Source organism: Leisingera sp. UBA4491 (genome assembly GCF_002388965.1).
GTDB classification, from domain to species: Bacteria; Pseudomonadota; Alphaproteobacteria; order Rhodobacterales; family Rhodobacteraceae; genus Leisingera; species Leisingera aquaemixtae.
The window spans coordinates 182,328-237,455 of record NZ_DGNN01000013.1 but is presented as its reverse complement, the minus strand read 5'-3'; the positions used below and the strand labels follow the sequence as shown (position 1 = coordinate 237,455).

Below are 55,128 nucleotides of genomic sequence, written 5' to 3'. Positions count from 1 at the left end.
AGAAGGATGGTGCCAAGCGCGGCCGCAAGACCCCAGTTCAGCGACTGCGAGATGTGGAAGGCGATCCGGTTGGAGATGAAGACGCCCTTGGTGCCGCCCACCAGTTCCGGTGTGATGTAGTAGCCGATGGCCAGGATGAAGACGAGGATCGACCCCGCGCCGATACCCGGCACCGACTGCGGGAAATAGACCCGCCAGAAGGCCGTCCAGTTGGTTGCGCCCAGCGATTTTGCCGCCCGCAGGTAAGTGGGGTTGATGGTCTGCATCACCGAATACATCGGCAGGATCATGAACGGCAGCAGGATGTGGGTCATCGCCACGATGGTGCCGAACTGGTTGTTGATCATCACCAGCCGGTCGCTGTCGCTGACCAGGCCCAGCCAGACCAGCGTGTCGTTGATCACGCCCTGCTGCTGCAGCATCACTTTCCACGCCGAGGTCCGAACCAGAAGCGAGGTCCAGAACGGCAGCAGCACCAGGATCATCAGCATATTTGCGGTGCGCGACGGCAGGTTCGCGAGGATCCAGGCGACCGGGTAGCCCAGCACGATGCAGCTGCAGGTAATCGCCAGCGACATGATCAGCGTGCGCAGGAACAGGGTGCCGTAGATACGCTCGTCCTCGGGCCGCAGCTCCGGCCCGTCCGGGCTTTTCTGCAGGTCGGCGGCGTTCAGGAAGTAGCCGTTGGTGTATTTGCCGGCATAGGTCTTGAGCGTGCGCCAGACCTCAGGATCAGCCCAGTCCTTGTCCATCTTGATGAAGGCGTCGCGGGCGGACTCGGTTTCCATCTGGCCCGCTTCGATCAGGGCCGCGGCGTCCTGCAGCAGGCGCTGCGCATCACCGCTGAAGGCCTGCGCCGCCTGAGGATTGGCCGCCAGGTCGGAATGGAGTGCCATATAGACAGGTGCCCAGGGTTCTTCCTCGGCCGGGCTGTCGTTATCCTCTTCCTGGATGGTGCGCGCAAAATTCAGGTAGGCGCCGCTGGCCTTCGGCAGTGCGTCGCGGGCCGTCTCAGACAATTGGAAGGGCGGTTCATCCCCGGCGTCCGCACGGCTGGCCAGCCACTCCGGGTCGGCAAAGACCGACATGAAGGTCTGCGGCTCTTCCCACGCGGGATCAAGCGCCGCGAATTGTTTCAAATAACCCTCGCCCACTTCATCGACGCGGCGGCCCGCCTTGCGGAACAGCGAAGAAATGCCCGGCGTTTCATAGTTCAGCCGGGTGCCGACGCGGGTGTGCTGTTTGCGCTCGGCGGCCACGACGAGGTCGTAGGCCAGTGCCTCATAAACCGCGTCGGGGGGCGCTTCGCCGCTGTCGGCGTCCCAGTCCTGCACCGCCACCACGGTCTGCGGAAGGGTGTCCTGCACGATGCGGTTCTCAACCGAGCGGAACAGCATGTCCGCAATCGGGAGAATGAAGGTCAGCAGGACAAAGAGCAGAAGCGGCGCAATCAGCATCAGCGCGCGGATCTTCTGCATCCGGAGGGCCCGGGCGAGGCTGCGCTTCAGCGGCCTGCCGTCGGCGGCCAGCACCGGACCGGATTGGGTGATGTCACTCATGGGGTTCCCCGTCGGGTCTTTTATTTTGTGGGGCGGGGGCCTGCGCATGGCGGCCCCCGCCGGGCCTCTCATCAGGAGGTCAGATTACTTGGCCAGCCACGCCTGGAACTTGGCGTCCAGATCATCGCGGTTGTCGGCCCACCATTCGTAGTCATAGGTGTGGACGTTGCCCGCGTTTGCCGGATCGGTCGGCATGTGCGGCGCCATCTCGATGCCCAGTTCGGCATGCTTGCCGACCAGCGGTGCCGAGGAGGCACGGGCCGGGCCGTAGGAGATGTAAGCAGCTTGGTCAGCCAGACGCTGGGTGTCGGTGGCGAACTTCAGGAAGTCCATCACACGCGCCTTGCGGTCTGCAGGCAGGCCTGCCGGGATCACCCAGCCATCAAGGTCAAAGGACTGCATGTCCCAAAGCATGCCGATCGGCTGGTTCTGCTCAGCGATCGCCGAGAACAGTCGGCCGTTGAAGGTCGAGCCCATCACCACTTCGCCATCGGCCAGCAGCTGCGGGGTTTCGGCGCCCGCGGTCCACCAGACCACCTGGTCCTTGATGGTGTCGAGCTTGGCCAGCGCCTGGTCGACACCTTCGTCGGTGCCCAGCACGTCGTAGATTTCATCTTTGGCGACGCCGTCGCAGTACAGCGCCCACTCCATGTTGTCGATCGGGCGCTTCTGCAGCGAGCGCTTGCCCGGATACTTTTCGGTGTCGAAAATCGCGCAGACCGAATCCGGCTGGTCGATCAGGTCGGTGCGGTAGCCGAAGGTGGTCGAATAGACGATCTGCGGCACGAAGCAGTCGCTGACAATCAGGTCGCCGAAATCTTCGGACGCCGGGGTGCCGTCGGGTGCAGCAGCCAGAACTTCGTCATGGTCGATTTCTTCCGCCAGGCCTTCGTCGCACAGGCGCATGGAGTCGGAGGCCACGGCATCCACCAGGTCCCAGGTCACATTGCCGGCTTCGTTCATGGCGCGGATCTTGGCCACGGCTTCAGCCGAGCTTTCATCCCAGATGATTTTCACGTCGGGGTTCTGCGCCAGGTAAGGCTCGACATAGGCCTTATGCTGGCTGGCCTGGTAGGCACCGCCCCAGGACACCAAAGTCAGCTCATTGGCCATTTCTTCGGCAAAAGCCGAAGGGGCGCAAAGGGCGGTGGTCACCGCCAGTGCAGACAGTTTGCTGAGTTTCATAGAGAGTCTCTCCTTGTTGAATTTCACAGATGTGAAGCCCCCGGTCGTTCTTCTGCCGGGGGTTCGGCGCGCGCGGATCAGGCGTCCAGCGCGCGGCAGTCTTCCGGCAGCCAGCCGATTTCGATCTGCTGACCGGGCTGCAGCCGGGCCTGGTCCGGGGCGTTCCGGGTCTTGATGATGAATTCATCATTGCCGGCCACCCGCAGACGGGTGCGGAAGATGTCGCCCATGTAAATGAACTCCAGCACTTCCGCCTTTAGCGTGTGGACGCCTGCCTGCAGGCGGTCCTTGTTGTATTCCACCCGTTCCGGACGGATCGAGACGCGGGTGCGCTCGCCCGGCTGGGACACGTTGACCGGCTTGCAGTCGATCAGCTCGCCATCGTCCAGCTGAACCAGTGCAATCCCGTTCTTGATTTCCTTGACGGTGCCTTCCAGCGTGTTGTTTTCGCCGATGAACTGAGCCACGAAACTGTTTTCCGGGCTTTCATACAGCTGGTCCGGCGGCGCGATCTGCTGGATGCGGCCGTCGTCAAACACCGCAACGCGGTCCGACATGGTCAGCGCTTCGGTCTGGTCGTGGGTCACATAGACCACGGTGATGCCGAGGCGATGCGCCAGATGGGTGATCTCGAACTGCATCTTCTCGCGCAGCTGCTTGTCGAGCGCGCCCAGCGGCTCATCCATCAGCACCAGTTCCGGTTCGAACACCAGCGCCCGCGCCAGCGCGATCCGCTGCTGCTGGCCGCCGGACAGCTGGGCCGGGCGGCGGCCGCCAAAGGCCCCCATTTCCACCATGTCCAGCGCCCGCTTCACTTTTTCTTCACGCTCGGACTTGCCCATGTTGCGGACTTCGAGCGGGAAGGACAGGTTTTCCGCAATCGTCATATGCGGGAACAGGGCGTAGTTCTGGAACACCATGCCGATGCCGCGCTTGTGCGGCGGGATGTTGTTGATCGAGGTCCCGTCCAGGCGGATGTCGCCATGCGTCGCGGTCTCAAACCCTGCCAGCATCATCAGGCAAGTGGTTTTCCCGGACCCGGACGGGCCAAGCATTGTCAGAAATTCGCCCTTGGGCATGGTGAGGTTGAGATCTTTGACAACGAGATTTTCGCCATCGTAGCTCTTTTGGACACGTTCGAATTCAACGAACGCATCAACGTTTGACGCATCAGCCAAAGCAGGCTCCCCGTAGTTTTGTCATCCGGCAGATTTTCTCTGCGCTTGTTCGAAGTTAATCACACCAAAGCTACCAAGCGCTAGGTATGAAAAAAATATTCTTTCAATCGCTGGAGTACGAAATTCATACTTCGGCCTCCTGCCCCAGGAAAAAGAATACCCTTACGGAAGCCTAGTCCCGTTGCGCAAGGATCAACCGGACATTTTGCGACGCACCCCGGACATTTTGCGCCGCCCAATGGAATTCAGCAGCCCGAAAACGACGCTTTCAGCCCCGTCACCGAAGAAAAGGCCCGGCAGACAGGCTGCCGGGCCGCAATGAGTCGCAAGCTGGACCGGCGCGGCTGCGGCGCCGGAGAGGAGAATCAGGCGCTGTGCATCAGGTCCTGCGCCTTCAGCTCGGCATAACATTCATCCAGCGATTTGGTGGCGCGCTCGATCAGCACGTCGATCTGCTCCGGGGTGATCACCAGCGGCGGCGAGATGATCATCCGGTCGCCGACATGTCGCATCACCAGGTTGTTGGCAAAGCAGCGCTCGCGGCAGATGTAGCCGACGGTGCCAGCCTCAGAGGCAAAGGCGGCGCGGGCCTCCTTGTCGGGGGTCAGGGCGATGGAGCCCATCATGCCGGCGATCTTGGCCTCGCCAACCAGCGGGTGATCGGTCAGCGCCTCCCATTTCCGCTTCAGATACGGCGCTGCCACGTCGCGCACATGGCCGAGGATGTTTTCCTCCTCCAGGATGCGCAGGTTTTCCAGCGCCACGGCCGCCGCCACAGGATGACCGGAGTAGGTGTAGCCGTGATTGAACTCGTCGCTCGCGATCACGGAGGCAACCTCATCGCTGACAATCGAGCCGCCGATCGGCGCATAGCCGGAGCTGAGGCCCTTGGCGACGGTCATAATGTCGGGGCGGATGTTCAGGGTCTGGCTGCCGAACCAGTTGCCGGTGCGCCCGAAGCCGCAGATCACCTCATCCGCGATCAGCAGGATTTCGTATTTGTCGCAGATGCGCTGGATTTCCGGCCAGTAGCTGTCCGGCGGCACGATGACACCGCCGGCACCCTGCACCGGCTCGGCGATAAAGGCGGCGACGCGGTCTTCACCCAGCTCCAGAATCGCCTCTTCCAGCTCGCGGGCGCGCTGCAGGCCGAATTCCTCCGGCGGCATGTCCCCGCCCTCGGCCCACCAGTTCGGCTGGTTGATGTGGTGAATATCCGGGATCGGCATCCCGCCCTGCGCGTGCATACCGCTCATCCCGCCCAAGGAGCCGCTGCCGACGGAGGAACCGTGATAGGCATTCTTGCGGCTGATGATCACGGACTTAGACGGCTTGCCCTTCAGCGCCCAGTAATGACGCACCATGCGGATGTTGGTGTCGTTCGCCTCAGAGCCTGAGCCGGCAAAGAACACATTGTTCAAGTCACCCGGCGCCAGTTCAGCGATTTTTGCAGCCAGCGCGATGGCAGGCACGTGGGTGGTCTGGAAGAACGTGTTGTAATAGGGCAGCTCGCGCATCTGGCGGGCCGCGACCTCCGCCAGCTCCTCACGGCCATAGCCGATGTTGACGCACCACAGGCCTGCCATCGCATCAAGGATCTGGTGGCCCTCGCTGTCGGTCAGATGCACGCCGTCAGCCCGGGTGATGATGCGCGCGCCCTTCTGCGACAGCTCGCCGTTGGCGGTGAACGGGTGCATGTGATGGGCCGCGTCCAGCGCCTGCAACTCGGAAGTCGGCATGTGGTTGGTGATCACGGTCATGGGACTCGCTCCTGAGAAAAACTGATTGGCCCCAGAATATGATCAAATTCTCGGGTGTCAATCGAATCAGTTCGCGCCCTGCAGCCCCTGAACAACCTGATCCATGCCCTGGCAGACGTCCCTCTCCATCGCCAGTGCGGCCATCTCCGGGTCCTTACGCCGCAGTGCGTCAAGAATGTCCTTGTGCCGGTCCGGAAAGCTCTGGGTGCCGAGCCGCCCGCTGACCACCCGCAAAGAGGGGCCGAACCGCAGCCATAAGCGGTCTGCAATATCACTGAGGATGGGGGCATTCGCATGCGAATAGAGCGCCGTGTGGAAGCTGTAATTCTGAACCAGGTATCCCGCCACATCACCAGTTGCGATGGCTTTGTCCAAGGCATTGTCGATGGCCGCCAGCTCCTCGATAACCGCTGCGCCGATATGCGGGGTCGCCCGGCGCGCTAGCTCGCACTCAATTGTTTTTCTAGCAAAAATAAGCTCCTCAAGATCATCCGGTCCAAGCAGGGGAACCGACACCCGGCGGTTGCCCTGGAACATCAGCGCCCCGTCCGAGATCAGCCGCCGGATCGCCTCGCGGACCGGTGTCATGCCGGCCTCCAGCGTCTCCACCAGGCCCTGGATGGTCACCGCCTGCCCGGGCACCAGCTCGCCGAACAGAATCTGCGCCCTGAGCTTTTGATAAACGATCTCATGCGCGGGCAGTTTTGCTGGGCTGTCCTGTGCCGCAACGGCTGGTGAAGTCGTCTCTGTCACCGGTGGTTTCCCTCCTGAATTTTGGCCAGCTTGCACCATCCCGAGGCAAGTGAAAACATAAAGAGTATTGCCCAACGCGGCAAAACTTGATCAAATCCATTTACAGCCGGACTGCGAAACCGGCACGCACAGGGAGAAATTCATGACACTGAAAACGATGACCATGACCGCCGTCGTTGCCCTCGGCACGGCTGCTGCGGCCGCGGCGGAAGAGGTTCGCGTCTACAATTGGTCCGACTACATTGATGAAAGCCTGCTGGAAAAGTTCGAAGCCGAAACCGGCATCGACCTGATCTATGACGTCTTCGACAGCAACGAGGTACTTGAGACCAAAATGCTGGCGGGCGGCTCTGGCTATGACGTGGTGGTGCCGACCGGGTCCTTCCTGGCGCGCCAGATTCAGGCCGGCGCCTTCCAGAAGCTGGACATGTCCAAGCTGCCGAACAAGGAAAACATGTGGGACGCGATCGAGGAGCGCACCTCGCGCTATGATCCCGGCAACGAGTTTTCGATCAACTACATGTGGGGCACCACGGGCATCGGCGTGAATACCGCCAAGGTCAAGGAAGTGCTGGGAGAGGACGCACCGGTCGACTCGCTGGAGCTGGTGTTCAACCCGGAATACATGGAAAAGCTGGCCAGCTGCGGCGTGCATTTCCTGGATGCGCCGGACGAGATGATTCCGGCGGCCCTGAAGTATATCGGCGAAGACCCCAACAGCATGGATGCCGATGTTGTGGAAAAGGCCGAACCGGTTCTGATGGCCGTGCGCCCCTATGTCACCAAATTCCACAGCTCCGAATACATCAACGCCCTGGCCAATGGCGATATCTGCGTGGCCTTCGGCTGGTCCGGCGACATCCTGCAGGCGCGCGACCGCGCGGACGAAGCGGATAACGGCGTCGAGATCGCATTCAACGCGCCCAAGGAAGGCGCGCTGATGTGGTTCGACCAGATGGCGATCCCGGTCGATGCCCCGAACCCCGATGGTGCCCACAAGTTCCTGAACTTCATCATGGACGCAGAGAATATGGCGACGGCGTCCAACTACGTCTATTACGCCAATGGCAACAAGGCGTCCCAGGAACTCCTGGAAGAGGATGTGATCGGCGATCCCGCGATCTACCCCAACGAAGAAACCGTCAAGAACCTGTACATCAAGGAAGGCTACCCGCCGAAAGTACAGCGCAAGGCCACCCGCATGTGGACCAAGATCAAATCCGGCACCTGATCAGCCGCACATGACCCGCGGGGCGCATTCACCGCCCCGCACCCCCTCACGCGCCTGGCAGTGCCTCGCGCGGCCAACCAATACATCCGCGCGACACTTCGCAGAAGAGGCCCGGCTTGACTGCTTCCGTATTCGAACCTTGGAACGATCCTGAGGCTAAGCCCTTGATCCACTTCCAGAACGTCACCAAGCGCTTTGGTGAATTCACTGCCATCGACAATCTGACCATCGGCATCTACGAGCGGGAATTCTACGCGCTGCTGGGGCCATCGGGCTGCGGCAAGACCACGCTGATGCGGATGCTCGCCGGGTTCGAAACCCCGACTGAGGGCAAGATTTTCCTGGCCGGGCAAGACATTGCCCCGGTGCCGCCCAACAAGCGCGCCGTGAACATGATGTTCCAGTCCTACGCACTGTTCCCGCATCTGTCGATCTGGGAGAATATCGCCTTCGGGCTCAAGCGCGAGGGCATGCCCAAGCATGACATCAACGACCGGGTCGAAGAGATGCTGCGGCTGACCCGGCTGGAGAAGTTCGCCCGGCGCAAACCGCACCAGATCTCCGGCGGCCAGCGGCAGCGGGTGGCGCTGGCGCGGTCGCTGGCGAAGGCGCCGAAGCTGCTGCTGCTGGACGAACCGCTGGGCGCGCTCGACAAGAAGCTGCGCCAGGATACCCAGTTCGAGCTGATGGATATCCAGGAGAAGACCGGAACCACCTTCGTGATCGTGACCCACGATCAGGAAGAAGCGATGACGGTCGCCTCCCGCGTCGCGGTGATGGATCACGGAAAGATCGTTCAGGTGGCAACACCGGACCGGATCTATGAAACGCCGAACTCAGTCTATGTCGCTGATTTCATTGGAGATGTGAACCTGATCGAAGGCACCGTCAGACCCAATGGCGGCGGCAGTTATGCAATGTCCTGGCGCGAAGGCCAGCCGCCGCTGAACGTGCAGTCGGGCAACGAATTCTCTGACGGTCAGAAAGCCCATCTGGCGATCCGCCCGGAAAAGGTCTCCATCAATGCCGAAAAACCGGCGGCAGCGGACAACGCCGTGCAGGGCCGCATTCTCGACATCGCCTATCTCGGCAACATCTCCACCTATCATGTTGAGCTGCCGACCGGCGCGGTGATCAAGGCGCAAACCGCCAACACCCGCCGCATCGCCCGCCGCGACTTTACCTGGGAAGACTCTGTCTGGCTGTCCTGGACAGCCACGGCAGGCGTTCTGCTGGCAGAATGATGCGCCGCTTTGTCCTGATCGCCATCCCCTATGCCTGGCTTCTGGCGCTGTTCCTGGTGCCCTTTGCCATCGTCCTGAAAATCTCGCTGTCGGATTACGCGGTCTCAATCCCACCGTACGTTCCGCAATTCGACTGGGCTGAGGGTATCTCAGCCTTTCTGGCGGAGCTGGATTTTGAAAACTTCATCTGGCTGACCGAGGATGATCTTTACTGGAAGGCTTATCTCAGCTCCTTGCAGATCGCGGCCGTCTCCACGTTTCTGACTCTTCTGGCAGGCTACCCGATTGCCTATGGCATGGCGCGGGCGCCAGAGGAATGGCGGCCGACGCTGATGATGCTGGTGATCCTGCCGTTCTGGACCTCCTTCCTGATCCGCGTTTATGCGTGGATGGGGATCCTGTCGAACGAAGGTTTCCTGAACCAGTTCCTGATGTGGCTGGGGGTGATTTCGGAACCGCTGACCATCCTCAACACCAATTCCGCGGTCTATATCGGCGTCATCTATACCTACCTGCCGTTCATGATCCTGCCGGTCTATTCAGCGCTGGAGCGGCTGGACGGCTCGCTGATCGAAGCGGCAGAAGACCTGGGCTGCTCGCGCCTGACCGCATTTTGGCTGGTGACCATCCCGCTGTCGAAGAACGGCATTATTGCCGGCAGTTTCCTGGTTTTCATCCCTGTCCTGGGTGAGTTCGTGATCCCGTCGCTGCTGGGCGGTTCCGACACGCTGATGATCGGCAAGGTGCTGTGGGAGGAGTTCTTCTCCAACCGCGACTGGCCGGTGGCATCCGCCGTGGCGGTGGTTTTGCTGCTGCTGCTCATCATCCCGATCGTGCTGTTCCAGCGCAACCAGCAGAAACAGCAGGAGGCCGAGCAATGAACCGTATGACCTGGTTTAACGCCGTATCGCTGACCCTCGGATTTGCCTTCCTGTACATCCCGATGGTGATCCTGGTGATCTTCAGCTTCAACGAAAGCAAACTGGTCACCGTTTGGGCAGGTTTCTCAACTAAATGGTACGGGGAGCTGCTTCAGAACGACGCCTTCCTGAACGCCGCTTGGGTGACACTGAAAGTTGCCGTGTTCTCCTCCACCATGGCCACCGTGCTGGGCACGATCGCGGCCTATGTTCTGGTGCGCGGCGGGCGGTTCATGGGGCGGACGCTGTTTTCAGGCATGATCTATGCGCCGCTGGTGATGCCTGAGGTTATTACCGGCCTGTCGCTGCTGCTGCTGTTCATCGGCATCGGCCTGGATCGCGGGGTATTAACCATCGTACTGGCGCACACCACGTTTTCCATGTGCTATGTCTCGGTGGTGGTGTCCTCCCGCCTGGTGAGCTTCGACCGCTCGCTGGAGGAAGCGGCGCTGGATCTGGGCTGCTCCCCGGCGGAGGCCTTCCGCCTGGTGACCCTGCCGATCATTGCGCCTGCGGTGATTTCGGGGTGGCTTTTGGCCTTCACCCTGTCGCTGGATGATCTGGTGATCGCCTCGTTCACCTCCGGTCCCTCGGCCACCACCCTGCCGATCAAGATCTTCTCCGCCGTGCGCCTGGGCGTCAGCCCCGAGATCAACGCGCTGTCGACCATCATGATCAGCATCGTCACCGTGGGCGTCATCACCGCCTCGCTGGTGACCAAACACCAGGTGGCCCGCCAGAAACGGGAGGAACAGGCTGCGGTGCGCGCCTGATGCGCCGGATCTTTTCCGACTACGCCTATGGTCCCGGCCCGCGCAGCAACTGCTGGTGGGACGAGACCATCGCGGCGCCGGACTGGCCGGTGCTGCAGGGTGAAGCATCCGCCGAAGTGGCGATCATCGGCGGCGGCTTTACCGGTGTGTCAGCCGCGTTGCATCTGGCCGAAAGCGGGGTGTCCGTTGCGGTGCTGGAGGCCGAAACCCCGGGCTGGGGCGCCTCTGGCCGCAACGGCGGGTTTTGTTGCCTTGGCGGGTCGAAACTCTCCGGCCCGGCAATGCGCCGCATGTTTGGAAAACCGGCGGCAGAGTCTTATGAGGCAGGCGAAGAAGCCGCAGTGCATCTCGTGCGGGATCTGCTGCAGACCCACGGTATCGAGGCAGACACGCACTCGGACGGGGAAACCCAGCTGGCGCACAATGAAAAGGCCGCGCGCCGCCTGCGCGCGCAAGCCGAAGCCATGCGCGCCGCAGGAGAGGAACCTGATTTTCTAACCCGCAGTCAGCTGGCGCAGAACGGTCTGAACGGCTCCTTCCATGCGGCGCTGACTACGCCGGTTGGCTTTGCCCTGAACCCGCGCAAATACCTGTTCGGCCTGGCTAGCGCCGCACAGAATGCCGGGGCTAGCCTGTACCAGCACAGCGCTGCCCGGTCGGTGCGGCAGGACCGCGGCGGATACAGATTAGAGACTAAACAGGGTGTTTTGCGGGCCGCCAAGGTCATCATCGCCACCAATGGCTATTCCTCGGAAGATTTGCCCGGCTGGCTGGCCGGACGCTACATGCCTGCGCAGTCCACCGTCATGGTGACCCGTCCGCTGACGGAGGCCGAGCTGCAGGCGCAGGGCTGGCGTTCGCATCAGATGGCCTATGACACCCGCAACCTGCTGCATTATTTCCGGCTGATGCCGGGCAAACGCTTCTTGTTTGGAATGCGTGGCGGGCTGCTGGCCTCGCCGCGGGCTGAGACCGCAATCCGGCACAAGCTGCGGCAGGATTTCGAGGCGATGTTCCCGGCGTGGCATACTGTGGAAACCACCCATTGCTGGTCTGGCATGGTCTGCCTGTCCCGGAATCTGGTCCCCTTCGTGGGCGCGGTTTCAGAGATGCCGGGCATCTATGCCGGTCTCTGCTACCACGGTAACGGCGTCGCCATGGGCAGCTATGCCGGGCGGCTGCTGAGCGATCTTGTTCAGGATCGAACGCCTGATTTGCCCTACTCTCCCGTGATGCAAAACATGCCGCGCTTTCCCTTTGGCCGCGCCCGCCGGATCCTGATGCCGCCCGCCTATGCGCTGCTAGGCCTGATGGACTGAAGCGCCGCGCGCTCCAGCTCAAACGCCTGCCGGTCCTTGGCGCTGCCGCGCTCCGCCCGCCACAGGCAATAGGCCGCCATACGCCAGTGAAACCAGGGCTTGAGTGCCAGCACCCGGCCGGCAATCCGCGGGTCGGGATAGGCGGCAAGGAAACTGTCCTCCTCCGCCTTCGACAAAGGCGCCCCCCGGTACATCAGCTGCATGGCGGGCGACAGGAACAGGGCCAGATCCTCCGCCGGATCTCCGATCTGCGGGCATTGCCAGTCGATCAGGGTCAGCGTGCCGTCATGCGCCAGCAGATTGCCGGGCACCGGGTCACCGTGGATCAGAACCGGCTGCGGCAGCGGTGGAACCTGCCCCAGCGGCCGCATAGCCGCCAGCGGGTCCCGGCCTTGGCAGTATTTCAGAATATCAAAGGTCTGTCCCTCCAGCGCGGCGCTGCCGTTCGCGCCTTCCGGCAATCCTGGCGGCGGAGCCAAGTCGTGCAATCGCCCCAGGAGTTGCGCAACATGGCCAGTGTCCTGCCGCCAGGGGCTGCCGTTCACATGCGCATACCCCAGCCACCTGCGGCCTTCGAAGACACCGGTCTGCACCAGCGGCGGCACCATCCCAGTGCCGGACAGCGCCGTCAGCACTGCGGCTTCCCGTGCCGGATCATTGGCGAACAAGGGATTGCCGCCATCTGCCGCGTACAGCTTGATCACCAGCCCGCCTGCCCGCCAGACATGGTTCGAACGCCCCCCCGCCAGACGGCGGGGGGCGGGAACATGCAGGCCCGTTGCAGAGAGATGTGCAAAGAAACGGGCTTCGAATTTGTCAGGCAGCGGTTGCAGGGCGGTCTCCGGTGTTATGCCGCCCCGTTCTTAGACAGTTTTTCGGCCAGCGGATACCGCCGGGTCAGCTTTGCGGATCGCGAAGCGCGCTCACCGAAGAGGCCAGGACCACAGACCCGCCTTCGGTGATCAGGCCCACATCGCCGCCCTGCATCCGGGTTTCGTTCACCTTGAAATAGATCTCGGCGTATTCCTGCAACAAAAGTTCGTCGCCTTTTCTGCTTTCGATGACAAACTTATACTCCCCTGCCTCCAGCGGATTTCCGTCTTCATCCAGGCCGGTCCACTGGTAAGGCTCGGCTGAGACCGGCAGGGTGACGCGCTGCACTTCGGACCCCTTGGTGTCCTGTACGACCAACGTGACCGAATCCGCAGCCGCTGCCGGGTTAGGCGCAATGGTGATCTCGCTGCTGCCGTCGAAATAGCCCGGAGCCACGCCCCGCGCCTCCATCCCGACCCAGCCGGACAGCGCCGCCATGTTGGCCAGACCCAGCTGTGATTGCAGGCCTTCCAGCAAGGTGTTGCTCTTGGTCTGCTGCTCCACCATCGAGAATTGCGCCAGCTGAGCCGCGTATTCGGTCGAATCAAGCGGTTCCAGCGGGTCCTGATTCGTCGCCTGCGCGGTCAGCATTTTCACGAAGGTTTCGAAGTCGGACGTCAGCCCGGAGGTCTTCTGGGAGGCCGCCGGCTGCTGGAGTGTTTGTGCCGCAGGGCTGCCCGCGGAGGTGACTGCTGTTGTCATGTGATCAGACCCTCATGTCCACGCCGGTTTCACCCAGCCGTAGGTTTTGAATTACTGGTTCAGTGCCATCCGCCGCATCGGCGCCGCGCGGCCCTGTGCCGCCGGAAGATGCCCCGCCGCCGCCCGCATCATCTGCGGACTGGCCGCCGGTCTGGCCGCCGCTGAATTCAAAGGAGATGTCCTCATACCCCATGCGGCGGAATTCCTCGGCCAGTTCGTGGATATGGCGGCGCATCAGATCAGCGGTTTCCGGCCGCTCTGTTTGGATAATCATCGTAATGCCCGTCTCACTGGCGACCACACGCATTTTCACGTGGCCCAGCTCCTGCGGGTTCAGCGAAACTTCAACTTTCTGCTCACCTTTGGCCGCAAAAGCCTCGGCCAGCTGCGCCGCTATCATGCGCGGCGTCTCCGGCCGGTGCACCGTGCCTGTGCCGAAGGAGGCCTCCGCCAGCAGCTGCGTCAGTCCCGGCACCTCGCCGGACAGGCCAAATGCGCCCTGCAGCGAATCTTCGGACCCGGACAGCAGTTCTGCACCCGCCGAACCCGCGCCAAGCCCGCCGGCAATCAGCGGCTGAAGCACCGAAACAGCAGGCCGCTGCGGGTTCGGCGCCGGCGCTGCCGCGGGTGCACGGAACTCTCCGCTCTTGAGATCGCTGAAAAACGCCCTGCCGGTCTCGCCAGCGTCAGCGTCCGCCGGGACATCGCCGGTGAGTGCCGCTACTGCTGACTCGGCCCTCTGTCCTGGCCCCTTTGGCGCGGTCTGGCCAGCTGTCAGCGCCTGCACTATGCCTTGCGCGGCTGGCATGTTCGGTTGAGCCGCTCCGTCAGGCCGGGTGGCAGCCTGCTGGCCGTCTGGCTGCAAGGATTGAGAACCGGGTATCGCCATTGCGGAGTTTGGAACAGCGGGCGCCTGACCAGCGGCTGCAACGCCTTTGTTTACATGACCCTGGACGGTGCCGGATTGCTGTTGCCCGGTCGGCGGTTGTGCATTGGCAACTAAGGCCGCCTTAACCGAGGCCTCCGCAGGCACGCGGGTGGTGCCTGAACCTTCGGTTCCTTGCGGCACCTTCAAATCTGCGTTTCTTTCGCCTCGCTCCGCTGTGTTTCGACCCAAGACAGCCTCTGCCTGAGATTGCCCGGGAGCCTGAATTCGAGCGATTTCTTCAGATGTTTCAGTCTGGCCGCCGCCTGCGGCCGCCGGGTTTTGCCCGACCGCCGCACCGTCTGCCTGCTGCGTGCCGTCAGCAGAAGGAGGGACAGGCTGCCCTGTAACGATATTCTCACGCGAAGGCCTCTCTACGCTGGACACACGTTCGCTCTTGGCCAGTTGATCCGCGCCGTCTGCAACGCTGGAAGAGCCATGAGGCACTTTCTCACTGGCAGCTTTAGGGTCGGAGTCCGGTCGCACCTGCCCTTCGGCCACTGCGGCTTCTTCAGAGTCTTGATGTGTACTGGTGCCAGCCAGACCAGCATTCGCCTCGGCCTCGGGCAGTCCAGCTTCAAGCTCAGACACTTCGCCCGACGTCTCGGCCACTCTGGCTTCAGGCTCGTCAATTCCGGTTTCGGCCGCGTCTGTCTGGGCGGCTTGCGATTCGGTGCCCGCTTCTGCCTCCGCCACTCCGCTCTTGCCTGTAACCGCTTCAGCGGCCGCGTCTTCGGGCCCGGATTGAGCCGCGACAAGATCAGCGAAATCATTGGAACTGGAGGATTTGTTGGATGACTCCCCGGTTGCGGCCGGCATCTTGCCAACAGAACCGGCTTCAAAGCCAAGGATCGAATTCATCATCATAATTGTGTTCCGGACATTCTATCTCGACCCGGACAGACTTATCCCAAAGCGGTTACGGCAATTTTAACCGGTTCCGGCGCAGTTTTAGAAAATCGATGAAATTCGACGTCAAACCGGAGAACCGGACATGTCAGATCTACTGCCCACCCCGCTGCAGACTGCATCTGCAGTGCGTCCAGTACGGCCCGCAGGCAGCGACCCGCTGCGCGAGGCCGCTATTGAGCTGGAAGCTTCCTTTCTTGCGCAAATGCTGAAGTCCGCAGGCCTTGGCGAATCCCGCGAAGGTTTCGGCGGCGGCGCAGGCGAGGACCAGTTTTCCAGCTTTCTCATCCGCGAACAGGCCAACCAGATTGCGCGCTCCGGCGGCATCGGCCTGGCCGAATCACTTTATCACGCATTGAAGGAGACCGAAGGTGAGTGACCTGAAACCGCAAAAGCTCATTGATGAGCTGGACCAAATCCTCGACCGCGAGCGCACTGCCCTGATGGAGGGAGACCTTGGCAAGCTGGAAGGGCTTCTCGCGAAAAAAGAGAAGGTGATCGGCAAGCTGAACTCTGTATCAGAGCTGGAGCGCGAGTCTCTGGCGCAGGTTCAGACCAAACTGTCGCGCAATCAGCAGCTGCTGGACAGTGCCATGGACGGCATCCGTTCAGTCGCGGCGCGCATGGCCGAACTGCGCCGAATCCGCAAGGGCCTGGACGTTTATGACCAGGCCGGACGCCGGAACCGCTACGGCACCCGCAGCGGCGCCAAGCTGGAAAAACGCGCCTGATGCAATTTTGGGAAAATTCTAAAAAACCAAATCCCGGCATTAGCACTCCTTTAGCAACTGATGGGCCAAAGTCGCCTTGCACCTCAAGAGGGGTGGCGCGGAAGCCAGAGGGCGGAACGCACAGTCAGAAAGACGTCAATTAACGCCCCGCCGGGGCACAGAATTAAGGGGCTAAAGCGCCCCGCAGCTAAAGGAAAAAGCTATGACCAGCATTCTGACAAACAACGGCGCAATGGTTGCTCTGCAGACTCTGAAGACTGTGAACAACAGCCTGGAAGAGACCCAGAACCAGATCTCGACCGGCAAAGAGGTCGGCATGGCCAAGGACAACTCCGCTGTCTGGGCCATTTCCAAGTCGATGGAATCGGACATTCAGGCGTTTGAAGCCGTTTCCGACGCCCTGGACTTTGGTGAGGCCACCGTCGCAGTTGCCTCCTCCGGCATGGAACAGATCGTGGAAACCCTGAAGGAAATGCGTGAACTGGCGGTTGCTGGTGTTTCGCAAAACGTCGACCACGACAAAATCGAAGCTGACCTGTCGAAAAAGCGCGAGCAGATTGAATCGATCATCGACTCCGCATCGTTCAACGGTGCCAACCTTCTGGATGACACCGTCACTGCGCAGCTGGATGTTCTGGGCGGTCTGAACGCGGCGAGCGATATCATCGTGATCTCGGGCATCGACACCGCCGGCAACATGGACACCACCGGCATGACCTCGCTGACCAATGCCAATGCGGCGACGGTGCTGAGCGAAATCGAAACCATGATGACCTTTGCGATCGACAGCGCGGCTCAGCTGGGTGCGGACAGCAACCGACTGAGCGACCAGAGCTCGTTCGTGTCCAAACTGACCGACTCGCTGAAGTCGGGTGTCAGCACCATGAGCGACACCAACATGGAAGAGGCCTCGGCGCGGCTGAAGGCACTGCAGACCCAGCAGCAGCTGGCGGTGCAGTCGCTGACCATCGCCAACCAGGCGCCATCGACCCTGCAGCAGCTGTTCCGTTAACAGCCTGATCCGGGGCGCTGATGGCGCCCCGGTCTTCCCTCTCAGAGAACCTGAAGAATAATACGTTAGGAAAACACGTGAATGCCCTTCTGAAGGCGAAGAGTGCCTATTCGGCGGCAAAGACCCCGACCCGGACAGCAAAGAACTTTGAATACGAAGTGGTCACCCGCGTCACCCGCCGGCTGATCACGGCTGCCCAAAAAGGCAGCGACGGGTTCAATGAACTTGCTCAGGCGTTGAACGACAACCGCAAGCTTTGGTCGATCTTCACGGCGGATCTCGCAATGAAGAGCAATCCCCTGCCAGATGACCTAAAGCAAAATCTCTTCGAACTGGCGGAATTCACGCGACAACACACCAGCAAAGTGCTTCAGCGCAAGGCCAACGTCCGGCCCCTGGTGGAAATCAATACGGCCATCCTGCGTGGCCTCCGCAGCGGAGCTTCCTGAATATGAGCGGACTTGTCCTGAAACTTGCCCCCAAGGAGCGTGTCCTTGTGAATGGCGCGGTGATTGAAAACGGCGACCGCCGCAGCCGCCTGTCCATTGTAACCCCGGATGCCAACATCCTGCGCCTGCGCGATGCCATCCACCCCGAAGAAGCCAACACACCGGTGCGCCGGGTCTGTTATGCCGCGCAGCTCATCCTGTCCGGCGATGCCGACCCCGAGGAAGAGCGCCTGCCGATGCTGCGCCGGATCGAGGAGCTGAGCCAAGTGTTCACGGACCCGGACAGCCGCGCCTCGCTGGCAGAAGCAACCGACGCCCTGATCGGCAACAACCATTACCGTTGCCTGAAGGCATTGCGCACCTTGCTGGCGCGCGAAGACCGTCTGTTTGCTGTCCGGCCGTCATAACCTTCCGGCCGTTCAAGCCGGCCGCTAGGACTGCCCTTGCAGCCCCGTTCGGCAACCAGGGTAAAGCGGTCACACAGGATTCAGTCCTGCAGCGCTAGACCGGTTTCAATTTTGAACAACACGCGCTGCGACCAAAGCGCCGGGGGCCTCATCAGCGATCCCCGGCGACTGGATTTTTATCCCGGCGCAACGGCCTGGAGGCAAGCAGCTCCGCAGCAGCTTTTTTGAAACGCCTCATTAGGGCAGGCACCGGCTCAGTGAATGCGTTGTTCATCCGCCGGTTTTCAAGGCGGAACAATCCCGAGCCTCCACAGCCTTTCCGCTGCTGGGCGCTTCCTCATTCCGATCCGCAAAATCTGCTATCTAAAAGGCCGCGCCGCGGGCCTGTGCCGGGCGCCGGCTTTCATCTCTTCAGTGACAGCAAGCCGCCCCTTAGCGTCCCGCCTTGGCACGGCGCAGCAGCAGCAGGAGGCGGTTGAAACTGCTGGTGATACCCTCCGCATCCTCGCGCCCGAAAAAGACATCCAATTCGGGCCAAAGCTTGACGGCCTGGTCCAGCACTGCGTCATTGCCCTCAGCATAAAGCCCGGCGCGGATCATCACCTCGGATTGCTCATAGGCGCCCAGAAACTTGCGCACTTCCTGGATGGCTGCGTTTTCGTCCGCCGTGGCCGCAGCGGGCAGGCTGCGCGACACCGAGCGCGACACGTCGACCGCGGGGAACCTGCCGCGTTCGGCAATTTCCCGGCTCAGCACGATATGCCCGTCCAGAACACCGCGCAGGATATCGGCAATCGGCTCATCCATATCGGAGCCGGCCACCAGGACGCTGAAAACCGCGGTGATGTCGCCCTGCCCTTCGCCGCCAGGGCCGGCCCGCTCGCACAGCCCGGTGATCAGCGGCGTCACCGAAGGCGGGTAGCCGCGCAGCGCGGGCGCCTCTCCCGAGGCGGCAGAGATTTCACGGTGCGCCTCGGCAAAACGGGTGACAGAGTCGGCCAGGAACAGCACGTTCTTACCCTGGTCGCGGAAGTGCTCCGCCACGGTCATGGCAGCCCAAGCACAGCGGCGCCTGACAAGCGCCGACTGATCGGACGTCGCCGCCACCACCACAGCCCGGCGCATGCCCTCGGGGCCCAGCACCTGTTCGACAAAGTGATTCACCTCACGGCCGCGTTCGCCGATCAGAGCCATCACCACCACATCCGCTTCCATGGCTTTGGCCAGTTTGGCCAGCAGTGAGGACTTCCCCACCCCGGAGCCCGCAAAAAGGCCCACGCGCTGGCCGCGCACAATCGGGAGAATCGTATTCAGCAATGCGTGCCCGGTGGGCAGCCGTTCCCCCATGCCGCGCCGCCCGGCGGCCTTGGGCGGGGCCGCCATCAGATCCCGTGGTGCAGATCCTGGCAGCATCGGGCGGCCGTCCAGCGGCTCGCCAAAGGGGTCGATCACCCGGCCGATCCAATGATCGCTGGGGGCGAACTCCGGCGAAGGATGCAGCAGAACCGCATCGCCGATCGCGGCACCATCAGGGGCGCGGTCAGGCAACATACTGATGTTATTCCCTTTAATCTTCAGGACTTCACCATGCAGCTCATCGTCGGGACCGCGGCGCAGCACCAGCCGGTCACCGATCCGGGCGACTGATGCCAAGCCGCTGATTTCTATCTCTCCGCCCGCGATCCCAGTCACCCGGCCCATCTGCGTTGCCAGGCGCGTGCTGGCAATTTGACGGGTCAGTGCTTGCAGCTCTGCTTTCATGGCGGCGGTCTCCCTTGGTGTCCTGAAAACAATTTCTAAAGGAATCGGGGTTAAGCCTTGATTGAAATCGATCAAGGGAGAAGCCCTGGTGTTCACAGAATTGAACGTATTCAAAATTTCCTATTCCATGGCGACCCATGCCGGCAAGCGCCAGGCACTGGTAGCTCAGAATATCGCCAACGCCGATACGCCCGGGTACCACGCCAAGGATATCAAGCCCTTCACGGAAGTCTTTGCCGCAGGCGCCCGCCAAAGCAGCATGAGCGCCACCCGCGACAGCCATTTGAATGGCACCGCAGGCAGTCAGATGGACTGGGCGGTTATGTCCGACGAGACCGGCAGCGACCCCAATGGCAACTCGGTTTCCGTTGAGGCGGAGCTGCTGAAAGGCGTCGATACAGAACGCCAGCACAAGCGTGCCATGGCCATCTACAAATCCTCCATGAACATCCTGCGCGCCAGCCTGGGCAAAACCTGAGGAGGTATGAGAGATGAGTGAATTTTCCAAAGCCCTCTCCGTCACCGCCAGCGGCCTCAAGGCGCAAGCCGCGCGCCTGCGCCATGTGTCTGAGAACATTTCCAACGCCGACACGCCGGGATACCGCCGCAAGGCAGTACCCTTCGAATCGGTGCGCGAGCTGCGGACGGATGTGGAGCATGTGCGCACCGGCCGGGTTACCCTGGACCGCAGCGAGCTGGACAAAGTCTACGACCCATCGCATCCGCTGGCTGACGAAAGCGGGCATTTCGAAGGCTCCAACGTGGATCTGATGATCGAGATCGCCGACGCCCGCGAAGCCCAGCGCAGTTATGAGGCAAACCTGAAGATGTTTGAGCAGACCAGGTCCATGTCCGCCTCGCTGATGGAACTTTTGAGACGCTAACTGAAATTTATTGGAGATCCAGAATGGATATTCGCAGTCTTTCCGCCGCCAGCGGCTATGCCGCCGCCCGCCCCGCCACCAAAGCTGACCCCAATCACGAAAGCACCGGTGCCGGCGCCCAGCTGAAGCAGAGCTTTGAAGACTTCACCGCGACCCTGCAAAACAGCGAGCAGGTCTCGGTGCAGGCGATGACGTCGCAAGCTGACCCGCATGCGCTGGTGCAGGCTCTGGCGCAGACCGAACTGGCGGTCGAAACCGCCGTTACTGTGCGCAACAAGGTCGTCGAGGCCTATCAGGAAATCCTGAGGATGCCGGTCTGAGCCATGATGAGCGAAAGCCTCTTCTATGACACGCTGCGCCAGGCGCTGTGGGCCGCTGTCACCATGTCGACGCCAATCCTGGTCGTCGCGCTGGTGGTCGGCCTGACCATCGGCCTGTTTCAGGCCCTGACCTCGGTGCAGGAAATGACCCTGACTTTCGTGCCCAAGCTGACAGCGATCCTGGTCGTGTTCTGGATGACCATGGGCTTCATGACACAAACCTTGGTGGCCTTTTTCGACGGCCACGTTGTTCCAATGATTGCCGGAGGCTCGTAATGGGAACCGCAGGTTACGCCACGATTTCACGCCAGTCAGGCCTGATGCGGGAAATGCGCGTCATTGCCAACAACATCGCAAACTCCGCCACAACCGGATACCGCCAGGAAGGTCTGATCTTTTCGGAGTTCGTGCAATCCTCGCCCGGTCAGCCGTCCGTGTCGATGTCGCGTGCCAATATCTTCAACACCTCGATGGAGCAGGGCCAACTGACCAATACAGGCGGCACCTTCGATTTTGCCATCGAAGGGGATGGCTTCTTTATGGTCGAAACCCCGCAAGGGGAACGGCTGACCCGCTCCGGCGCCTTTTCCCCCAACGCCGCCGGTGATCTGGTGACCATGGATGGCTACCGGGTGCTGGACGCGGGCCGCGCGCCCGTCTTTGTGCCGCCGGATGCCGGCAAGATCGAAGTGGGTGCGGACGGTTCGCTCAGCGCAAACGGGCGTCTGCTGGGACAGCTGGGCCTTTTCAAACCGGTCGAAAAGCACACGCTTGTGCGTGAGGACGGTGTGATGTTCCGCGTTGAGGGCGACATCGAGGAGAACTTCGACTCGAAGGTCCTGCAGGGCTTTCTGGAAGGCTCCAACGTGAACGCAATTTCCGAAGTGAGCCGGATGATCGAAGTGCAGCGCGCCTATGAGATGGGCCAGAGCTTTCTGCAGACGGAAGACGAGCGCATCCGCAATGCCATCAAAAACCTGATCAAGTCCTAGGAGAATCCAGATGCGTGCCCTCAAGATCGCAGCAACCGGCATGAGCGCCCAGCAGTTGCGGGTGGAGACCATCTCCAACAACCTCGCCAATATGAACACCACGGCCTACAACGCCCGCCGCGCCGAGTTTGCAGATCTGCACTACCAGCAGATTTCGCGCGCCGGCACCGTGAATGCTTCGGACGGCACCGTGCTGCCGACCGGTGTGCAGGTTGGCCTCGGTGTGCGCCCGGCGGCCGTTTCCGTGCATTTGTCCCAAGGGGCGCTGCAGCAGACCAACAACGACCTGGATATCGCCATTGACGGCAATGGCTATCTGGAGGTCACCCTGCCCTCCGGCCAGTCCGCCTATACCCGCGACGGTGCGCTCAAACGCTCGGCCGAAGGGCTGATCGTGACTTCGGACGGTTTCGCAGTGTCGCCCGAAGTCACCATCCCCGACGATGCCACTAGCATCTCGATCAACGCCGAGGGCGAAGTTTACGGGTATTTCCAAGACTCTCCCGAAGGCCAGTTGCTGGGGCAGTTCACCCTGGCCGGCTTTACCAACCCCAAGGGTCTTGAGGCGATCGGCAGCAACCTGTTCACCGAAACCGAAGCCTCCGGCCCCGCCACCGTCTCCACCGCTGGCGAAGACGGGCTCGGCACCCTGCGCCAGGGATACTTGGAAGGCAGCTCGGTGGATGCGGTGCGCGAGGTGACGGAGCTGATCGAAGCCCAGCGCGGTTACGAAATGAATGCCAAGGTCATCTCGGCTGTCGACCAGATGATGGGTGCAACCACACAGGTGCGCTGATGAAACTTGCTCTTGCCTGCCTGACCGCCGCCGCGCTCTGCGCCCCGCCCGCCTGGGCGGACTACCTGATCCCGCTGCGCACGATCCGCGCCAAGGAGATCGTCAACCCCGAAGATCTGGCGCTCAAGAAGGGCGAGATCCTTGGCGCGCTGTCGGACCCGGCAGACGTCACAGGCATGGAAGCACGTGTCTCGCTCTACGCGGGGCGGCCCTTGCGGCCCGGCGATATCGGCCCGCCGGCCATCATTGAACGTAACGACCTGGTGACCCTGATCTTCCGTCAGGGTGCGCTGTCCATCGCCGCGGAAGGGCGTGCCTTGGGCCGCGGTGCCGCTGGTGAAGCTGTCCGGGTCATGAATCTCTCTTCCCGCACGACCGTCACCGGACGGATCAAGGAAGACGGCTCCGTCGAGGTAAACTGATGACTATGAAATTTTCCCCCGCCAAACCGCTGCTTTTCGGGCTGGCCCTCCTGGGCGCCTGCGGCCGGATGGATCACCTGGGCAAGCCGCCCTCCTTCACCCCTGCGAATGAGACGCCGGAGCATGTGGCGATGCTTTACGAGGGACTGCCCGCGCAGACCCAGAACCGGCGCACCGTTGACGGATCCTCGCTGTGGAGCGGCTCGCAGCAATCGCTGCTCGGCGACCGCCGCGCGATCAAGCGGGGGGATATCCTGACGGTGGTGATCGAGATCGACGAAGAAGCGGAAATTTCCAACGACACACAGCGCTCGCGGTCGGGGTCCGAAAGCCTGAACATGCCTCAGCTTCTGGGCTTGCCGCAGCGGCTGGACCGGAAACTGCCGGAAGGCGCCACCTCGGCAGACGCGGTGGAGCTGGGCAGCTCCAGTTCCGCCGGCGGCAAGGGTTCCGTGAAACGCAGCGAGAAACTGGAGCTGCGGGTCGCAGCCACCGTTGTCGACGTGCTGCCCAACGGGGTTCTGGCGATCAGCGGCACCCAGGAGCTGCGGGTGAACTTCGAACTGCGCGAACTGCTGGTGACCGGGTATGTCCGGCCCCAGGACATCAGCCGCCAGAATGAAATCACGTATGACAAGATTGCTTCGGCGCGCGTCTCTTACGGCGGCCGCGGCCAGATCACCGATGTTCAGCAGCCGCGCTACGGCCAGCAGCTGCTTGACGCTGTCCTGCCGTTCTGAGGGTTATTATGCTGTCAAAACTCCTGCCAGTCATCCTGCTGATCCTCGGAACCGGAGGCGGCATCGGTGCCGGCATCATGCTGATGCCCGCACCGGAAGAAGAGCACGCTGCCGAGCCCGGCAGCGCCGCCAAACCCGCTGAGGAAGCCGCAGAGGAAATCGCTGAAGACGGCGAAGAGAACCAGCGCGAATACATCAAGATCAACAATCAGTTCGTCGTTCCTGTCGTAGAGCGTGATCAACTGACTTCACTGGTGGTGGTGTCTCTGAGCTTGGAGGCCAAACAAGGCATTGGCGAAAAAGTCCGCACCTTGGAGCCAAAACTGCGCGATGTCTTCCTTCAAGTCCTCTTTGACCACGCCAACATGGGCGGCTTCCGCGGTGCGTTCACCCGGTCTGATGTGCTGGAACCGCTGCGCACCGCCCTGCGCGAGGCGGCGCAGAAACACATCGGCAAGGGCGTGTATGACGTGCTGATCATGGAGATTTCCCGGCAAGACGTCTGACCGCCGCACAGCAATTCAAGCAAAAAAGCCGGCCTCAAAAGGCCGGCTTTTTTTTGCCGAAAACAGGTCTCTTCCGCTCAGCCCTCCAGCAGCCGGGCCATCTGGTCCTTGGCCAGCTCGGCCTTGTGCCGTTTGCGTTCAGCTGTGGCCATCGTTTCAACCGCATGTTTGCGGCCGAACGCCTTGCGCAGCTGATCCATGCTTCGCAGTTTTTGCGCAGTGGCCTTGGCCAGCTCCTGGTTCAGCTGCCGCCGGGTGCGGGAATGCCAGCCCTGCCATAAAAGATCCGCTCCCAATGCCTTCATTGCATGATCGCCATCGGCCTGTGCGCGCGCGGCCTGCACTTGCTCGTTCAGTCTGGCCAACTGGCCGCGCAGCTCCGCTTCCCGGGCCAGAACGGGCTGAATTCTGGCGTGTTCCTGCATGTATTGCGCAGCGGTCACCGCTGCCATCTGATCCAGCATTTTCTGCTTCATGTGACCTTCCCCTTGGCACGCTTGCGCATCTCCTCGGCAAAACGGATTGCCGCTGCCACCGGCGCGTAGTGCTCTTCCAGAATTTCATCCCCGATCTCGATCGCCGCGTGCAGCGCCCGCGCGGTTGGCGGATCGCTGTGGATCGGGATTGCGTTTTCATTGGCAACCCGCCGGATCGCCGCGGCAATCTCATCGACTCCCTTGGCAACACAGACGGGGGCGGCGCCCGGCTCACGGCTCCACTGCAGGGCAACCGCATAGTGGGTCGGGTTTACGATCACCACATCTGCCTTCGGCACATCGGCCAGCATCTGGCCCATCGCGATCTGCTGGCCGCGCTGGCGCCGCTGGCTCTTCATATGCGGGTCGCCTTCGGCATCCTTCATCTCATCCTGGATTTCCTTGCGCGACATCATGTTCTTGCGGATATGCTCGGCATGCTGAAAGGCGGCGTCAACGATCCCGATTGCCAGCGCAATGATGAGAGCGAGGAACAAGAACTCCATCGACAGCTGCGCCAGCATCAGAACCACGGATTGCGGGCCGGTGCCGGATGACGCGATCATCTCCGGCAGCCGGTGGGACAGATAAACGCCCAAGCACACCGAGTAGAGCGTCAGTTTCACGAAGCTTTTCAAGAACTCGAACAGGCCGGCGCGGCCGAACTTGTTCTTCGCATTGGAAACAATCGAAATGCGCGACAGTTTCGGCTCCAGCTTGCTCGGGGCGAAGACCATCGCCCGCTGGCCGACAATGGACAGCAGCACAAGCGCGAAAGGCACAAGAAACCATGGCAGCACCGGCCGGAAAGCACTGCCGATGAAGCCGCCCACCGGCGCTGCCGCGGGACCTTCGAAAAACAGCGGCGCCAGCCGGTCTGGCTGGTCAAGGTAGGCCATCAGTGCAGTGCCGATCCCCTCAACGCTGCTGCTGCCTGCGGTATAAAACGCGATGATCAGGCCCAGATAGGCGGCAGCCACCGACAGGTCAGTGGATTTGGCAACTTCGCCTTTTTCCCGGGCCTTTCGGAGTTTCTGCTCCGTTGGCTCGAATGACTTGTCTGAGTCGTCGTCCTGTCCGCTCATGGGATGCCGCCCCCGGGGTTTGCGAAGAAGGTCATCAAGGCGCGGGACCAGACATCCAGGATCACCGGGCTGCCGACCATCAGGATGAACAGCCCCATAAGGGTAATCACCGGCGCGCCGACCATGGCCACCATCAGCTGCGGCATCGCCCGGTTGATCACGCCAAGGGCCAGGTTATAGATCACCGCCGTGATCACAAAGGGCGCCGCCAGGGTGAATGCCAGCGAAAAACTTTGCGAGACCCGGAAAACGCCCCATTCCGTCAGGCCGGCGGCACCCGGAAACTCGCCTGCCGGAAACATCCGGTAAGAACCGATCAGCAGCTCCGCCACCCGGACATGCAGCCCCATCAGGGTGGCAAGGGTCACGCCGGAGATCATCAAAACAGCGCCAAGCGCCGGCATCGGCTCTGCGCCGATGCCGCCCAGCACCTGCGACAGCGACGTGGCTTGCGCTGCCATCGCGCCCGCGGTCTGCAATGCCAGCACAAAAATCCGGACGCCGATACCCAAAGCCAGGCCGATGATGGCCTCAGTCACCGCAAAACGGGCGTAAGCGAACACGTTGTCTGGCTCGGGCAACGCAGGCAGCGCCGGTGCCACGACGAACGTAAAGGCCACGGCGACTGCCAGCTTGACCCGCGTGGGGACATAAAGCTCCCCCATTGCGGGCAGAACAGACACCATCGCTGCCACTCTCAGGAACACGATGGCGGCGTGCCAGAAACCCGCCCCCAGCATCAGAACCAGTTCCGGAGGCAGAAAGTCCAGGTTCATGCCTGCACCATCCCGACGAGGGCAGGCCGTGCTTCCAGGCCGATTTCCTCAAACGACAGTACCGGATTGGTAATACCGCGCGACTTCAAAATTGTCCTCAGATACCGGCGGCGGCGAGTCGAGGTCACCACCGCGGCAAACACGCCCTGATCGGTGATCGCCGAGAGCTTGTCGCTCAGCCCGTCCGCAAGGCGGTTGAAGAGATCCGGCGGCAGCGCGATATCCAGGCCGGCACCCTGCGCATCGACCTGATAGGTCGAGAACTTGTCCTCCCATTCCGGCGCCAGCTGGATCAGCGGAATGGTCCCGTCCTCACGCTTCATCTCGGACACCAGCTGGAAGCCAAGGCGCTGGCGCACATGCTCGCAAATCACTTCAGGCTGTGTGACGTGCAAGCGCGCTTCCGCAATAGATTCCAGAATCAAGGGCATGTTCCGGATGGACACCCGCTCCTCCAGCAACAGCCGCAGGACCGCATGAAGCGTGTCCATCGGCACCTTGTCCGGCACCAGCGAATCCAGCAGCTTGCGGTTCGCCTCGGCGCGGAAGCCGTCGGACAGCTGCGTCATTTCATCCAGCAGGCGGCGCAGGGATTTGAGCGTCAGCAAGCGGCTGAAGTTCTGCTTGATGACCTCCAGCAAATGGGTTGCCAGGATTTCCGGCGGCGTGACCACGGTGGCGCCCGCCAGCGCCGCCTGTTCCTGCGCCTTGGCAGAAATCCAGCGCGCCGGTGCGCCATAGACCGGCTCCGTCACATCTGTGCCTGAGGGCAGCGCATCGTGATTGTCGGGCATCAGGGCCAGGACCATGTCGGGATGCAGCGTGCCGCGCACCTGTTCGACGCCCTGCACCTTGATCACATAGGTGCCGCGCTCCAGATCGTGCTGATCGGTCAGGCGGATTTCCGGCAGGATCAGGCCGAATGTTGTGGCGATGTGGGACCGCATATTTGCGATCCGCGCGTCCAGGCCAGTGCCCTCGTCCAGTACCATGCTGACCAGGTCGGGCGCAAACTCCAGATGCAGATCATCAAGATCCAGAATATCGCCCAACGGCCGCGAGGCCGAAGGATCGGAGGCTTCCTCGATCTTTTCCTCGATCTCGGCTTCTGCATCGTCCTTCTTTTTCTTGGCCATCCGGAAAGCGGCATAGCCCAAGACCCCGCCGCCGGTCACGAAGGGGAGAAACGGCAGGCCCGGCACCAGCGCAAACAGCACCATCAGTACAGCAACGGTGGTCAAAGCTGCCGGGTGGCGGCCGAACTGTTCGAACAGAGCAATATCAGTGGCGCCAGTGGTGCCGCCGCGCGCCAGCAGCAGTGCCGCAGCAATGGAAATGATCACCGAAGGGATCTGCGAGACGAGGCCGTCCCCTACCGTCAGAATGGCGTAGGTCTCAAACGCGCTGCCCACAGGCATACCGTGGACCAGAACCCCCATAATAAGCCCCATGACGAGGTTCAGCAGGGTGATCATCAAGCCAGCAATGGCGTCGCCTTTGACGAATTTCGATGCACCGTCCAGCGAGCCGAAAAAGGTCGTTTCCTGCTGGTCGCGTTCGCGCCGCTCCTTGGCAGTCTGGTGGTCAATGGCGCCCGCGGACATATCCGCGTCGATCGCCAGCTGCTTGCCCGGCATCCCGTCCAGGGCAAAGCGGGCGCCCACTTCGGCCATCCGCGCTGCACCCTTGGTGATCACCATGAAGTTGACGATCAAAAGAACCCCAAAGACAACCAGGCCGAGGAACACGCTGCCCCCCATGACAAACTGGGCGAACCCCTCGATCACATTTCCGGCCGCATCGGTGCCGGAGTGGCCTTGGCCAATGATCAGCTTGGTGGAGGAGACGTTCAGCGACAGGCGCAGCATCAGCGACGCCAGCAGAATCGTCGGGAAAGAGGAAAAATCCAGCGGTCTTTCGATGAACAGGGTGATCGTGAAGATCAGAATGGCAAGCGCAAAAGAGGCCGCCAGACCGACGTCCAGCACCCATGCAGGCATTGGCAGGATCATCATCACGATAATTGCCATCAGCGCCAGCGCCAGCAGCACAGTCGGGCTGAAAAGTTGATCAGTGGTCAGCTTAGGCACAATTATGGCCCCACTTGTTGAGTGCATTCAAAGGGTTGGTAATCCCGCCAGAAGCCTGGGCCGGTTGCCTCAGGGCTTTCCAATGCAGAAAAGGCGGAACGACCCGCAGCCGTCCGGATGCCGGACGGCCGGAAGCCCGGGAGGCGTGGGCCGCCTTCGCAGCGGCGGCTGACGGCGCAATCCGGTGCATTTTGGCGTTGAAGAAAAGTGCAGGACAGGCACTGGCGGCGGCCACAGCCTCGCGTGCCATGCGCGCTGTGCGCGCACTCAGCCCTTGCAGGCAAAGTTTAAAATTGTTTTCCGGCATTCTGCCCGTTCCAGATCAGGATTCACCCGCTCATCAGGTTACCGGCAGCCAGTTGACAAAGTGTTATCATCCAAACGCAAAGGCCGCCCCGGGCGGGGCGGCCGTAACGCAGTCAGCCTTGAGCTGGATCACTGGGTTTCTTCAGGAGCGTCCGCTGCTCTGCCGATCTGGTTCAGCAAGTCGGCGATTCCGCCCCGCGTCCCCTCGCTGCTCTCCACCAGGGCCCGCGCATAGGCCAGCGGCGGCAGGCTGTCCGGATCCTGGACGGTTTCGCCGATTCGGGTGGTGACAGAAGCGACTGTCCCGAATTGCGCGCCCTCTTCCGGCTCGATTTCCTCTATCGCCCCCAGGTTTTCAGAGTGCCAGAACCCGCGGGCGGCTGCGTCTTTCTCATTTTCGGCCAGCAGGTATTCCCCAGCGCGGCCGTATTCGCCGTTGCGCCACAGAGCCTCGGCGCGCAAGCGGTTAGCTTTGGAGCCATCCAGCCCCATCAGCTCCACCAGCGCCCGGTGCGGCTTATCCAGGGCAAGCGCGGCTTCAGCCATCATCAGGCGGCGGGTTTCATCCTGCGGCGCCAGGGACAGCTTGTTGAGCAGCTCCTGAGCGAAGTCCGCGAAGCCCAAGTCCAGCAGCCGGCGGGCCACCGGCACAGCAACCGGAGCCGCCTCAGCCGCCGTAGCCCGGCCGGCAAACACCAGACCGTACTGCAGGAAGGTTACATCATCCGCGCGTTCTGCCAAAAGCAGCAACAGCGGTTCCAGCGCTACAGCCCGGGCACCCGGTCCATCGCGTTCCGTCAGTTCGTTAAGCTCCTGAAACGCGTCGTGGAACTGTCCTATCAGCGCAAGCGACGAAACATGAGCCTTGCGCAGATCGGCACCAAGCTCCGTGTCCCGGTTTTCCAGCTCGTAGGAGGCAATCAGGTCCGGCACATCCGGCGACAGCGCTTTGCGTTCTTTCACACTCAGGGCAACCAGATCGATCAGCGCGGCTGGTGCGTTCCCGGTGCGTTCCGCGACTTCGCTGGTCAGCTCTTCAGCGACTTTCTCAGTGTCGCCCTTAAGTTCTGCAATCGCCGCCTCGGCCAGGTTGATTTCCGGCACCTCTTCGATCCCGGTCCGGTCTACGGCCCTCAGCACGGCTTCAGCGACATGGTGCTCGCCGGCTTCGGCAAACATTTTGCTGACCCGCGGCCCCAAATGCACCCGCAGGTGCGTCGGCAACTTGGAAAATGCTTGCTGGATCGCATCGGTGTTTGAGTTTTTCTTGACCGCACCGTCGGCCAGCGCGCCCCAGAAAGCGCTGTTGCTTTCGCAGGCCTGCTGCCCGGAGAACGGGTTTTGAGGCGGAAGATCAACTCCATCCATCAGCAGGGCCATCGCCTCCAGCACGGCCGCATCCGGGCTGCCACGCTCTGCGGCCGGAAGGATTTCCAGCATGGAGCGGGCTTCGGCACCAAAGCCGAAATAGAGATAGATCCGGGCAAGAGCGAAAACCCCAGCCGGGTTCACGTCGTCGAACTCCTGGACCAGCGCGCTGCGCAACGGTCCGATCTGATCGGCAAACGGGCTCTCATTGCCCCAAGTGTGAATTGCCACGTCCCTGTCTGGAATGCAGTGCGCTGCCTCGTTGCTGCCCTCTGTCAGGGCAGCCATCAGGCCAGTTTCGCGGTCGATTGCCGAAGTGACGGAGATGTGGTCGAGCGGGTTCAAAGGCCTGTCCGAACGGCCCAGAGGATCGAGACCGGCAGCAGTGCCAGCGCCAGGAAGCCCGTCCGGCGCAACGCTCACCAGCCCCTGGTTCGCTGCCCGGCCGATCTGCTGCAGCAACCGCCGCTCGGATTCCTTGACCACCGAAGCGCGTTCGGTCTCCGCCAAGTCGAGCAGCATACCGGTATCCGGCAGCCCCGGCAGCATAGCTGCGGCAACGTCTTCCGCGGCCGCCGGTATGCTGCTGCCGTCCAGCGGCAAAACGACATCAGTTGGTGTCTGTTCTTCCGGCCCAGCAGGTGCTGGTTCGGGGCTAGGCGCCTCGGCACTGTCTTGTGGCCGGACTGTGCGTGCCGGTTCAGACTGGCCGGCAACCGTGGCGGCCAGTTCCAGCGCCATCCGCGCGTCCGCCGCGGCCGACCGGGAAAAACTGAAACGGTAGCCGCCGCCCGCAACCGGCGTGGTGATCGGAAGGATGCTGCCAGCTGTGGTGTATTGCGGCTGCGGTGCGGGTTTGCCGCCATCGCGGATATCAACCACGAGGTAGCCGTTCTCCTGGACATAGGAGGTGACTGTGCACTCGCAGCCCAATTGCAGCCGCAGCGGCTGGCCGGGGCCGTTCTGTTCCAGTGATTGCAACCGGGTGCGGGGAATAAGGTTGAAGACGCGGGAGGTATCGAAAACCGCTTCGGGGGCATCAATGTTGACGGTCGCAGTATTGCCGCTTTGGGTCAGAGACCAGTCCGCGCCGTCTGGCAGACGCATCACCAGGCGCGTGAACCCTTTATGCTCGCCGGAGCGGGTCACGACTGTCTGTGCCTGGACTGTGCCAGCCGTCAAAACAACGGCCGCCGTGGCAAATGCTCGCCAGATCATGCTGCGTCCTGTTTCACCGATTTGAGGGCTTCTTCCAGCTCCGAGAAGCCGGGACGGAAATGCGACGGGGTATTCTGGCGGCCGACCTCAATGCAGATCGCGGCGGCATGGTTGTGCAGGTTGGCCACCAGCACTTCGCGGATCAGCTGATAGAAATGCGCGTCTTCTTCAACCACGGCCTTCACCTTGCCCGCGAAGGGGGCGACAAGGCCGTAGGAGAGAAACACGCCAAGGAATGTCCCCACCAGGGCGCCGCCGATCAGTTTCCCCAGCACCTCGGGCGGCTGGTCGATCGAGCCCATGGTTTTAATCACGCCCAGAACCGCCGCAACGATCCCAAGGGCAGGCAGGCCATCGGCCATGGTCTGCAGCGCATGGCTGGAGTGCAGCGCGTGGTGAAGGTTGGCCTCCATCCGCTTTTCCAGCACCTCTTCAACCTGATGCGGATCGTCATAGTTCATCGACGCCGACCGCATGGTGTCGCAGATCAGGTTCACGGCTTCCTTGTCGCCCAGGATCTTGGGGTATTTATTGAACACCGAAGAGTTTTCCGGGTCTTCGATATGCTGTTCCACCTCAACCGGATTGGCCCGGGCGATTCGGATCAGCGCGAACAGCAGACAAAGCAGATCGCGGTAGTCGTCCGGCTTCCACTTGGGTCCCTTGAATACCTTGCCGATGTCCTTGAGCGTGTGCTTGACGCCGCCCATATCGTTGGCAATCAGAAACGCCCCGACAGCGGCGCCGCCGATCATCATCATCTCAAACGGCAGCGACTTCAGAATGATCGCCATCTTGCCGCCGGCCAGAAGGTATCCGCCGAACACCATGGCAAAGATCACCACAATGCCTACAATCCCGATCATAGGTCCACTCCGAATTCCGTTGGTTTTTATTAGTTTAGGCGAGTCGTCCTAAGGAAAGACTAAGCCCGCGCGCCCAAGTCATTCCCTGGGCACGGCTCCGTTGCGTCCGGCCAGGACCACGCTGATGGTGTAGGCGGCTTCCGGGCTCAGGCCCGCCATGATCCCCGCCGCGGCCTCCGGCTGCATCCGGGCGAGGAAGCCTGCTGCAAATGCAGGGTCCATTTCCTCGAACAGGGCTGCGGCCTCCTTGGGCTTCATCTGCTCATAAACTGAGGTCAGCCGGGTCACATCCGCCTCGGTCGCCCCATCGGCCAGGGCGAGGGTCGCGCGCAGCTTCTCTTCTGCCTGCTCCAGCGCCACCAGCTTCTTGTTGATCGCCTGATCGGCAATCTCCAGCGCCTTCATCCGGTCCTGAATCTCCGCCTCGCGGGCGGCCAATGCCTGTTCCCGCTCCCGAAAGGCCGCCAGCATCGTCTGCAGCTCAGCGGAGGACGGCATCGATTCGCCCCGCGGCTCTCCCTTATGCGCAGACTCTTCCCGGCCCGGCTCCTTCAGACTGGCCACTTCGCGGGCAATTGCGGGCCCGGCCTCCAGTCCCAGCCGCACCGCGGCAGAGCCGATCAGCAGGACCGCCAGCATCATCAGCGTGCCGCCCCGCCGCAAGCCTTTGGGTTTCTTAGCCGCCTTCGCCATTACGCCACCCGGTTCTGGCTGCGGTTATGGCGGACGAACATCAGGCCCGAGGGCTTGGCCTCTTCCTGGCTTTCTTCGGCCGGCTGCGATTCGGCCTCATAAGCGGCTGCCATCTCCTCATCTTCGGCAGCGGGTTCCGCTGCCGGAGCCGCAGGCCGGGCCTCGGGAATATCATGCATCGACGCCATCATCAGCTCCAACCGCTGGGCCACCGATTCGGCGCGCCCCGTCAGCTGCTGCAGCGCCTTGCTGGAGCCATCAGACACCTGTTGCGCCGATTTCAGCGACTTGTTCAGGTCATCAACCTGGGAGGACAGCACGGCGACTGCGCCGCCCACGCCCTTTTCCAGATCATTGAACCGCTTCAGCCTGCGTGACAGCACCAGACAATAGAATCCGGCGCCCAGTGCTCCGGCCGCAAGCAGGATATCAGCAATAATGTCCATCCTGTCCTCCTAGTTCAGTACGAAATCCATAATCAGCAGATCACGCACCCGGCCCTGGCCGGTGGCAATGTTGATCCGCCGCAGCATCTGCGCTCTCAGTTTCGGCAGAGCCATCGGATCGGTCAGATCCTCAAGCTCCAATGCTCTCAGGTAGCTGTTCAGGACATCGACAACCCGCGGGAGGATTTTCTCGACCTCGGCCTGGTGCGCCAGGTCGACCTCAAGTTGCGCGCGGAACCGCAAATGCTTGATACCGCTGGCTTTGCGCAGGGTAATCACAATCGGGTCCATTTCGATAAAGGCAAGATTGGCGATATCCTCCGCCGTCTCACCAGTGTCCACGCCTTCTGGCGCCTCTTCGGCCGCATGCGCCGGTTCTGGCGCTGCTTTCTGACCAAAGGGAAGAAGGCCTGACTGAACGGCAAAGAATCCGCCGCCCGCCCCCGCCAGAGCCAGCACAACCCCGATGATCAGGGGCAGTTTGCTCTTCTTGGCCGGGGCATCTGCTTCTGTATCTACTGCAGCGTCTGTCATGGCTATCCCTAAAACGTCGTGCAGCTTCTTCATAACCTGCGAGGAACTAACCGAATGTTAAGGCCGATCCGTCAAAAAGGTTGCACGCCGGACAGAACGCCGGTGCGACGGAGGTTAATGTGCAGCAGATCAAGAATGTCTGGGCAGAAATGGACATGCGGAAGCGTCTGATTGCCGTGGGCGCCACGGTAATTATGATTCTCAGCGTGATCGCGATGTCCCATGTGGCAAGCAAGCCATCAATGACACTGCTTTATGCCGGGCTGGAAAGCGGCTCGGCCGGAGATGTGGTGCGGGCGCTGGAACAGCGCGGCACCCAATTTGAAGTGCGTGGCGGCTCGATCTACGTGCCGTCCACGCAGCGTGACGAACTTCGTATGACATTGGCCAGCGAAGGCCTGCCGGCCAATGGCGGCAAAGGGTATGAGCTGCTCGATTCGCTCAGCGGCTTCGGAACCACCTCGCAGATGTTCGATGCCGCCTACTGGCGCGCCAAGGAAGGCGAATTGGCCCGCACCATTGTCGCCAGCCCGCATGTGACCCAGGCCCGGGTGCATATCGCCAACACCGGATTGAACCCCTTCCAGCGCACGGTGGAGCCTACCGCATCGGTTTCCGTCGTACCGATGGGGTCGCCGATCACACCTGCGCAGGCCAACGCTATCCGTTTCCTGGTGTCCTCCGCTGTCACCGGCCTTGCGGTGGAAAACGTTGCTGTGATCGACGCCAATGGCGCTTTGATCGGCTCGTCGGATGCCACTGCTGCAGCCGGCGCCGGCACGGATGACCGTTCGCAGACGATTCGCGAGCGGGTCATGCGCCTTGTCGAGGCCCGCGTCGGCCAGGGCAATGCCGTGGTCGAGGTCAGTGTTGAAACCGTGACCGACACCGAATCTATCCGCGAAAAGCTCGTTGATCCCAAAAGCCGTGTCGCCGTCAGCACAGATGTCGAGGAACGCGCCGATTCTTCCACCAACCAGGCGGGCGAAGTTACCGTTGCCTCAAACATTCCCGATGGCGATGCCGCCTCCGGCCAGGGGTCCAAGGCCAACACCAGCGCTACCCGCGAGCGGATCAATTATGAAATCTCCGAAACCGAAAAAGAAATCCTCCGCGGTCCTGGGGCCATCAAGCGCCTGACCGTCGCGGTGCTGATCAATGGCACAGCCGTCACCAACGACGCCGGCGAAACCGTTTTCCAGCCCCGGCCGGAAGACGAGCTGGCCGCCATGCGGGAACTGATTTCCGCGGCGGTCGGCTTTGACGCGGAGCGTGGCGACGTGATCACCCTCAAGTCTATGGAGCTGCCCGCCGTGGAACCCCAGGGCACGGTCGCGACCGCCTCTTTCTTCGATAACCTATACTTTGACGCCATGTCTCTGGTCCAGATCGGCGCACTGGCCCTCGTCAGCCTGATCCTGGGCCTTTTCGTTGTCCGCCCGATTCTCTCGAACCAAGCCACGCCGGTAGCTGCGCTGCCAGGCCCTGACGGCGGCGGCCTGCCTGCGTTGCCCGGTGTCGGCGGCGACGGCTTCATGACTGCACCGGACATGGGTGCAGGCCTCGCGCTTGATGGTGAGATTGAGAACAACGAAACCGGCCAATTCGAACCGATGGGCGGCCTGCCGACGATGGGCACTGGCGACATGATGGGCGCAATCGGCCTGCCGTCAATGGGCGGCGGCATGGATGATCCCGTCGACCGCCTGCGCAACATGATCGGCGAACGGCAGGAGGAAACCGTCCAGATCCTGCGCGGCTGGCTGGAAGAGAATAAGGAGCAAGCTTGATGACGATTGCGCATTTGCTTGAGGACTTCGGATTTGAAACGCCCGCTGAACCGGTGGTGCCGGCGGTCTCTGAGGAAGTCATAGAAGAACAGCGGCTGGCTTCCTTCGAGAAAGGCTACAGCGCCGGCTGGGATGACGCTGTAACGGCCAAGGATCAGGAAACCACCCGGATCTCGGCCGAATTGGCCAACTCGCTGGAGGACCTGAGCTTCACCTATCACGAAGCGCAAAGCCAGCTGCTCGATTCGCTGGATCCGATGTTCAAGGTGCTGACCAGTGCAATTCTGCCGGATGCGATGGCGGCCTCCTTCGGGCACCACATCGTCGATCAGCTAGCAGGAATGGCAAAAGGGCAGACCGATCAGCCGATGCAAATTGTGGTATCGCCGGGCGAAGGCGCACCCGTGCGCAACCTGCTGCCGCAGAACTTTTCTGTCCCGGTCACCGTGCGGGAAGACAGCACGCTGTCCTCCGGCCAGGCCTACCTGAGCGTCGGCAGCACCGAATGCGAAATCAACTGCGATGCCCTTCTCGAATCGATCCAGGATTCGATCGAAGCCTTCACCTATCACGCGAAAGAGGACAGCCAATATGGATGACGCCGCCGATCTGAACAAGAAAGCCGCTGATGCCAAAAACCCCTTTGTTTCGGTTCCCGTCGAAGTGGTTGTTTCGGTGGGCAAGGCCCGGCCGCTGATCCGCGATCTGGTCAGCCTGGGTGAAAACGCGATCCTGACGCTCGACAAGCGGGTTGAAGATCCGGTCGATCTCTATGTCGGGGACCGGCTGGTCGCCCGGGGCCAGCTGGAAGAGCTGGAAGGCGAGCAGGCCGGACAGCTGGCCGTGCGCCTGACGGAAATTGCCGATCTGCAAAGCGGTTTGGGATGACACACAAGACCCTTGTGCGGGCGGCCCTGGTTTCAGCTTTATTGCTGGCCATGCCGCAGACCGCCCTGGCTCAAGAACTGAGCCTTTCGCTGGCAGACGGTGAGTCGATTTCGGCCCGCTCGATCCAGCTGATTCTGCTGATTACAGTGCTCAGCCTGGCCCCCGGCCTGCTGATCATGATCACCTGCTTTCCGTTTCTGGTGACGGTCCTGTCGATCCTGCGCCAGGGCATCGGTCTGCAGCAGGCGCCGCCAAACATGCTGATGATCAGCCTGGCGCTGTTCCTGACCTACTTCGTGATGGAGCCGGTTTTTACCGAAGCCTGGAGCAGCGGTATCAGCCCGCTGCTGGAGGAACAGCTTGAACCGGGCGAGGCCATCTCACGCAGTCTGGAACCGTTCCGGGCATTCATGGCCAACCGTCTGGATCCGGACACGTTTTATGCCATTGCCGACCTCAGGCCGGAAACCCAAGGCATGGATCCGGTGCCGCAAGCGCCGCTGTCCGCGCTGGTCCCGAGCTTCTTGCTGTCCGAAATTGCACGCGCCTTTCAAATCGGCTTTCTGGTCTTTCTGCCGTTCCTGGTGATCGACCTTGTGGTGGCAGCGGTCCTGATGTCGATGGGGATGATGATGGTGCCGCCGGCCATTGTGTCCCTGCCCTTCAAACTGGCGTTCTTTGTTGTTGCAGACGGCTGGAGCCTGATCGCCACGGCGCTCGTGCGCAGCTACTATCCCTAATCCTCAAAACCGTAAAAAACGAACAGCCCGGGCCGTGTGATCTGCCCGGGCTTTTTCTGTGCGAGCGCTCCTGCCCCGCCCCCTTCTTGAGCATTCTGATACCCGCAGCAGATGGTGTGACGTGCATGGATCTCAGCGTAGAGCAGGCTGGGTTCAGAGATTTCTGGCACCCATTATAAACCCGGGACAGAGCCAGTTCTGGCTCCCAGCCGCACACTTGCCTTGGTGCAGCCGGAAATGAGAACGCTCCCCGTTTGACCAAACCACAGCTCTCTACCCTTTCGACCCATTGATGCGGCTTGCCCGGCTCGGCTGCACTCTGAGTGCGGGGTCCGGCGCACGGCCGGGCATGCAAGCGCGGCGCGGGGAGAACCACAGAAGGGTGGCCTGCCCCCTGACAGAAAACGCCCCGGCNNGCCGGGGCGTTTTCTGTCAGGGTTGCGGTGCCCGTCAGCGGACGACGAATTCCGCGTGCAAGGCACCCGCGGCCTTGAGGCTTTTCAGAATGTCGATCATATCCCGCGGCGACACCCCCAGAGCGTTCAAGCCTGACACGACCTCCGAAAGCGAGGTTGTCTCCGGCACTTCTGCCAGCTGGATCCCCTCTTCTTCCTCGATCGCAGCACCCGTGCGCGGCACAACAACGGTTTCCCCATCCGCAAAGGGGTTGGGCTGAACCACCAGCGGCGTCTCTTCAATGCGGAGCGTAAGATTGCCTTGGGCCACGGCCACGCGGGAAATCCGCACGTCGCTTCCCATCACAATGGTGCCGGAGCGCTGGTCGACAACCACCCGGGCTTTGCGCTGCGGCTCAACCAGAATGTTCTCAATCCGGCCCACCGCATGCGCCGTCGAGCGGGTGTTGGTGCGGCCGATGTCGACTTCGACAGTCCCGGAATCCCGCATCAGGGCAACGTTGCGGCCGAATTCGTTGTTGATCGCCCGTTCGATCCGCCCGGCCGTGGTGAAATCCGGCTCGCGCAGCGCCAGCCGCATGGAGCTGAGCGAGGCCAGATCGAAATCAATCTCCCGCTCAACACGGGCACCCGACGGAATCACGCCCGCCGTCGGGACCCCCTGCGTCACTGTCGCAGCCTCGCCTTCGGCCACTGCACCGCCAGCCAGGATTGTGCCTTGGGCGACAGCATAGATCTGACCATCGGCGGCGTTCAGCGGCGTCATGATCAGAGTACCGCCAAGCAGGCTTTTGGAGTCGCCAATGGCTGAGACCGTCACGTCGATGGTACTGCCGACACGGGCAAAGGGCGGCAAGGTGGCTGTCACAAAAACGGCCGCCACATTCTTCGGCCGGAACTGCTCACCGGTCACGTTGACGCCAAGCCGCTCCAGGATGTTGGTCATGATTTCTTCGGTGAACGGCGAATTGCGCAACCCGTCACCGGTTCCATCCAAGCCGACGACCAGGCCGTAGCCGACCAGGTCATTGCCGCGGACCCCGTCGAATTCCACCAGGTCCTTAAGCCGGATAGTGTTTGCCTGCGCCGCCACCGGCAGCAGAAACAGGCAAGCAAGGAAGAGACGCAGAAAAGCCATCATGAGATATACTTCAACAAGGACAGCTGCGAGCTGCGGGCGGTGATTGTATAAAGGCCCTCAAGCTGCGTCTGCGCCTCCTGAAGCCGGGTGTAGGTTTCATACGGATCGGCCGAGACCAGGTTGTTCTTGACGATGCTCAGGCTGGTTTTCGACGCCTCGTTACGGGTATTGACCGCCTCGAGCTGGCCCTCGATGAAACCAACGTCAGCCTGCAGATCAATCAGCCTGTCCGCACTTTCAGTCAGCTCGCTGCTGGCCTTGATAACCAGATCGATCTGCACGTCTTCGGTCAGGCCGAGGCTGGGCTCATCCGCGAGAGCAGTGATTACATAACTCTGCAGAGCATGCTTGAGGTTTTCATCATCGGCGCGGATCCCCAGGGTCACCTGTTCTCCCTCGCCGACGGTAACCGGCTGCAGCGAAGTAGTGGAACCGCGGTACATGACGGCATCAAATCCGGCCGGATCGTCGAACCAGTCCTTAACTTCCTGAATGATGTCATTGCTGGTTGTCAGCCCCGAGACTTCCGTAAGGATGGCCGTCATCAGCGTACTGGTGTCATTCAGCGGTTTGGTGTCCGTTGCAGTGCCCGCAAAGATCGTCCGCCCCCCGACAGCGGTGTTCATCAGATTTATGGCGCTGGACAGCCTCTGCTTGGCCTGGCTGCCGAATTGCTGTGCATTTTCCGTGTCAAGCGCGGGCGACAGTCTCAGGATGTCGTTGCGCATCGCCTCCACTTGGCTGTGCACCTTATCAAGGCTGCCTTGCGTGGCGGTCGCAAACAACCGCACTTCGCTATTGGCAACCATATAGCTGCCGATCCGGTTCAGCGAGCTCTCCAGATCTGCAAGATAGGTGAAATCGCCGCCCAGCCGTTCGCTCAGGTTCGCCGATTTTCCAGTGGCAAACTCTTCGGACAGAGTGGTGACGTTTTCCTTCAGCTCCGTATTGCGGCTGCGGAGAAAGAGGTGCTGCGCCATATCGCCATAAGAATTCAAAATCATGGGTCAGATCCTCAAAAGTGTTTCCATAAGTTCGTCGACAACGCTGAGCACACGGGCGTTGGCGGCGTAATATTTCTCAACCAGCATCAGGTTCTGCAGCTCGGCGTCGGTGTCGACGCCGAGCGCCAGTTCCGCCTGGCTCAGCTCATTGAAACTGGTAGCGGCAAAAGTCGAAGCGCGCGCAGCGGTTTCATTGTCCTGGGCAAACCTGGACAACAGGTTCGCACTCAGCGTCGCAGCTGACATGTTTGCGGTGCCAAGACCGACTGAGGACACCGTGCGGGTGGTGTTCAAAGCGTCCGAATAGGCCTGCAGCAGGCTGGAGTTGCCTGGATCCCCGGGGGCCGCGGCGTGAATGCCATCGCGAAACCGCCAGGTCTCACCGGTGCCATCCAAAGCCACCAGATCATTCAGCTCGATCCGGTTGGAGAGTCCAACGATGTTCGACGGATCGTAGAAGGCGCCACCGTCGGTGAATATACCTGCATCCGTGGCCCCGATGGTGGCATCCAGCGCCGGGTCCTGGAACCGCTCGATAAGATCGGCGGCCATCGCGTCCAGATCCTCTTGGGCCTCAACCGCGGTCACATCACGGATTTCAAACTGCGCGGTCAGGGTGCCGCCGCGCAGCGGGCCGTCAGGGCTGGTGTCGATTGCTCTGCCGTTCACCTGGAGACCGGAGATCATGCCGTTGCCCAGAGTCATGTGCGGCATGATATCCCGCGACGGCGTAAAGCTCAGCTCAGACGCCTTGTGGTCCAGCAGCATCACCCCGCCGGTGGAATAAAGCGTGACCTGGCCGTTGTCGCGGCGGACAACATTAACCGGAATGATCCCGTTCACCTGGTCGATCAGCTGGTCGCGCTGATCCTGCATTGACACGGCGTCCATGCCGCCGACCTCAACAACCATGATCCGGGCGTTGAGCTTTTCAATCTCCTTCAAGGCCTGATTCACGGTGTCGACCTGGCTGCCGATCGCGCTGTCCGCATTGACCCGCAAGCCGCGCAACCCTTCGGCCGTGCGTGAGATGGAGTCTGCCAAGGCATTCGCCTTTACAGACAGATCATTCAGCCGGGGCTGAGAATCCGGGCGCGAGACCGCTTCGATCAGCGACGACTCGAAATCCGAAAGCTGGGAGGCAAGCGACATCTCATCATCGACGGTGCCCACCAGATCGGACATCCGGCTGAAGAAATCGGCCTCCGCCTTGGCGGCGCCGTATTCTGCTTCGGCAACCCGGCGGTTGGAGATCAGCACAGGATCATTCAAGCGCTGGACGTTTCCGATCCGAACGCCGGGGACGCCGGCCCCGGGGCTGTTCAGATCCTGAACCCGGCGTGTGTAGCCGGGGGTCAGCGCATTGGCCAGATTCTCGGCGACCACTTGCGAGGACCGGCCGGCCGCGCTCAGCCCGCTCATGGCGCTGTTAAGGGCGGAATTAATAGACATGTTCAGCCTGCTTTCGTGGAGCCAATGTCAGGGAGCATCAAGCGCGTTAGCGCTTGATGTTGGTGGTTTCCTGCAGCATCTCGTCAACGGTCTGGATGACCTTGGCGTTGGACGAATAGGCCCGCTGGGTCTTGATCATGTCGGTCAATTCGGTTGCCACGTCGACAGCCGATTCCTCCTGCGCGTAGCCCAGGATTTCACCGGTCGGCCCCTCACCGGCATCCCACAGGTAGAACGCCCCGGAATCGTCAGTCGGCTTGTAAGTCTGGCTGTCCAGCGCCTGCATGCCGTTGATGTTGGAGACATCCACCAGCGGAACCTTGTAGATGACCTTGGTGTCGCCTGAATCATAGGAGGCAATCACTTCACCGGACGCGTTGACCTCCACCGAAACGAAGGAACCAACTGCCGTCCCGTCCTTTTCCGTCGTGCCGGGCACGAACTCGTCACCCAGCTGGCTCATCCCGTTCTGTTCGCCAATCACACCGATATTGATCTCGACAGGCCCGCCCGCAACGTTGATGGTCACCGAACCGGCGGTTGCATCATAGGCACCACCAGTCACGGTTGCCACGCTTTGAAGCGTGCCTGCAGACGCCGCGCTGTCATCGAATGTCAGAGTGTACTCGCCGATGACCGTTGCACCGGTTGCGGAGTCCACGATTTGCATCGTCCATTCGTTAGTGCCGCTGGTCGCCGGCGGCGTGGCAACACTTGGCGAATAGGTAATAGTCAGCTCTTCGGAGCGGCCCATGTTGTCGAAATACTGAACCACTTGCTCGACCGGGTCGCCAGAGGCACCGGGATCGGTTTCGGCTGCCGGCAGGTTCGCCGTCAGGCTGATTTCGGTTGTCGGCTCCGCCGACAGGCGGTTCAGGTCGATGCGGACCGGCTCCAGGGCATCGGCGGTATCCCTTGCCACATCCGGGACTGTGCCATCAGCCTGCGCGGGCCAGCCCATCAGGACCAGACCGGACTCGGTCGACAGGTACCCGCTGGAATCGGTCCGGAAGGATCCGGTGCTGGTCAGCATCATGGACGGGCTGCCACCCGCCTCGACCTCTGTGATCGTGGCAACGGGCAGCATGCCGCGGCCGCGCACCGCCAGGTCGGTGGCGTTATTGGTCGAAACCAGCGGGCCGCGCTCGTCGATCAGCCGGACGTTGGTCGTGCGCACGCCGCCGGCCGAATAAGTGCCGCCGGAGCCGGACAAGACCATGGAATGGAAATCGGTCTGCACCCGCTTGTAGCCGCGGGTCGAGGAGTTGGCGATGTTATCGGAAATGGAAGCCAACCGGCTGGCGTTGGCGCTCAATCCTGAAACGCCCGCGTTCAGCGACGAAGAAATGGTCATAGCACGCCTTTCTGCTGCATCTAATCATTCTGGATGCAACAGCTAGCGCAGGAGCGATTAACGGGCGGCTAACAGATAAAATATGACTCATCTGCCAGCCGCCAGCCTCAATGTTTACAGAGGCTTATTCGCGCAAAAAGATGATTTCGATCCGGTCGTTGCGGGCAGCCATCGGATTCCCGACCGCCAGCTTCCGGTCAGCATGGCCGGTGACCCGGTGAACCCGCCCCGCATCCAGCCCGCCCGATTCGAGCAGCGTGCGGGTTATGTCTGCTCGTGCATGGGAGAGCTCCCACACCGGATTCTTCGCCAGAACAACCGGGTGCGAGCGGATATGGCCGCCAATCGCGACGTTGCTGGTCACGCTGTCGGAGACCCGTGCAATCATCCTGACCAGATCCCGGAACAACGGCTTCGGCTCCGCCTGGTCTTGTTCGAACAACGGCATGTCTTCAGTCGCGAACAGCTCTATGATCAGTCCTTCATCGGTGACGCGGGTGACAATATGGCGGGCCATTGCAACCGACACCATGCTCTCACCGCCGCGCCCGGACAGCTGTTCCTCGATAGCGCGGAACTTGGAATCATCTTCCTCGCGCTTTTCGGTCGACTCGACACCCGTGTCGCCCTGCGCCTTCTGGGCATCCATCGGATTGATATCCGTGGCCCCGGTCCCGGATTGCGGCTGAATATCCTCGGTGAACATACTGTCACCCTGGAAAGCGCCATTGCCGCCACCGGACACCCGGCTTAGCGGGATTGATGGCGAGAAGTAATCCGCCAGACCTTTGCGTTGTTTTTCCGTCGTCGCGTTAAGCAGCCACATCAGCATAAAGAAGGCCATCATCGCGGTCACGAAGTCGGCATAAGCCACCTTCCATGCGCCGCCGTGATGACCATCGCCACCACTGACTTTTTTCCTCTTGATGATAATGGGCGCCACATTGCTCTGTGCGCTCATATCCACCACCACTATTTTCACCCATCCCCGGCATAGCAGGCGGCGCGTTAAACGGGCCTTAACAATTAAATTTGCCGGCAGTTAAACCCCATGCGCCTGGCCCTCAACCGTGCAGCCGGCAACGCTTTTCCAGCGGCAAATGCTGCATCTTAAAAACCTCTTATCTTGACATCGAATAATCTTATCAAACGTTGATCGGGGACAAACAGCTGCCAAGGCCCCGGGGCTAGTGTCCCCTCAACACGGCACATGGGACACTGAAAGGAGATCATCATGCTGACCCGCAGAGCCGCACTGATGGGGGCAGCCGGCGCAGCAGCGCTGCCTGTACTGGCCAAAGCCGCCAAGGCTGACAGCACCACTGTTCACGAGGCCGCCGCGCCGGTTGACCTCACCAGCCTCAAGCGCATCAAGCGCGAGCTGGTGGCACCGCCCTTCGTGCATGAACACGAGCAGATTGCGCCGGGCGGACCGCGCATCGTCGAATTCGAGATGAAGATCATCGAGAAGGAAATCGAAGTCGACCGGGGTGCCTATTTGCAGGGCATGACCTTCGACGGTTCTATTCCAGGCCCGATGATGGTGGTGCATGAGGGCGACTATGTCGAACTCACCCTGATCAACCCGCCGGAAAACATGCTGCAGCACAATATCGACTTCCACGCTGCAACCGGTGCTTTGGGCGGCGGCGCTCTGACCCTGGTGAACCCGGGCGAAAAGACCGTTCTGCGCTTCAAGGCGACACGCCCGGGCACCTTCGTCTATCACTGCGCCCCGGGCGGCCCGATGATCCCCTGGCACGTCGCCTCGGGCATGGCCGGCACCATCATGGTTCTGCCGCGTGAAGGCCTGTCGGACCACAACGGCGATCCGGTGAAATACGACCGCGTCTACTACATCGGCGAAAACGAATTCTACATTCCGAAGGACGAAAACGGCGACTACATCCGTTACGAGGATGTCGGTGAAAGCTATCCTGACACGCTGGAAGTCATGAACGGGCTGATCCCCAGCCATGTGGTGTTCAACGGCAAGGTCGGTGCTCTGACCGGCGAAAACGCTATGAAGGCGAAACAGGGCGAAAAAGTGCTGTTTGTGCACAGCCAGGCCAACCGCGACACCCGCCCGCACCTTATCGGCGGCCATGGCGACCTGGTCTGGGAAGCCGGCAAGTTCAACAACGTGCCGGACCGCGATCTGGAAACATGGTTCATTCGCGGCGGTTCTGCCGGGGCAGCGCTCTATGAGTTCCTGCAGCCAGGTGTCTACGCCTATGTGAACCACAACCTGATCGAGGCGGTGAACCTCGGCGCAACGGCCCACGTGGTGGTCGAAGGCGAGTGGAACAACGACCTGATGGAACAGGTGGTCGCCCCGACCGAATACTCCGGCGCCTGACCTTCTGCCGGGCGTGACACAGGAAAGGGCGGCTGCATCACGCGGCCGCCCGTTTTGCCTTGAGGGGATGCTGACATGAAAACTGAGCTGATTGCCGCCGGGCTTGCCGCGGCCATTGGACTTCCTGGCCTTTGGTTTTCCAAGGCCGCGGATCCGGAACCGCTGGCAGAGACCGTTTTCATAAAGGCGGACACTATTGCCTACCGCCCCATCGGAAACTTTCACCGCAATGGCAAAAGCGTGGTGCCCCCGGAACAGCAGCGCCATGTGGGTGCCTTTGAGATCATGAAGCATCAGGTCTCTGGCGCAGAATACGCAGCCTGTGTGGCGGCGGGCGCCTGCAAGGAAGCAGACAGCGCCCCGGCAGAGGCCAGTCTGCCGCAGACTCATGTCAGCTGGCATGACGCTGCCGCATATGCCGAGTGGTATTCCAAGGAAACCGGCCACAGCTGGCGGCTGCCCGACGAAGCCGAGTGGCAGCTGGCCGCAGCGGAAATCTTTGGCGACGAGGCGGTCGAAACCGACGGCGGCGATCCGGCCCAGCGCTGGCTGCGCCAATACGCCCGCGGCGTAACCCTGCGCGGGCTGCCAGGACCGGCACAGGACCCGAAAAGCGAGCTGGGCACAAACAGCAACGGTCTGACCGGATTAGGCGGCAATATTTGGGAATGGACCGGCGGCTGCATGCAGAACGGCGAGGTGCGCAAGGACGGCAGCCTGGAGCTGGGCGATCCTTATTGCAGCGCCCGCATTACCGGCGGCCGCCACCGGGCGGTTGTAATCGATTTCATCCGCGACGCCAGCGTCGGCGGCTGCGCGGTCGGGCTGCCGCCGGATTATCTGGGATTCCGGCTGGTGAAAGACGGCTGACAGCGGCGCAGCCGAAGCCCTCCCGCGCCCGCAGGTGCCCCGGCTGCGCCGGAACCCCTTGGCGGCCTTGGGCCCGGCAGCTGCGCTGCGCCTTCTTTCGGAAAGCTATTACGCGCCTGGCTTGAACCACTCTTGCCCCGCCAATTTGCCGCCTGCGCCTCAAGCGCAAATCGGGTGCGTGATGAGCCGCCCCCGATTCTGTTAACCCGGCGCAAAAAGTCCGGTGCGAGTTAAAAGCCGCCGCGCTGTGCGCCAGCACAGCGCCACGCCCAACTGTTAAGGACCTCCGGCACGAGGCCCTGGAACAGGCTGGAGCGCCCCGCTCCGGGATCAGGACGCCCGGCTGTACCGCACGCCTTCGGGAACATGCGTGTCAAAGCTGCTGGCGATGATGCGGGTCAGCGGACGGCCCTCGGGCACAATCTCCAGCGCGCCGTCATCCAACTGCACCAGATCGCCAAAGCGGGCCGCGACCTGCACCAGATCTGCATCCAGGCTTGCCGCCAGATCGCCGAAACGCTGCCGCAGCTCTTCCCGGTCCAGCCTGAAATCGCACATCAGCATCTCGATGGCGCGGCCCCGCAGCAGATCCTCCTGGCTCATCACATGGCCGCGCGCGCCGGTCAGCTGGCCCGCCTCAACCCGCTGCACATAGGCAGGCGTGGCCGCCGCGTTCTGGATATAGCCGCCAGCAAAGCGGGAGATCGACGAGGCACCGAACCCGATCAGCGTCGGGCAGGTGTCATCGGTGTAGCCCTGGAAGTTCCGGCGCAGGTGGCCTGTGCGGGCGGCCATCTCCAACCCGTCACCGGGCTTGGCGAAATGATCGATGCCGATTGCAGCAAAGCCCGCCGCGCCGAATGTCTCCGCCGCCAGCCCGGCCAGATGGTAGCGGGCCAGATCGTCCGGCAGCGCCTCTTCCTTGATCAGCTTCTGCCGTTTGGCCACCCATGGCACATGCGCGTAGCCGAACAACGCCAGCCGGTCGGGATCCAGGCTCAGCACCTTCTCCACCGTGTCCGCCATCCGCGCCTGCGTCTGATGCGGCAGGCCGTAGACCAGATCGGCATTCAGCGAGTTGATCCCCGCCGCGCGCAGATCCTCCACGCAGGCCTTGGTCACCTCAAACGGCTGCGCCCGGCCGATCGCCTGCTGCACCAAGGGATCGAAGTCTTGAATACCGATGCTGGCCCGGTTCATGCCTTCCTCTGCCAGCGCCGCGATCTTGTCCCGGTCCACCATGGTCGGGTCGATCTCCACCGAGAACTCCCAGTCCTCAGTCTGCGGGAACACCGCCTTCACCGCCCGTGCCAGCCGGTGGATCAGGTGCGGCGGCAGAATAGTCGGAGTTCCCCCGCCCCAATGCATCCGCCCCATCCGCAGGCCTTTGGGCAAAAGCGGCGCCACCAGGTGCAGCTCCTGCTCCAGCGTGCCGATGTAGCTTTCCACCGGGCTCAGCGTCTGGGTGCCTTGGGTCCGGCAAGCGCAGAACCAGCACAGCCGTTCGCAAAACGGGATATGCAGGTAAATGGACACCGGCACATCCGGATCCAGCGCCTGCAGTTCGCGGGCCTGCTCCGCAGCACCAACGGCTGCTGTGAACACCGGCGCGGTCGGATAGGAGGTGTAGCGGGGCACCCGGCTGTCGAACAGCCCTAGGGCTTGGAGGCGGTCAATCTGTTTCATGAGTTTCCTATGCCCCTTTTACGACTCCCCCACTTTGCGCAGGATCAAACCGGCACTCGGAATTCCGAACCGGCGGCAAGCCAACCTTCACGATCAACGCACTGGATTCACTTGAGAAAACGATCAGCGGGTAAATTTTCCCGAAATTCGGCAAAGAGGCACATTTTCCGTTTGACGCCCCTTGCGACTCCGCTTATACGCCGGTTCCACGACACCTGCCCAGGTGGCGGAATTGGTAGACGCGCTAGCTTCAGGTGCTAGTGTCCGTATGGACGTGGAGGTTCGAGTCCTCTCCTGGGCACCATCCCCCTGCACATATTGAATCATCACCGCGCCCGGCTGACCGGAGGCACCGCATGTGTGCCCCGCGTAAACCAGCGTGGCCCCGCGCAGTTGAGTTTGAAGGCCAAAGCGCCTATCTCCTCTCCAGCCCCTGCCGGCGCGATGATCATCAAAAGGGAATTCCAGTGGCCAACCACCTGTACAGAAACGACCTGCCCGACGGGCTGGACCTCGGCCCCGTTGTCGCCATCGACTGCGAGACCATGGGCCTGAACCCGCACCGCGACCGGCTTTGCGTGATTCAGATGTCCGGCGGTGACGGCAACGCGCATATCGTGCAGGTGGAAAAGGGCCAGACCGCAGCGCCCAACCTGTGCCGTATGCTGGAAGACCCCAATGTGCTGAAGCTGTTCCATTTCGGCCGGTTCGACATCGCCGCCATGTATCATGCCTTCGGCGCCCTGGCCGCGCCGGTCTATTGCACCAAGATCGCCAGCCGCCTGGTGCGCACCTACACCGACCGGCACGGGCTGAAGAACCTGACCCAGGAACTTTTGGGCATCGACATCTCCAAGCAGCAGCAGATGAGCGACTGGGGCGCGGAGGAGCTGACCGAGGCGCAGCTTGACTACGCGGCCTCCGACGTGCTGCACCTGCACAAGCTGCGCGACGCGCTGGACAAGCGGCTGGCCCGCGAGGGCCGCACAGAGATGGCCCAGGCCTGCTTCGATTTCCTTCCCATGCGCGCCAAGCTGGACCTGGCCGGCTGGCCCGAAATTGACATCTTTGCCCACTCATGACCGATACAGAAAAATTCCTAGTGACCGCGCGGCAGGTGATCACCGATGAGGCGCAGGCGCTGAATGCCCTGGCCGAAAGCCTGGACGAGCGCTTTGCCGAAGCGGTGCAGCTGATCTTGCAAGCCAAGGGCCGCATCATCGTCAGCGGCATCGGCAAATCCGGCCATATCGGCCACAAGATTGCCGCGACACTGGCGTCCACCGGGACCCCCGCCTATTTCGTGCATCCGGCCGAGGCCAGCCATGGCGATCTGGGCATGCTGTCCGAAGGCGATGTGGTGCTGGCGATCTCCAACTCCGGCGAGGCGCCGGAGCTGGCCAACCTGCTGGCCTTCACCCGCCGCTTTTCGATCCCGCTGATCGGGCTGTCCAGCAAGATGGACAGCACCCTGATGAAACAGGCCGACGTGCATCTGCAGATCCCCTCGCTGGGCGAGGCCTGCGGGTTCGGGATGGTGCCCTCGATCTCCACCACGCTGACGCTGGCGATGGGTGATGCGCTGGCGATCGCGCTGATGAAGCACCGCGATTTCCGCCCCGAGAACTTCCGCGACTTCCATCCGGGCGGCAAGCTGGGCGCGCAGCTGAGCAAGGTGCGCGACCTTATGCACGCGGGCGACGCCCTGCCGCTGGTCAGCGGGGACACCCCGATGGCCGATGCGCTGATCGAAATCAGCCAGAAGGGCTTTGGCGTCGCGGGCGTTGCCGCCGCCGACGGCTCGCTGGCCGGCATCATCACCGACGGCGACCTGCGCCGCCACATGGACGGGCTGCTGAACAAGACCGCGGCGGAAGTGATGACCGCAAGCCCCGCCACCATCGCCCCCGGCGCCATGGCGCAGGAGGCCGTCGCGGTGATGAACCAGCGCAAGATCACCTGCCTGTTTGTGGTCGACCCGGACAACGGGCAGAAGGCTGAGGGTTTGCTGCACATCCATGACTGCCTGCGCGCAGGCCTGGGCTGACCGGGCGCCGGGGGGAGCTGACGATGGACAGTCATTCCAGAGCCGTTGCCTATCTCAAGGTGCTGCTGCCGCTGGCGGCCCTGGTTCTGATGTCGACCCTGTTCCTGATCTCGCGGGGCGTGAACACCGATGCGGTGATCCCCTTTGCGCAGAAAGAGATCGAGGACCGGATGAAAGGACAGCAGGTGACCGCCCCGTTCTTTTCCGGCACCACTGCGGGCGGGGATGAGATCATGGTCACCGCCTCGCTGGCGCGTCCCGGCCGCGACGGCGCACCGGCGGTTGCCAGCGATCTGTCCGCCGACATCCAGCTTGCCCAGGGCGGCCGGATCACGCTGGCCTCCGAAACCGGCGCCATTCACCCGGACCAGGACATGGCACGGTTTGCCGGCAATGTGACAATCACCACTGCCGACGGGCTTGTGGTCGAAACCGAAGAGTTGAACACCGCGCTCAGCGGGCTGGAGGCCGACAGCCCCGGACCGGTCCGCGCCACCGGCGCCATCGGCGAGCTGACTGCGGGAAATATGCACATTGGCGTTAAAACCGAAGGCGGCCCGGTCCATATGCTGTTCAAAAACGGCGTGAAGCTGCTATATGACCCCCAGCAACCGGAAAGATAACCTGTGTCCTATTTGCGCACCCTGATCTTCTGCCTGCCGCTGGCGGTATTTCCCGGCCTCGCGGCAGCGCAAACGGCTTCCGTCGCCTTTGGCGCCGTCAAGGCCGACCCCAGCCAGCCCGTCGAAGTCACCGCCGACAATCTGGCGGTTAACCAGGCTGACGGATCCGCCGAATTCACCGGCAATGTTCTGATTGTGCAGGGCATCATGCGGCTGTCCGCGGACACCGTCCTGGTGATCTACAAAACCGCGGACGACAGCGGCGCCAAGGCAGGTATCGAACGGCTGGAGGCGGCCGGCAACGTGGTGCTGGTCAGCGGCCCTGACGCCGCCGAGGCGGAGCGCGCAGAATACACCATCGACAATGGCACCATCGTGATGACCGGCAATGTGCTGCTCAATCAGGAAGGCGGCACCCTGGCGTCGAACCGGCTGGAGGTGAACCTGACCTCGGGCACCGCCAAGATGGCCGGCCGGGTGAAGACCATCCTGAACCCCAACGGCGGCAGCAACTGATGGCGAAACCCGACCTGACCGTGACCGAAGGCTCCTCCGGGCTGCGCATCGAGCGGCTGCGCAAATCCTACCGCAAGCGGGTGGTGATCCGGGATGTCTCGATGTCGCTGAACCGCGGCGAGGTGGTGGCGCTGCTGGGGCCCAACGGCTCCGGCAAGACCACCAGCTTTTACGCCATCGCAGGCCTGGTGTTTCCCGAAGCGGGCACCGTCAGCATCGACGGCCAGAACGTGACCGGCCTGCCGATGTACCGCCGCGCGCGCCTGGGCATCGGCTATCTGCCGCAGGAAATGTCGATCTTCCGCGGCCTGTCGGTGGAGGACAACATCTCCGCCGTGCTGGATATTTCGCAAAAGCATGAGCACAAGCGCCGCGAGCGGCTGGAAGAGCTGCTGTCGGACTTCTCGATCGAGCATCTGCGCCGCGCGCCCGCGCTGGCGCTGTCCGGCGGTGAGCGCCGCCGCGTCGAAATCGCCCGCTGCCTGGCCGCCGATCCCAAGTATCTGCTGCTTGATGAGCCCTTTGCCGGCGTGGACCCGATCTCGGTCGGCGACATCCGCCATCTGGTGGGCGACCTTAAAAAGCGCGGCATCGGCGTGCTGATCACCGACCACAACGTGCGCGAAACGCTGGAGATCGTCGACCGCGCCTATATCCTGCATGACGGGCAGGTGCTGATGTCCGGAAGCCCCGAGGAAGTGGTCGAAAATGAGAACGTCCGCAGGGTCTATCTGGGCGACAATTTCCGCATTTCCTGAGCCGCTGCGCCGGCGGCGGGCACCCCGGAAATATGCCTGAAAGGCAGGCTTCATTTTTCGGGAATATCCATTGACTCTCCCGCTGTCTTGCCGTCGAATTGACCCATGGCATACGCGCAGTCCGATGCAATCCGCTCCTCAGCCTTGGCGACAAGGACCGGATGGATGCACCCGGACGGCTGGCCTGCCCCCCGGTTCCGGACCTGATGTGACAGCGCCAAGGATTGCCTTGGCGGCGGGCCCGGCCGCAATAATTTGTGAAGGAGATCACATGCGTTACAAAATCAGCGGTAAACAGATCGACATCGGTGAAGCTCTGCAGACCCATGTGCAGAACGAACTGGGGTCGGCCGTTCAGAAATATGCCGAACGCCCGACCGACGCGGCTGTGGTCTTTTCCCGTTCGGCGCATGAGTATGTGTGTGAAGCCACCGTCCATCTGTCGACCGGATTGAGCGCCCAGGCCAAGGCGCATGCAACGGAGATCTATGCCGCCTTCGAGGCCTGCTGCGAAAAGATGGAAAAACAGCTGCGCCGCTACAAGCGCCGCCTGAAGGACCATCACAAGGACCGCAGCGAGCCGGTTGAACATTTGGGCGCCAACTCGTATATCCTCGCGGCTGAGGAAGCGGATTCCGAACCGGACACGCTGCAGCCCATCATCGTCGCCGAAATGGAAACCCGCATTCCGTCTCTGTCGGTCGGGGAAGCGGTGATGCAGATGGAGCTGGCAGGCGCCCCGGTTCTGGTCTTCCGCAACGAAGGCAAGGACGGATTGAATGTGGTCTACCGCCGCGAAGACGGCAATATCGGCTGGATTGATCCGTAAACACATCTAAGGCATCGGCGCCCCGCCGGGGGCGCCGGAACGGAGCAGACATATGCAGATTTCCAGCATCCTCAAGCCAGAGGCCGTCCGGGTAATCGGAGCGGCCTCGAGCAAGAAGCGGTTGTTCCAGGAAGTCGCAGATATTGCTCAGACAGCCTATGGGCTGGACGCCCAGCCCACGGTCGAGGCCTTGCTGGACCGCGAGAGCCTCGGCCCCACCGGTGTCGGCCATGGCGTCGCCCTGCCGCACGCCCGGCTGGGCAGCATCAGCGAGGTCTGCGGCGTCTTTTTGATCCTTGAGAAACCGCTGGATTTCGGCGCCGTCGACCGTCAGCCGGTGGACATCGCCTTTGCCCTGTTTGCGCCGGAAGACGCAGGCGTCGAGCACCTGAAGGCCCTGGCGCTGGTGTCGCGCACCCTGCGCGAGCAAAGCTTCTGCACCAAGCTGCGCGCCAACCACGACCCGGCCACGCTGTACACCATCCTGACCGAGGACCAGTCCGTCCAGGCCGCCTGATCCCGGCGCGGCGCGTGTTGCGTCCGGTCAGCCGGCTGACCAGAAGGCCAGCGGGAAGTTGCCGCCCCGCCGCCGCAGTCTCCGGCCAAGGCAGTTTAAGCCGCGTAAGCGCTCCCGCCCGTCATCGGCCGCCGTCCGGCGGCGCTCTTCCCGTTGGGCCGGGCATGGGCCACGGCCTGCGGCCCCGCCCCATGCGGCAGCATCCCTTAGCCCGGCTTGAGTGTCACCGCACAGACCTGCGCCAAGCGCCGCGCCGAACTGTGTGCGGCGCCGGGCCCAAGGCCGCCAAGGGTATTTGGCGCAGCCAATATCCTGCGGGCGCGGGAGCGCCCCGCCTGCCTCCAGCCGTCCGGGTCAGTCTGCGCGCCAGGGGCCGAAACCGAACGCCAGATAATCGCGCTGGTAGACAGACGCGATCAGCGCTTCCAGACCGGCGTCGTAAATCTCATCCAGCGCAAATGGCTGCTCCGGCAGCGCGGCCGGAACCGGCCCGGGCTCCATCCGCCCCAGTTTCCGCGCCAAGGCCGGCAAGTCGTCTGCCATCTCCGTTTCGCGGATCAGCAGATCCGGCACCCCGGCGCCGGCGAACCCCTCCAGCGCCTGGCTCTGACTGGCCCATTCCGCGTCCAGCCGGACCGAGGTCTGGCCCGCCAGGCTGGCCCGCACGAACTCCAGGAACGTGGCGAACGCCTCCCGGTGCTGCGCCCGGGTGTACCCCTCGCCCGGCCCCGCCTCCGGCACCGCCAGCCCGAACTGCCGCCGCAGCGTGTTGCGGATTTGCCGGTAACTGCCCTCGCCCGCGTTCAGGATCCGGCGGCAGAACACTGCATGGGCCCGCGCCGCCGGATGCCGCAGCACGGTAAAGCTGCGAAAGCCCTTGTTGCCGCGCTTCCACTGGCGCAACTGCTTCTGGTTCAGACCCCGGATCAGCCCGTGCGGCGCGACCCGGTCCAGATCCGCCATCCACTGCTCCACCTCCGCCTCCGGCCCGCCCTTGAGCGGCAGATACAGGAGCGGCGTCGCCGCACCCGCCACATAGCCCGGCACTGCCGGGCCGCGGCGCGGCTCGAAGTTCGGGGTGCGGGTCAGGTTGAACCTGTCCAGGCCGGCCAAGGCCGCCTGCATCTCCTCGGGATTGGCCACTTTGTCCAGCACCGGCGCCGGGTTCTGCCGCTTGAGGCTCTCGTCCAGCGCCTCCAGCTGTTGCGGAACCCCCAGCCAGCGGGCCAGCCCGTTCATCACCACGACGCTTTGCAAGTCCTCGTAAGCCACATAAAACGCGGTCTGGCCCAGCGCCTGCAGCCGGTTCAGCAGCGTCACCTGAAAGGCCTGCAGCGTTTCGGCATGGGCGGCAAACTCCGCCGCATCGAACTGTGCCTTGGCCTCCTTGCGGCGCTTTACATTGGTCAGCTTCCATTGCCCGGTCTCCTGGGCGATCTTCCAGGACACGTAGCTGTCCAGCGGATTGCGCGTCAGCACGATCTTGGCGCAGCGCGGATCCTCCAGCATCTGATCCAGCACCCGCGGATCATGGTCGTGGAAGTAGCGGAACCCGCCCAGCACCCCCGGCTGCGCCCTGATCTCCTGGATCAGCCGCGCCGGATCGGCCTCGCGCAGGCTCTGGGTCACACCCAGGATATCCGCGGAATCGGGATAGCCGATGAAATGCGGATTGAACGCCTCGCCATGGCAGGCGAGCCCGTCAAAGGCATTCAGATTGGTTTCCAGAAAATTGGACCCGGTCCGCATTTCGGCAAAGACAACGAAGTAATCAAAAGCGGGTTCAGACATAAGCGGTTATCGCACCAGATAGGGTTTGCGCTGCGGCGTTGACGGGCTGACAGGCATCGGTCCGGCCGGAAAATCCCCCATCAGATAGGGATGCATCCCCTGGTTCTTCAGAGTCTGCAAAAACTGGCCGAAGCCTTC

General features: G+C 62.2%; 58 protein-coding genes and 1 tRNA gene (2 of these 59 running past the window's edge). 33 read left to right on the top strand and 26 right to left on the bottom strand.

The window, feature by feature from the left end:
- The 5 genes from B2P87_RS07020 to B2P87_RS07000 all read right to left on the bottom strand — a co-directional run.
- Positions 1-1,559, bottom strand: the 5' portion of a protein-coding gene (locus B2P87_RS07020; protein ID WP_141891590.1) for an ABC transporter permease. It extends 70 nt beyond the left edge of the window; 1,559 of the gene's 1,629 nt are visible here — the first part of the coding sequence; the start codon lies at positions 1,557-1,559; its stop codon lies off the left edge, out of view.
- Between the two features lie 84 nt (positions 1,560-1,643).
- Positions 1,644-2,744, bottom strand: coding sequence for an extracellular solute-binding protein (locus B2P87_RS07015; protein WP_141891591.1), 1,101 nt, complete (start codon positions 2,742-2,744; stop codon positions 1,644-1,646).
- Between the two features lie 77 nt (positions 2,745-2,821).
- Positions 2,822-3,922, bottom strand: coding sequence for an ABC transporter ATP-binding protein (locus B2P87_RS07010; protein ID WP_141891592.1), 1,101 nt, complete (start codon positions 3,920-3,922; stop codon positions 2,822-2,824).
- A 365-nt stretch (positions 3,923-4,287) separates the two neighbouring features.
- Positions 4,288-5,682: an aspartate aminotransferase family protein gene (locus B2P87_RS07005; protein ID WP_058287500.1), complete on the bottom strand. Its 1,395-nt coding sequence runs from the start codon at positions 5,680-5,682 to the stop codon at positions 4,288-4,290.
- A 66-nt stretch (positions 5,683-5,748) separates the two neighbouring features.
- Positions 5,749-6,435, bottom strand: a complete 687-nt coding sequence (locus B2P87_RS07000; RefSeq protein WP_141891593.1) for a GntR family transcriptional regulator — start codon at positions 6,433-6,435, stop codon at positions 5,749-5,751.
- A gap of 142 nt (positions 6,436-6,577) precedes the next feature.
- Here B2P87_RS07000 and B2P87_RS06995 point away from each other — a divergent pair, with 142 nt between their 5' ends.
- The 5 genes from B2P87_RS06995 to B2P87_RS06975 all read left to right on the top strand — a co-directional run bounded on the left by B2P87_RS06995 (position 6,578) and on the right by B2P87_RS06975 (position 11,922).
- Positions 6,578-7,666: a polyamine ABC transporter substrate-binding protein gene (locus B2P87_RS06995; RefSeq protein ID WP_141891594.1), complete on the top strand. Its 1,089-nt coding sequence runs from the start codon at positions 6,578-6,580 to the stop codon at positions 7,664-7,666.
- A 116-nt stretch (positions 7,667-7,782) separates the two neighbouring features.
- Positions 7,783-8,910, top strand: a complete 1,128-nt coding sequence (locus B2P87_RS06990; protein WP_141891595.1) for an ABC transporter ATP-binding protein — start codon at positions 7,783-7,785, stop codon at positions 8,908-8,910.
- Complete coding sequence (locus tag B2P87_RS06985) at positions 8,910-9,791, top strand: ABC transporter permease subunit (protein WP_141891596.1); 882 nt, start codon at positions 8,910-8,912, stop codon at positions 9,789-9,791. The genes B2P87_RS06990 and B2P87_RS06985 overlap by 1 nt, the downstream gene beginning before the upstream one ends.
- Positions 9,788-10,603 carry an ABC transporter permease gene (locus B2P87_RS06980; RefSeq protein WP_058287497.1) on the top strand — a complete coding sequence of 272 codons (816 nt, stop codon included), beginning with the start codon at positions 9,788-9,790 and terminating at the stop codon, positions 10,601-10,603. The genes B2P87_RS06985 and B2P87_RS06980 overlap by 4 nt, the downstream gene beginning before the upstream one ends.
- Complete coding sequence (locus tag B2P87_RS06975; protein ID WP_208764501.1) at positions 10,603-11,922, top strand: NAD(P)/FAD-dependent oxidoreductase; 1,320 nt, start codon at positions 10,603-10,605, stop codon at positions 11,920-11,922. The genes B2P87_RS06980 and B2P87_RS06975 overlap by 1 nt, the downstream gene beginning before the upstream one ends.
- On the opposite strand, the gene B2P87_RS06970 is transcribed toward B2P87_RS06975, so the two are convergent.
- The 3 genes from B2P87_RS06970 to B2P87_RS06960 form a co-directional block, all read right to left on the bottom strand.
- Positions 11,895-12,671, bottom strand: coding sequence for a phosphotransferase (locus B2P87_RS06970; protein WP_141891598.1), 777 nt, complete (start codon positions 12,669-12,671; stop codon positions 11,895-11,897). The two genes, B2P87_RS06975 and B2P87_RS06970, sit on opposite strands and share 28 nt — an antisense overlap.
- A 148-nt stretch (positions 12,672-12,819) precedes the next feature.
- A complete protein-coding gene (locus tag B2P87_RS06965) occupies positions 12,820-13,497 on the bottom strand; it encodes a flagellar hook capping FlgD N-terminal domain-containing protein (protein WP_141891599.1) in 678 nt (225 codons plus the stop codon).
- A gap of 4 nt (positions 13,498-13,501) precedes the next feature.
- The gene (locus B2P87_RS06960) at positions 13,502-15,289 is read right to left on the bottom strand and encodes a flagellar hook-length control protein FliK (protein WP_141891600.1); all 1,788 of its coding nucleotides are present in this window, start codon (positions 15,287-15,289) and stop codon (positions 13,502-13,504) included.
- Between the two features lie 127 nt (positions 15,290-15,416).
- On the opposite strand from B2P87_RS06960, the gene B2P87_RS06955 reads away from it, so the two are divergent.
- From B2P87_RS06955 to flbT, 5 genes are all read left to right on the top strand, one after another.
- Complete coding sequence (locus tag B2P87_RS06955; RefSeq protein WP_244270249.1) at positions 15,417-15,710, top strand: rod-binding protein; 294 nt, start codon at positions 15,417-15,419, stop codon at positions 15,708-15,710.
- Positions 15,703-16,062, top strand: a complete 360-nt coding sequence (locus tag B2P87_RS06950; protein WP_027245120.1) for a flagellar export chaperone FlgN — start codon at positions 15,703-15,705, stop codon at positions 16,060-16,062. Before B2P87_RS06955 ends, B2P87_RS06950 begins: the two co-directional genes overlap by 8 nt.
- 202 nt (positions 16,063-16,264) lie before the next feature.
- The gene (locus B2P87_RS06945; protein WP_141891601.1) at positions 16,265-17,074 is read left to right on the top strand and encodes a flagellin; all 810 of its coding nucleotides are present in this window, start codon (positions 16,265-16,267) and stop codon (positions 17,072-17,074) included.
- 77 nt (positions 17,075-17,151) lie between these two features.
- A complete protein-coding gene (gene flaF / locus B2P87_RS06940; protein WP_027245122.1) occupies positions 17,152-17,523 on the top strand; it encodes a flagellar biosynthesis regulator FlaF in 372 nt (123 codons plus the stop codon).
- 2 nt (positions 17,524-17,525) lie between these two features.
- The gene (gene flbT / locus B2P87_RS06935; protein ID WP_027235787.1) at positions 17,526-17,930 is read left to right on the top strand and encodes a flagellar biosynthesis repressor FlbT; all 405 of its coding nucleotides are present in this window, start codon (positions 17,526-17,528) and stop codon (positions 17,928-17,930) included.
- 432 nt (positions 17,931-18,362) lie between these two features.
- Here the strand turns inward: flbT and B2P87_RS06930 are convergent, their stop codons facing one another.
- Positions 18,363-19,691: a FliI/YscN family ATPase gene (locus B2P87_RS06930; protein ID WP_141891602.1), complete on the bottom strand. Its 1,329-nt coding sequence runs from the start codon at positions 19,689-19,691 to the stop codon at positions 18,363-18,365.
- A gap of 88 nt (positions 19,692-19,779) precedes the next feature.
- Here B2P87_RS06930 and B2P87_RS06925 point away from each other — a divergent pair, with 88 nt between their 5' ends.
- From B2P87_RS06925 to B2P87_RS06885, 9 genes are read left to right on the top strand one after another with little or no spacing between them, the layout of a single operon-like run.
- A complete protein-coding gene (locus B2P87_RS06925) occupies positions 19,780-20,169 on the top strand; it encodes a FlgB family protein (RefSeq protein ID WP_058287605.1) in 390 nt (129 codons plus the stop codon).
- 13 nt (positions 20,170-20,182) lie between these two features.
- Entirely contained in the window at positions 20,183-20,575 is a 393-nt protein-coding gene (flgC, locus tag B2P87_RS06920; protein ID WP_058287489.1) for a flagellar basal body rod protein FlgC, read from the top strand.
- A 23-nt stretch (positions 20,576-20,598) separates the two neighbouring features.
- On the top strand, positions 20,599-20,895 hold the full coding sequence (gene fliE, locus B2P87_RS06915; protein ID WP_008557465.1) for a flagellar hook-basal body complex protein FliE: 297 nt from the start codon (positions 20,599-20,601) through the stop codon (positions 20,893-20,895).
- A gap of 3 nt (positions 20,896-20,898) precedes the next feature.
- On the top strand, positions 20,899-21,171 hold the full coding sequence (locus B2P87_RS06910; RefSeq protein WP_008557586.1) for a flagellar biosynthetic protein FliQ: 273 nt from the start codon (positions 20,899-20,901) through the stop codon (positions 21,169-21,171).
- Positions 21,171-21,887 carry a flagellar hook-basal body complex protein gene (locus B2P87_RS06905; protein ID WP_058287488.1) on the top strand — a complete coding sequence of 239 codons (717 nt, stop codon included), beginning with the start codon at positions 21,171-21,173 and terminating at the stop codon, positions 21,885-21,887. Before B2P87_RS06910 ends, B2P87_RS06905 begins: the two co-directional genes overlap by 1 nt.
- A 10-nt stretch (positions 21,888-21,897) precedes the next feature.
- A complete protein-coding gene (flgG, locus tag B2P87_RS06900) occupies positions 21,898-22,683 on the top strand; it encodes a flagellar basal-body rod protein FlgG (RefSeq protein WP_058287487.1) in 786 nt (261 codons plus the stop codon).
- The gene (flgA, locus tag B2P87_RS06895; protein ID WP_141891603.1) at positions 22,683-23,105 is read left to right on the top strand and encodes a flagellar basal body P-ring formation chaperone FlgA; all 423 of its coding nucleotides are present in this window, start codon (positions 22,683-22,685) and stop codon (positions 23,103-23,105) included. Before flgG ends, flgA begins: the two co-directional genes overlap by 1 nt.
- Positions 23,105-23,845: a flagellar basal body L-ring protein FlgH gene (gene flgH, locus B2P87_RS06890; protein ID WP_058287485.1), complete on the top strand. Its 741-nt coding sequence runs from the start codon at positions 23,105-23,107 to the stop codon at positions 23,843-23,845. The genes flgA and flgH overlap by 1 nt, the downstream gene beginning before the upstream one ends.
- Before the next feature lie 8 nt (positions 23,846-23,853).
- Positions 23,854-24,351 carry a flagellar basal body-associated FliL family protein gene (locus B2P87_RS06885; protein WP_141891604.1) on the top strand — a complete coding sequence of 166 codons (498 nt, stop codon included), beginning with the start codon at positions 23,854-23,856 and terminating at the stop codon, positions 24,349-24,351.
- A 77-nt stretch (positions 24,352-24,428) separates the two neighbouring features.
- Here the strand turns inward: B2P87_RS06885 and B2P87_RS06880 are convergent, their stop codons facing one another.
- The 9 genes from B2P87_RS06880 to B2P87_RS06840 form a co-directional block, all read right to left on the bottom strand.
- Positions 24,429-24,827: a hypothetical protein gene (locus B2P87_RS06880; protein ID WP_058287483.1), complete on the bottom strand. Its 399-nt coding sequence runs from the start codon at positions 24,825-24,827 to the stop codon at positions 24,429-24,431.
- Positions 24,824-25,912 (bottom strand): flagellar type III secretion system protein FlhB, encoded by a 1,089-nt coding sequence (flhB, locus tag B2P87_RS06875; RefSeq protein ID WP_141891605.1) that lies wholly within the window; start codon positions 25,910-25,912, stop codon positions 24,824-24,826. Before flhB ends, B2P87_RS06880 begins: the two co-directional genes overlap by 4 nt.
- Positions 25,909-26,688 (bottom strand): flagellar biosynthetic protein FliR, encoded by a 780-nt coding sequence (locus B2P87_RS06870; protein ID WP_141891606.1) that lies wholly within the window; start codon positions 26,686-26,688, stop codon positions 25,909-25,911. Before B2P87_RS06870 ends, flhB begins: the two co-directional genes overlap by 4 nt.
- Positions 26,685-28,805, bottom strand: a complete 2,121-nt coding sequence (flhA, locus tag B2P87_RS06865) for a flagellar biosynthesis protein FlhA (RefSeq protein WP_141891607.1) — start codon at positions 28,803-28,805, stop codon at positions 26,685-26,687. The genes B2P87_RS06870 and flhA overlap by 4 nt, the downstream gene beginning before the upstream one ends.
- Positions 28,806-29,213: 408 nt before the next feature.
- Entirely contained in the window at positions 29,214-31,670 is a 2,457-nt protein-coding gene (locus tag B2P87_RS06860) for a hypothetical protein (RefSeq protein ID WP_208764502.1), read from the bottom strand.
- Positions 31,667-32,536, bottom strand: a complete 870-nt coding sequence (gene motA, locus B2P87_RS06855; RefSeq protein ID WP_008553318.1) for a flagellar motor stator protein MotA — start codon at positions 32,534-32,536, stop codon at positions 31,667-31,669. Before motA ends, B2P87_RS06860 begins: the two co-directional genes overlap by 4 nt.
- Positions 32,537-32,614: 78 nt before the next feature.
- Positions 32,615-33,229: a MotE family protein gene (locus B2P87_RS06850; protein ID WP_141891608.1), complete on the bottom strand. Its 615-nt coding sequence runs from the start codon at positions 33,227-33,229 to the stop codon at positions 32,615-32,617.
- On the bottom strand, positions 33,229-33,675 hold the full coding sequence (locus B2P87_RS06845) for a hypothetical protein (protein ID WP_058287478.1): 447 nt from the start codon (positions 33,673-33,675) through the stop codon (positions 33,229-33,231). The genes B2P87_RS06850 and B2P87_RS06845 overlap by 1 nt, the downstream gene beginning before the upstream one ends.
- Before the next feature lie 9 nt (positions 33,676-33,684).
- The gene (locus tag B2P87_RS06840; RefSeq protein ID WP_058287477.1) at positions 33,685-34,209 is read right to left on the bottom strand and encodes a flagellar basal body-associated FliL family protein; all 525 of its coding nucleotides are present in this window, start codon (positions 34,207-34,209) and stop codon (positions 33,685-33,687) included.
- Positions 34,210-34,328: 119 nt separating this feature from the next.
- On the opposite strand from B2P87_RS06840, the gene fliF reads away from it, so the two are divergent.
- The 4 genes from fliF to fliP are packed head-to-tail and all read left to right on the top strand — an operon-like array spanning position 34,329 to position 37,627.
- A complete protein-coding gene (fliF, locus tag B2P87_RS06835; RefSeq protein WP_141891609.1) occupies positions 34,329-35,999 on the top strand; it encodes a flagellar basal-body MS-ring/collar protein FliF in 1,671 nt (556 codons plus the stop codon).
- Positions 35,999-36,598: a hypothetical protein gene (locus tag B2P87_RS06830; RefSeq protein ID WP_058287476.1), complete on the top strand. Its 600-nt coding sequence runs from the start codon at positions 35,999-36,001 to the stop codon at positions 36,596-36,598. Before fliF ends, B2P87_RS06830 begins: the two co-directional genes overlap by 1 nt.
- Complete coding sequence (locus B2P87_RS06825) at positions 36,591-36,887, top strand: FliM/FliN family flagellar motor switch protein (RefSeq protein WP_058287475.1); 297 nt, start codon at positions 36,591-36,593, stop codon at positions 36,885-36,887. Before B2P87_RS06830 ends, B2P87_RS06825 begins: the two co-directional genes overlap by 8 nt.
- Positions 36,884-37,627: a flagellar type III secretion system pore protein FliP gene (fliP, locus tag B2P87_RS06820; protein WP_141891610.1), complete on the top strand. Its 744-nt coding sequence runs from the start codon at positions 36,884-36,886 to the stop codon at positions 37,625-37,627. Before B2P87_RS06825 ends, fliP begins: the two co-directional genes overlap by 4 nt.
- 450 nt (positions 37,628-38,077) lie before the next feature.
- Here fliP and B2P87_RS06815 read toward each other — a convergent pair whose 3' ends face one another.
- The 5 genes from B2P87_RS06815 to B2P87_RS06795 form a co-directional block, all read right to left on the bottom strand.
- Positions 38,078-39,184 carry a flagellar basal body P-ring protein FlgI gene (locus tag B2P87_RS06815; protein WP_058287473.1) on the bottom strand — a complete coding sequence of 369 codons (1,107 nt, stop codon included), beginning with the start codon at positions 39,182-39,184 and terminating at the stop codon, positions 38,078-38,080.
- Positions 39,181-40,188 carry a flagellin gene (locus B2P87_RS06810; protein WP_058287472.1) on the bottom strand — a complete coding sequence of 336 codons (1,008 nt, stop codon included), beginning with the start codon at positions 40,186-40,188 and terminating at the stop codon, positions 39,181-39,183. The genes B2P87_RS06815 and B2P87_RS06810 overlap by 4 nt, the downstream gene beginning before the upstream one ends.
- Before the next feature lie 3 nt (positions 40,189-40,191).
- Positions 40,192-41,640: a flagellar hook-associated protein FlgK gene (gene flgK / locus B2P87_RS06805; RefSeq protein ID WP_141891611.1), complete on the bottom strand. Its 1,449-nt coding sequence runs from the start codon at positions 41,638-41,640 to the stop codon at positions 40,192-40,194.
- Between the two features lie 46 nt (positions 41,641-41,686).
- Positions 41,687-42,994: a flagellar hook protein FlgE gene (locus B2P87_RS06800; protein ID WP_141891612.1), complete on the bottom strand. Its 1,308-nt coding sequence runs from the start codon at positions 42,992-42,994 to the stop codon at positions 41,687-41,689.
- 124 nt (positions 42,995-43,118) lie between these two features.
- Positions 43,119-43,955 carry a flagellar motor protein MotB gene (locus tag B2P87_RS06795; protein WP_141891613.1) on the bottom strand — a complete coding sequence of 279 codons (837 nt, stop codon included), beginning with the start codon at positions 43,953-43,955 and terminating at the stop codon, positions 43,119-43,121.
- A gap of 273 nt (positions 43,956-44,228) precedes the next feature.
- On the opposite strand from B2P87_RS06795, the gene nirK reads away from it, so the two are divergent.
- Together nirK and B2P87_RS06785 are read left to right on the top strand one after the other, a co-directional pair.
- The gene (gene nirK / locus B2P87_RS06790) at positions 44,229-45,353 is read left to right on the top strand and encodes a copper-containing nitrite reductase (RefSeq protein WP_141891614.1); all 1,125 of its coding nucleotides are present in this window, start codon (positions 44,229-44,231) and stop codon (positions 45,351-45,353) included.
- Positions 45,354-45,428: 75 nt separating this feature from the next.
- Positions 45,429-46,223 (top strand): formylglycine-generating enzyme family protein, encoded by a 795-nt coding sequence (locus B2P87_RS06785; protein WP_141891615.1) that lies wholly within the window; start codon positions 45,429-45,431, stop codon positions 46,221-46,223.
- Positions 46,224-46,553: 330 nt separating this feature from the next.
- On the opposite strand, the gene hemN is transcribed toward B2P87_RS06785, so the two are convergent.
- The gene (gene hemN, locus B2P87_RS06780) at positions 46,554-47,909 is read right to left on the bottom strand and encodes an oxygen-independent coproporphyrinogen III oxidase (RefSeq protein WP_141891616.1); all 1,356 of its coding nucleotides are present in this window, start codon (positions 47,907-47,909) and stop codon (positions 46,554-46,556) included.
- Between the two features lie 217 nt (positions 47,910-48,126).
- Here hemN and B2P87_RS06775 point away from each other — a divergent pair.
- From B2P87_RS06775 to B2P87_RS06740, 8 genes are all read left to right on the top strand, one after another.
- Positions 48,127-48,213, top strand: a tRNA-Leu gene (locus B2P87_RS06775).
- A 163-nt stretch (positions 48,214-48,376) separates the two neighbouring features.
- Positions 48,377-48,991 carry a ribonuclease D gene (locus tag B2P87_RS06770; RefSeq protein WP_141891617.1) on the top strand — a complete coding sequence of 205 codons (615 nt, stop codon included), beginning with the start codon at positions 48,377-48,379 and terminating at the stop codon, positions 48,989-48,991.
- Positions 48,988-49,956, top strand: a complete 969-nt coding sequence (locus B2P87_RS06765; protein WP_058287301.1) for a KpsF/GutQ family sugar-phosphate isomerase — start codon at positions 48,988-48,990, stop codon at positions 49,954-49,956. The genes B2P87_RS06770 and B2P87_RS06765 overlap by 4 nt, the downstream gene beginning before the upstream one ends.
- A 23-nt stretch (positions 49,957-49,979) precedes the next feature.
- Positions 49,980-50,579, top strand: a complete 600-nt coding sequence (gene lptC, locus B2P87_RS06760) for an LPS export ABC transporter periplasmic protein LptC (RefSeq protein ID WP_058287302.1) — start codon at positions 49,980-49,982, stop codon at positions 50,577-50,579.
- Between the two features lie 3 nt (positions 50,580-50,582).
- A complete protein-coding gene (locus tag B2P87_RS06755) occupies positions 50,583-51,095 on the top strand; it encodes an LptA/OstA family protein (RefSeq protein ID WP_058287303.1) in 513 nt (170 codons plus the stop codon).
- Positions 51,095-51,853, top strand: a complete 759-nt coding sequence (lptB, locus tag B2P87_RS06750) for an LPS export ABC transporter ATP-binding protein (protein ID WP_058287304.1) — start codon at positions 51,095-51,097, stop codon at positions 51,851-51,853. The genes B2P87_RS06755 and lptB overlap by 1 nt, the downstream gene beginning before the upstream one ends.
- A 271-nt stretch (positions 51,854-52,124) precedes the next feature.
- Complete coding sequence (gene hpf, locus B2P87_RS06745; protein ID WP_058287305.1) at positions 52,125-52,682, top strand: ribosome hibernation-promoting factor, HPF/YfiA family; 558 nt, start codon at positions 52,125-52,127, stop codon at positions 52,680-52,682.
- Positions 52,683-52,734: 52 nt separating this feature from the next.
- Positions 52,735-53,199, top strand: coding sequence for a PTS sugar transporter subunit IIA (locus B2P87_RS06740; RefSeq protein WP_058287306.1), 465 nt, complete (start codon positions 52,735-52,737; stop codon positions 53,197-53,199).
- Positions 53,200-53,553: 354 nt separating this feature from the next.
- Here B2P87_RS06740 and B2P87_RS06735 read toward each other — a convergent pair whose 3' ends face one another.
- Positions 53,554-54,990: a nodulation protein NodH gene (locus B2P87_RS06735; RefSeq protein ID WP_141891618.1), complete on the bottom strand. Its 1,437-nt coding sequence runs from the start codon at positions 54,988-54,990 to the stop codon at positions 53,554-53,556.
- Between the two features lie 6 nt (positions 54,991-54,996).
- Positions 54,997-55,128, bottom strand: the final stretch of a protein-coding gene (locus B2P87_RS06730; protein ID WP_141891619.1) for a beta-1,6-N-acetylglucosaminyltransferase. 1,569 nt of this gene lie beyond the right edge of the window; 132 of the gene's 1,701 nt are visible here — the last part of the coding sequence; its start codon lies off the right edge, out of view; its stop codon occupies positions 54,997-54,999.

What these genes read in the sequence shown, in the direction of transcription:
- B2P87_RS07015 (WP_141891591.1), bottom strand. Translation starts at nt 2,744, where the DNA reads ATGAAACTCAGCAAACTGTCTGCACTGGCGGTGACCACCGCCCTTTGC.
- B2P87_RS07005 (WP_058287500.1), bottom strand. Translation starts at nt 5,682, where the DNA reads ATGACCGTGATCACCAACCACATGCCGACTTCCGAGTTGCAGGCGCTG.
- B2P87_RS06995 (WP_141891594.1), top strand. Translation starts at nt 6,578, where the DNA reads ATGACACTGAAAACGATGACCATGACCGCCGTCGTTGCCCTCGGCACG.
- B2P87_RS06985 (WP_141891596.1), top strand. Translation starts at nt 8,910, where the DNA reads ATGCGCCGCTTTGTCCTGATCGCCATCCCCTATGCCTGGCTTCTGGCG.
- B2P87_RS06980 (WP_058287497.1), top strand. Translation starts at nt 9,788, where the DNA reads ATGAACCGTATGACCTGGTTTAACGCCGTATCGCTGACCCTCGGATTT.
- B2P87_RS06975 (WP_208764501.1), top strand. Translation starts at nt 10,603, where the DNA reads ATGCGCCGGATCTTTTCCGACTACGCCTATGGTCCCGGCCCGCGCAGC.
- B2P87_RS06965 (WP_141891599.1), bottom strand. Translation starts at nt 13,497, where the DNA reads ATGACAACAGCAGTCACCTCCGCGGGCAGCCCTGCGGCACAAACACTC.
- B2P87_RS06960 (WP_141891600.1), bottom strand. Translation starts at nt 15,289, where the DNA reads ATGATGATGAATTCGATCCTTGGCTTTGAAGCCGGTTCTGTTGGCAAG.
- B2P87_RS06955 (WP_244270249.1), top strand. Translation starts at nt 15,417, where the DNA reads ATGTCAGATCTACTGCCCACCCCGCTGCAGACTGCATCTGCAGTGCGT.
- B2P87_RS06945 (WP_141891601.1), top strand. Translation starts at nt 16,265, where the DNA reads ATGACCAGCATTCTGACAAACAACGGCGCAATGGTTGCTCTGCAGACT.
- flbT (WP_027235787.1), top strand. Translation starts at nt 17,526, where the DNA reads ATGAGCGGACTTGTCCTGAAACTTGCCCCCAAGGAGCGTGTCCTTGTG.
- B2P87_RS06930 (WP_141891602.1), bottom strand. Translation starts at nt 19,691, where the DNA reads ATGAAAGCAGAGCTGCAAGCACTGACCCGTCAAATTGCCAGCACGCGC.
- flgC (WP_058287489.1), top strand. Translation starts at nt 20,183, where the DNA reads ATGAGTGAATTTTCCAAAGCCCTCTCCGTCACCGCCAGCGGCCTCAAG.
- fliE (WP_008557465.1), top strand. Translation starts at nt 20,599, where the DNA reads ATGGATATTCGCAGTCTTTCCGCCGCCAGCGGCTATGCCGCCGCCCGC.
- B2P87_RS06910 (WP_008557586.1), top strand. Translation starts at nt 20,899, where the DNA reads ATGATGAGCGAAAGCCTCTTCTATGACACGCTGCGCCAGGCGCTGTGG.
- B2P87_RS06905 (WP_058287488.1), top strand. Translation starts at nt 21,171, where the DNA reads ATGGGAACCGCAGGTTACGCCACGATTTCACGCCAGTCAGGCCTGATG.
- flgG (WP_058287487.1), top strand. Translation starts at nt 21,898, where the DNA reads ATGCGTGCCCTCAAGATCGCAGCAACCGGCATGAGCGCCCAGCAGTTG.
- flgA (WP_141891603.1), top strand. Translation starts at nt 22,683, where the DNA reads ATGAAACTTGCTCTTGCCTGCCTGACCGCCGCCGCGCTCTGCGCCCCG.
- flgH (WP_058287485.1), top strand. Translation starts at nt 23,105, where the DNA reads ATGACTATGAAATTTTCCCCCGCCAAACCGCTGCTTTTCGGGCTGGCC.
- B2P87_RS06885 (WP_141891604.1), top strand. Translation starts at nt 23,854, where the DNA reads ATGCTGTCAAAACTCCTGCCAGTCATCCTGCTGATCCTCGGAACCGGA.
- B2P87_RS06880 (WP_058287483.1), bottom strand. Translation starts at nt 24,827, where the DNA reads ATGAAGCAGAAAATGCTGGATCAGATGGCAGCGGTGACCGCTGCGCAA.
- flhB (WP_141891605.1), bottom strand. Translation starts at nt 25,912, where the DNA reads ATGAGCGGACAGGACGACGACTCAGACAAGTCATTCGAGCCAACGGAG.
- B2P87_RS06870 (WP_141891606.1), bottom strand. Translation starts at nt 26,688, where the DNA reads ATGAACCTGGACTTTCTGCCTCCGGAACTGGTTCTGATGCTGGGGGCG.
- flhA (WP_141891607.1), bottom strand. Translation starts at nt 28,805, where the DNA reads ATGCACTCAACAAGTGGGGCCATAATTGTGCCTAAGCTGACCACTGAT.
- B2P87_RS06860 (WP_208764502.1), bottom strand. Translation starts at nt 31,670, where the DNA reads ATGATCTGGCGAGCATTTGCCACGGCGGCCGTTGTTTTGACGGCTGGC.
- motA (WP_008553318.1), bottom strand. Translation starts at nt 32,536, where the DNA reads ATGATCGGGATTGTAGGCATTGTGGTGATCTTTGCCATGGTGTTCGGC.
- B2P87_RS06850 (WP_141891608.1), bottom strand. Translation starts at nt 33,229, where the DNA reads ATGGCGAAGGCGGCTAAGAAACCCAAAGGCTTGCGGCGGGGCGGCACG.
- B2P87_RS06845 (WP_058287478.1), bottom strand. Translation starts at nt 33,675, where the DNA reads ATGGACATTATTGCTGATATCCTGCTTGCGGCCGGAGCACTGGGCGCC.
- B2P87_RS06840 (WP_058287477.1), bottom strand. Translation starts at nt 34,209, where the DNA reads ATGACAGACGCTGCAGTAGATACAGAAGCAGATGCCCCGGCCAAGAAG.
- B2P87_RS06830 (WP_058287476.1), top strand. Translation starts at nt 35,999, where the DNA reads ATGACGATTGCGCATTTGCTTGAGGACTTCGGATTTGAAACGCCCGCT.
- B2P87_RS06825 (WP_058287475.1), top strand. Translation starts at nt 36,591, where the DNA reads ATGGATGACGCCGCCGATCTGAACAAGAAAGCCGCTGATGCCAAAAAC.
- fliP (WP_141891610.1), top strand. Translation starts at nt 36,884, where the DNA reads ATGACACACAAGACCCTTGTGCGGGCGGCCCTGGTTTCAGCTTTATTG.
- B2P87_RS06815 (WP_058287473.1), bottom strand. Translation starts at nt 39,184, where the DNA reads ATGATGGCTTTTCTGCGTCTCTTCCTTGCTTGCCTGTTTCTGCTGCCG.
- B2P87_RS06810 (WP_058287472.1), bottom strand. Translation starts at nt 40,188, where the DNA reads ATGATTTTGAATTCTTATGGCGATATGGCGCAGCACCTCTTTCTCCGC.
- flgK (WP_141891611.1), bottom strand. Translation starts at nt 41,640, where the DNA reads ATGTCTATTAATTCCGCCCTTAACAGCGCCATGAGCGGGCTGAGCGCG.
- B2P87_RS06800 (WP_141891612.1), bottom strand. Translation starts at nt 42,994, where the DNA reads ATGACCATTTCTTCGTCGCTGAACGCGGGCGTTTCAGGATTGAGCGCC.
- B2P87_RS06795 (WP_141891613.1), bottom strand. Translation starts at nt 43,955, where the DNA reads ATGAGCGCACAGAGCAATGTGGCGCCCATTATCATCAAGAGGAAAAAA.
- nirK (WP_141891614.1), top strand. Translation starts at nt 44,229, where the DNA reads ATGCTGACCCGCAGAGCCGCACTGATGGGGGCAGCCGGCGCAGCAGCG.
- B2P87_RS06785 (WP_141891615.1), top strand. Translation starts at nt 45,429, where the DNA reads ATGAAAACTGAGCTGATTGCCGCCGGGCTTGCCGCGGCCATTGGACTT.
- hemN (WP_141891616.1), bottom strand. Translation starts at nt 47,909, where the DNA reads ATGAAACAGATTGACCGCCTCCAAGCCCTAGGGCTGTTCGACAGCCGG.
- B2P87_RS06765 (WP_058287301.1), top strand. Translation starts at nt 48,988, where the DNA reads ATGACCGATACAGAAAAATTCCTAGTGACCGCGCGGCAGGTGATCACC.
- lptC (WP_058287302.1), top strand. Translation starts at nt 49,980, where the DNA reads ATGGACAGTCATTCCAGAGCCGTTGCCTATCTCAAGGTGCTGCTGCCG.
- lptB (WP_058287304.1), top strand. Translation starts at nt 51,095, where the DNA reads ATGGCGAAACCCGACCTGACCGTGACCGAAGGCTCCTCCGGGCTGCGC.
- hpf (WP_058287305.1), top strand. Translation starts at nt 52,125, where the DNA reads ATGCGTTACAAAATCAGCGGTAAACAGATCGACATCGGTGAAGCTCTG.
- B2P87_RS06740 (WP_058287306.1), top strand. Translation starts at nt 52,735, where the DNA reads ATGCAGATTTCCAGCATCCTCAAGCCAGAGGCCGTCCGGGTAATCGGA.
- B2P87_RS06735 (WP_141891618.1), bottom strand. Translation starts at nt 54,990, where the DNA reads ATGTCTGAACCCGCTTTTGATTACTTCGTTGTCTTTGCCGAAATGCGG.